At 61.9% G+C, this 55,968-nt stretch carries 56 protein-coding genes and 2 tRNA genes (2 of these 58 only partly in view); 29 read left to right on the top strand and 29 right to left on the bottom strand.

Annotation, left to right across the window (positions count from 1 at the left end):
* From D1223_RS07530 to D1223_RS07540, 3 genes are all read right to left on the bottom strand, one after another.
* Positions 1–1,273, bottom strand: the 5' portion of a protein-coding gene (locus D1223_RS07530; protein WP_119375786.1) for an integrase. Its footprint begins 125 nt before the window's first position; 1,273 of the gene's 1,398 nt are visible here — the first part of the coding sequence; it begins with the start codon at positions 1,271–1,273; its stop codon lies beyond the left edge, outside the window.
* A gap of 125 nt (positions 1,274–1,398) precedes the next feature.
* Positions 1,399–1,473: transfer RNA gene (locus tag D1223_RS07535), tRNA-Gly, on the bottom strand.
* 131 nt (positions 1,474–1,604) lie between these two features.
* The gene (locus D1223_RS07540) at positions 1,605–2,342 is read right to left on the bottom strand and encodes a DUF6065 family protein (RefSeq protein WP_119375787.1); all 738 of its coding nucleotides are present in this window, start codon (positions 2,340–2,342) and stop codon (positions 1,605–1,607) included.
* Between the two features lie 51 nt (positions 2,343–2,393).
* Here D1223_RS07540 and D1223_RS07545 point away from each other — a divergent pair, with 51 nt between their 5' ends.
* Complete coding sequence (locus D1223_RS07545; RefSeq protein WP_119375788.1) at positions 2,394–2,900, top strand: prolyl-tRNA synthetase associated domain-containing protein; 507 nt, start codon at positions 2,394–2,396, stop codon at positions 2,898–2,900.
* On the opposite strand, the gene D1223_RS07550 is transcribed toward D1223_RS07545, so the two are convergent.
* A complete protein-coding gene (locus tag D1223_RS07550) occupies positions 2,901–3,275 on the bottom strand; it encodes a hypothetical protein (RefSeq protein ID WP_147372720.1) in 375 nt (124 codons plus the stop codon). It abuts the gene before it with no gap.
* 115 nt (positions 3,276–3,390) lie between these two features.
* On the opposite strand from D1223_RS07550, the gene trxA (D1223_RS07555) reads away from it, so the two are divergent.
* From trxA (D1223_RS07555) to D1223_RS07575, 5 genes are all read left to right on the top strand, one after another.
* Positions 3,391–4,290, top strand: a complete 900-nt coding sequence (gene trxA / locus D1223_RS07555; protein WP_119375790.1) for a thioredoxin — start codon at positions 3,391–3,393, stop codon at positions 4,288–4,290.
* A gap of 129 nt (positions 4,291–4,419) precedes the next feature.
* A complete protein-coding gene (locus D1223_RS07560; RefSeq protein ID WP_119375791.1) occupies positions 4,420–5,070 on the top strand; it encodes an LON peptidase substrate-binding domain-containing protein in 651 nt (216 codons plus the stop codon).
* Positions 5,067–5,294: a Trm112 family protein gene (locus tag D1223_RS07565; protein WP_119375792.1), complete on the top strand. Its 228-nt coding sequence runs from the start codon at positions 5,067–5,069 to the stop codon at positions 5,292–5,294. The genes D1223_RS07560 and D1223_RS07565 overlap by 4 nt, the downstream gene beginning before the upstream one ends.
* A 5-nt stretch (positions 5,295–5,299) precedes the next feature.
* On the top strand, positions 5,300–5,605 hold the full coding sequence (locus tag D1223_RS07570; RefSeq protein ID WP_119375793.1) for a gamma-butyrobetaine hydroxylase-like domain-containing protein: 306 nt from the start codon (positions 5,300–5,302) through the stop codon (positions 5,603–5,605).
* Between the two features lie 28 nt (positions 5,606–5,633).
* Complete coding sequence (locus D1223_RS07575; RefSeq protein ID WP_119375794.1) at positions 5,634–6,035, top strand: hypothetical protein; 402 nt, start codon at positions 5,634–5,636, stop codon at positions 6,033–6,035.
* Here the strand turns inward: D1223_RS07575 and D1223_RS07580 are convergent, their stop codons facing one another.
* Positions 6,036–7,271 (bottom strand): FAD-dependent oxidoreductase, encoded by a 1,236-nt coding sequence (locus D1223_RS07580; protein WP_119375795.1) that lies wholly within the window; start codon positions 7,269–7,271, stop codon positions 6,036–6,038. It abuts the gene before it with no gap.
* 189 nt (positions 7,272–7,460) lie between these two features.
* Here D1223_RS07580 and amt point away from each other — a divergent pair, with 189 nt between their 5' ends.
* From amt to D1223_RS07600, 4 genes are all read left to right on the top strand, one after another.
* A complete protein-coding gene (amt, locus tag D1223_RS07585) occupies positions 7,461–8,795 on the top strand; it encodes an ammonium transporter (RefSeq protein ID WP_119375796.1) in 1,335 nt (444 codons plus the stop codon).
* 181 nt (positions 8,796–8,976) lie between these two features.
* The gene (locus D1223_RS07590; RefSeq protein ID WP_119375797.1) at positions 8,977–11,373 is read left to right on the top strand and encodes a DNA translocase FtsK; all 2,397 of its coding nucleotides are present in this window, start codon (positions 8,977–8,979) and stop codon (positions 11,371–11,373) included.
* A gap of 140 nt (positions 11,374–11,513) precedes the next feature.
* Positions 11,514–12,368, top strand: a complete 855-nt coding sequence (locus tag D1223_RS07595; RefSeq protein ID WP_233353078.1) for a LolA family protein — start codon at positions 11,514–11,516, stop codon at positions 12,366–12,368.
* A 197-nt stretch (positions 12,369–12,565) separates the two neighbouring features.
* On the top strand, positions 12,566–13,003 hold the full coding sequence (locus tag D1223_RS07600; RefSeq protein ID WP_119375798.1) for an FKBP-type peptidyl-prolyl cis-trans isomerase: 438 nt from the start codon (positions 12,566–12,568) through the stop codon (positions 13,001–13,003).
* A gap of 68 nt (positions 13,004–13,071) precedes the next feature.
* Here D1223_RS07600 and msrA (D1223_RS07605) read toward each other — a convergent pair whose 3' ends face one another.
* Together msrA (D1223_RS07605) and D1223_RS07610 are read right to left on the bottom strand one after the other, a co-directional pair.
* Entirely contained in the window at positions 13,072–13,728 is a 657-nt protein-coding gene (gene msrA, locus D1223_RS07605; RefSeq protein WP_119375799.1) for a peptide-methionine (S)-S-oxide reductase MsrA, read from the bottom strand.
* 95 nt (positions 13,729–13,823) lie between these two features.
* Positions 13,824–14,576, bottom strand: coding sequence for a YebC/PmpR family DNA-binding transcriptional regulator (locus tag D1223_RS07610; RefSeq protein ID WP_119375800.1), 753 nt, complete (start codon positions 14,574–14,576; stop codon positions 13,824–13,826).
* Between the two features lie 157 nt (positions 14,577–14,733).
* Between D1223_RS07610 and D1223_RS07615 the strand changes: the two genes are divergently transcribed.
* A complete protein-coding gene (locus D1223_RS07615; RefSeq protein WP_119375801.1) occupies positions 14,734–15,564 on the top strand; it encodes an EAL domain-containing protein in 831 nt (276 codons plus the stop codon).
* Here the strand turns inward: D1223_RS07615 and D1223_RS07620 are convergent, their stop codons facing one another.
* Both D1223_RS07620 and D1223_RS07625 read right to left on the bottom strand, forming a co-directional pair.
* On the bottom strand, positions 15,565–16,389 hold the full coding sequence (locus D1223_RS07620; protein ID WP_119375802.1) for a TIGR00282 family metallophosphoesterase: 825 nt from the start codon (positions 16,387–16,389) through the stop codon (positions 15,565–15,567). It lies immediately after the preceding gene.
* 86 nt (positions 16,390–16,475) lie between these two features.
* The gene (locus D1223_RS07625) at positions 16,476–18,062 is read right to left on the bottom strand and encodes a hypothetical protein (RefSeq protein ID WP_119375803.1); all 1,587 of its coding nucleotides are present in this window, start codon (positions 18,060–18,062) and stop codon (positions 16,476–16,478) included.
* Between the two features lie 65 nt (positions 18,063–18,127).
* Between D1223_RS07625 and D1223_RS07630 the strand changes: the two genes are divergently transcribed.
* Positions 18,128–18,847: a M48 family metallopeptidase gene (locus D1223_RS07630; RefSeq protein ID WP_119375804.1), complete on the top strand. Its 720-nt coding sequence runs from the start codon at positions 18,128–18,130 to the stop codon at positions 18,845–18,847.
* 10 nt (positions 18,848–18,857) lie between these two features.
* Here the strand turns inward: D1223_RS07630 and D1223_RS07635 are convergent, their stop codons facing one another.
* The 3 genes from D1223_RS07635 to D1223_RS07645 form a co-directional block, all read right to left on the bottom strand.
* Positions 18,858–20,789 (bottom strand): cation:proton antiporter, encoded by a 1,932-nt coding sequence (locus D1223_RS07635; protein WP_119375805.1) that lies wholly within the window; start codon positions 20,787–20,789, stop codon positions 18,858–18,860.
* 24 nt (positions 20,790–20,813) lie between these two features.
* Positions 20,814–21,338, bottom strand: coding sequence for a hypothetical protein (locus D1223_RS07640; RefSeq protein WP_119375806.1), 525 nt, complete (start codon positions 21,336–21,338; stop codon positions 20,814–20,816).
* Between the two features lie 89 nt (positions 21,339–21,427).
* Positions 21,428–22,315, bottom strand: coding sequence for a motility-associated protein (locus D1223_RS07645; protein WP_119376081.1), 888 nt, complete (start codon positions 22,313–22,315; stop codon positions 21,428–21,430).
* A 131-nt stretch (positions 22,316–22,446) separates the two neighbouring features.
* Here D1223_RS07645 and D1223_RS07650 point away from each other — a divergent pair, with 131 nt between their 5' ends.
* Positions 22,447–23,745, top strand: a complete 1,299-nt coding sequence (locus D1223_RS07650) for an MFS transporter (RefSeq protein WP_119375807.1) — start codon at positions 22,447–22,449, stop codon at positions 23,743–23,745.
* Here D1223_RS07650 and D1223_RS07655 read toward each other — a convergent pair.
* A complete protein-coding gene (locus tag D1223_RS07655) occupies positions 23,742–25,127 on the bottom strand; it encodes a lytic murein transglycosylase (RefSeq protein ID WP_119375808.1) in 1,386 nt (461 codons plus the stop codon). The two genes, D1223_RS07650 and D1223_RS07655, sit on opposite strands and share 4 nt — an antisense overlap.
* A 109-nt stretch (positions 25,128–25,236) precedes the next feature.
* On the opposite strand from D1223_RS07655, the gene ykgO reads away from it, so the two are divergent.
* From ykgO to D1223_RS07675, 4 genes are read left to right on the top strand one after another with little or no spacing between them, the layout of a single operon-like run.
* Positions 25,237–25,362 carry a type B 50S ribosomal protein L36 gene (gene ykgO, locus D1223_RS07660; protein WP_084396372.1) on the top strand — a complete coding sequence of 42 codons (126 nt, stop codon included), beginning with the start codon at positions 25,237–25,239 and terminating at the stop codon, positions 25,360–25,362.
* Positions 25,363–25,379: 17 nt separating this feature from the next.
* Positions 25,380–26,009, top strand: coding sequence for an HAD-IA family hydrolase (locus D1223_RS07665; RefSeq protein WP_233353079.1), 630 nt, complete (start codon positions 25,380–25,382; stop codon positions 26,007–26,009).
* Positions 26,010–26,069: 60 nt separating this feature from the next.
* A complete protein-coding gene (locus D1223_RS07670) occupies positions 26,070–26,606 on the top strand; it encodes a tetratricopeptide repeat protein (protein WP_119375810.1) in 537 nt (178 codons plus the stop codon).
* A complete protein-coding gene (locus D1223_RS07675) occupies positions 26,603–27,562 on the top strand; it encodes an alpha/beta fold hydrolase (RefSeq protein ID WP_119375811.1) in 960 nt (319 codons plus the stop codon). The genes D1223_RS07670 and D1223_RS07675 overlap by 4 nt, the downstream gene beginning before the upstream one ends.
* Here the strand turns inward: D1223_RS07675 and D1223_RS07680 are convergent.
* Genes D1223_RS07680 through msrA (D1223_RS07695) form a run of 4 tightly spaced genes read right to left on the bottom strand, consistent with a single transcriptional unit; the run spans position 27,547 to position 31,608 of the window.
* Positions 27,547–29,145, bottom strand: coding sequence for an alkaline phosphatase (locus D1223_RS07680; protein WP_233353080.1), 1,599 nt, complete (start codon positions 29,143–29,145; stop codon positions 27,547–27,549). The genes D1223_RS07675 and D1223_RS07680 overlap by 16 nt on opposite strands.
* Entirely contained in the window at positions 29,142–30,086 is a 945-nt protein-coding gene (locus D1223_RS07685) for a DMT family transporter (RefSeq protein WP_119375813.1), read from the bottom strand. Before D1223_RS07685 ends, D1223_RS07680 begins: the two co-directional genes overlap by 4 nt.
* Positions 30,087–30,932 carry a tRNA glutamyl-Q(34) synthetase GluQRS gene (gene gluQRS / locus D1223_RS07690; RefSeq protein WP_119375814.1) on the bottom strand — a complete coding sequence of 282 codons (846 nt, stop codon included), beginning with the start codon at positions 30,930–30,932 and terminating at the stop codon, positions 30,087–30,089.
* 22 nt (positions 30,933–30,954) lie between these two features.
* The gene (gene msrA, locus D1223_RS07695) at positions 30,955–31,608 is read right to left on the bottom strand and encodes a peptide-methionine (S)-S-oxide reductase MsrA (protein WP_119376082.1); all 654 of its coding nucleotides are present in this window, start codon (positions 31,606–31,608) and stop codon (positions 30,955–30,957) included.
* Between the two features lie 148 nt (positions 31,609–31,756).
* Here msrA (D1223_RS07695) and D1223_RS07700 point away from each other — a divergent pair, with 148 nt between their 5' ends.
* Together D1223_RS07700 and D1223_RS07705 are read left to right on the top strand one after the other, a co-directional pair.
* A complete protein-coding gene (locus tag D1223_RS07700) occupies positions 31,757–32,371 on the top strand; it encodes a DUF6445 family protein (RefSeq protein ID WP_119375815.1) in 615 nt (204 codons plus the stop codon).
* A 102-nt stretch (positions 32,372–32,473) separates the two neighbouring features.
* A tRNA-Ser gene (locus D1223_RS07705) sits at positions 32,474–32,564 on the top strand.
* Between the two features lie 65 nt (positions 32,565–32,629).
* Here the strand turns inward: D1223_RS07705 and D1223_RS07710 are convergent.
* The 3 genes from D1223_RS07710 to D1223_RS07720 are packed head-to-tail and all read right to left on the bottom strand — an operon-like array spanning position 32,630 to position 34,338.
* Positions 32,630–33,262, bottom strand: coding sequence for a pyridoxamine 5'-phosphate oxidase family protein (locus D1223_RS07710; RefSeq protein WP_233353081.1), 633 nt, complete (start codon positions 33,260–33,262; stop codon positions 32,630–32,632).
* A gap of 2 nt (positions 33,263–33,264) precedes the next feature.
* Positions 33,265–33,729: a nuclear transport factor 2 family protein gene (locus tag D1223_RS07715; protein WP_119376084.1), complete on the bottom strand. Its 465-nt coding sequence runs from the start codon at positions 33,727–33,729 to the stop codon at positions 33,265–33,267.
* A gap of 60 nt (positions 33,730–33,789) precedes the next feature.
* Entirely contained in the window at positions 33,790–34,338 is a 549-nt protein-coding gene (locus D1223_RS07720; RefSeq protein ID WP_119375816.1) for a carboxymuconolactone decarboxylase family protein, read from the bottom strand.
* A gap of 103 nt (positions 34,339–34,441) precedes the next feature.
* Here D1223_RS07720 and D1223_RS07725 point away from each other — a divergent pair, with 103 nt between their 5' ends.
* Positions 34,442–35,335 (top strand): LysR family transcriptional regulator, encoded by an 894-nt coding sequence (locus D1223_RS07725; RefSeq protein ID WP_119375817.1) that lies wholly within the window; start codon positions 34,442–34,444, stop codon positions 35,333–35,335.
* A 36-nt stretch (positions 35,336–35,371) separates the two neighbouring features.
* Here D1223_RS07725 and D1223_RS07730 read toward each other — a convergent pair whose 3' ends face one another.
* From D1223_RS07730 to D1223_RS07740, 4 genes are all read right to left on the bottom strand, one after another.
* A complete protein-coding gene (locus tag D1223_RS07730) occupies positions 35,372–36,730 on the bottom strand; it encodes an NAD(P)-binding protein (RefSeq protein ID WP_158588435.1) in 1,359 nt (452 codons plus the stop codon).
* Between the two features lie 171 nt (positions 36,731–36,901).
* Positions 36,902–37,744 (bottom strand): class I SAM-dependent methyltransferase, encoded by an 843-nt coding sequence (locus D1223_RS18920; RefSeq protein WP_199288198.1) that lies wholly within the window; start codon positions 37,742–37,744, stop codon positions 36,902–36,904.
* Complete coding sequence (locus D1223_RS18925; protein WP_199288199.1) at positions 37,734–38,564, bottom strand: glycine/sarcosine N-methyltransferase; 831 nt, start codon at positions 38,562–38,564, stop codon at positions 37,734–37,736. The genes D1223_RS18920 and D1223_RS18925 overlap by 11 nt, the downstream gene beginning before the upstream one ends.
* A 406-nt stretch (positions 38,565–38,970) precedes the next feature.
* Positions 38,971–40,149 (bottom strand): CaiB/BaiF CoA transferase family protein, encoded by a 1,179-nt coding sequence (locus tag D1223_RS07740; RefSeq protein ID WP_119375819.1) that lies wholly within the window; start codon positions 40,147–40,149, stop codon positions 38,971–38,973.
* Positions 40,150–40,328: 179 nt separating this feature from the next.
* On the opposite strand from D1223_RS07740, the gene D1223_RS07745 reads away from it, so the two are divergent.
* The 7 genes from D1223_RS07745 (at position 40,329) to D1223_RS07775 (ending at position 46,191) form a co-directional block, all read left to right on the top strand.
* Positions 40,329–40,991, top strand: a complete 663-nt coding sequence (locus tag D1223_RS07745; protein WP_119375820.1) for a phosphoribosylanthranilate isomerase — start codon at positions 40,329–40,331, stop codon at positions 40,989–40,991.
* Positions 40,992–41,003: 12 nt separating this feature from the next.
* Entirely contained in the window at positions 41,004–42,215 is a 1,212-nt protein-coding gene (gene trpB / locus D1223_RS07750; protein WP_119375821.1) for a tryptophan synthase subunit beta, read from the top strand.
* A 2-nt stretch (positions 42,216–42,217) separates the two neighbouring features.
* Positions 42,218–42,610 carry a VOC family protein gene (locus tag D1223_RS07755; RefSeq protein WP_119375822.1) on the top strand — a complete coding sequence of 131 codons (393 nt, stop codon included), beginning with the start codon at positions 42,218–42,220 and terminating at the stop codon, positions 42,608–42,610.
* Between the two features lie 142 nt (positions 42,611–42,752).
* Positions 42,753–43,082 (top strand): divalent-cation tolerance protein CutA, encoded by a 330-nt coding sequence (gene cutA / locus D1223_RS07760; protein WP_119375823.1) that lies wholly within the window; start codon positions 42,753–42,755, stop codon positions 43,080–43,082.
* Positions 43,082–43,906, top strand: coding sequence for a tryptophan synthase subunit alpha (trpA, locus tag D1223_RS07765; RefSeq protein WP_119375824.1), 825 nt, complete (start codon positions 43,082–43,084; stop codon positions 43,904–43,906). Before cutA ends, trpA begins: the two co-directional genes overlap by 1 nt.
* A gap of 36 nt (positions 43,907–43,942) precedes the next feature.
* Entirely contained in the window at positions 43,943–44,926 is a 984-nt protein-coding gene (locus D1223_RS07770) for an acetyl-CoA carboxylase carboxyltransferase subunit beta (RefSeq protein ID WP_119375825.1), read from the top strand.
* Positions 44,923–46,191, top strand: coding sequence for a bifunctional folylpolyglutamate synthase/dihydrofolate synthase (locus tag D1223_RS07775; RefSeq protein ID WP_119375826.1), 1,269 nt, complete (start codon positions 44,923–44,925; stop codon positions 46,189–46,191). The genes D1223_RS07770 and D1223_RS07775 overlap by 4 nt, the downstream gene beginning before the upstream one ends.
* 107 nt (positions 46,192–46,298) lie before the next feature.
* Here D1223_RS07775 and D1223_RS07780 read toward each other — a convergent pair whose 3' ends face one another.
* A complete protein-coding gene (locus D1223_RS07780) occupies positions 46,299–46,757 on the bottom strand; it encodes a hypothetical protein (RefSeq protein WP_119375827.1) in 459 nt (152 codons plus the stop codon).
* Positions 46,758–46,914: 157 nt separating this feature from the next.
* On the opposite strand from D1223_RS07780, the gene D1223_RS07785 reads away from it, so the two are divergent.
* Together D1223_RS07785 and D1223_RS07790 are read left to right on the top strand one after the other, a co-directional pair.
* Complete coding sequence (locus D1223_RS07785) at positions 46,915–47,676, top strand: SDR family oxidoreductase (protein WP_119375828.1); 762 nt, start codon at positions 46,915–46,917, stop codon at positions 47,674–47,676.
* A 240-nt stretch (positions 47,677–47,916) separates the two neighbouring features.
* Positions 47,917–50,190, top strand: a complete 2,274-nt coding sequence (locus tag D1223_RS07790) for an AAA family ATPase (protein WP_119375829.1) — start codon at positions 47,917–47,919, stop codon at positions 50,188–50,190.
* A gap of 9 nt (positions 50,191–50,199) precedes the next feature.
* Here the strand turns inward: D1223_RS07790 and D1223_RS07795 are convergent, their stop codons facing one another.
* The 4 genes from D1223_RS07795 to addB form a co-directional block, all read right to left on the bottom strand.
* Positions 50,200–50,991 (bottom strand): SDR family NAD(P)-dependent oxidoreductase, encoded by a 792-nt coding sequence (locus D1223_RS07795; RefSeq protein WP_119375830.1) that lies wholly within the window; start codon positions 50,989–50,991, stop codon positions 50,200–50,202.
* Positions 50,992–51,162: 171 nt separating this feature from the next.
* Positions 51,163–51,480 carry a thioredoxin gene (trxA, locus tag D1223_RS07800; protein WP_119375831.1) on the bottom strand — a complete coding sequence of 106 codons (318 nt, stop codon included), beginning with the start codon at positions 51,478–51,480 and terminating at the stop codon, positions 51,163–51,165.
* Positions 51,481–51,536: 56 nt separating this feature from the next.
* Complete coding sequence (gene addA / locus D1223_RS07805; protein WP_158588436.1) at positions 51,537–55,037, bottom strand: double-strand break repair helicase AddA; 3,501 nt, start codon at positions 55,035–55,037, stop codon at positions 51,537–51,539.
* Positions 55,030–55,968: the 3' end of a double-strand break repair protein AddB gene (gene addB, locus D1223_RS07810; protein ID WP_119375833.1), read on the bottom strand. Its footprint extends 2,115 nt past the window's final position; 939 of the gene's 3,054 nt are visible here — the last part of the coding sequence; the start codon falls outside the window, past its right edge; it ends in the stop codon at positions 55,030–55,032. Before addB ends, addA begins: the two co-directional genes overlap by 8 nt.

A 55,968-nucleotide genomic window follows, 5' to 3' on the forward strand; every position in this document is an offset into this window, starting at 1 on the left:
TGATCATGCAGCGGAAACCATAGTCGAGTTCGGCTTCCTGCATGCGTTTTTCGAACGAATGTCGGAACGAATAGACCTTATGATCGGGGGTCGGAAACAAGTTCCGCGACTTCATTGCCGTCATGAGATTCGCCGATAGCAGATCAGGTTTATCGCGATAGTGTGGGAAGCCATTCGGCGCACGCCGCATGGCCTCAAGAGACACGCCGACGAGCGGAATTTCGCGGATGGACGACGCGGTTTTGATCTCCCGGTCCCTCTTAGGGCGTATGGAAATGTACGGCGCATCTCCATCGAGATTGATGTCCTCGGCGAGCAGGTTGGCGATTTCACCAGGCCGACATCCCGTTTCGATCAGGGCGTAAAGGATCAAATCCGCGTCGCCCCGCAGGCCCTTGAGGACGCCGGGAACCAGGATTTTTTCTCGCACCCATTGGTCTTCAAAGGGCGGCACATCTGCGGATTTTTTGTCTTTGAATGAGAGGTTTCGGAACGGATTGGGCCTGTCTTCCTCCCCGATATATTTGAAATATTCGCCGTAGAGTTTACGCATATTGCCAAGATCTCGATTGGCGGTTTTGGTGCTGAGCGCCTTTTTTCCCGGCTTCGGAACGACGCGATCCTTCCACCAATTGTAGTATTGCTGCGCATCCTGCCGCGTGATTTCCCGCATGGATCTGTCATCGACCACGTCGATGAAATACTGGACGCCACGGTTCTTGGTCTTCTTCCACGCCGCCTTCTGAGCCTCGGACTTTCCAATCAATTCGTCAGCGGCGATCTCTTCGCAATAGAGCTCAAACGCGGAGCTGACCGTTACAGGCGGCGATGAAACTGTGCCCAGAAGAGCCTCCGCTTCCACCTCTTCCGACTGGCTTGGCGCACCTTTATCGGCGCTTTTGATGACTTTGATTCTGTCGAGAATATCACCGAGATCAGGCGTCTCGGCGAGTTGATCGATGGGTGTGTAGACGAAGCCGCGCGCCAGCGCCCGGACGGTTGCAGCCTTGTAGCGTCTCTCGGCGACCTGCCGCTTTCTGGCCTGCGCTTCGCCTGTTTCCGTCTCGCCATCCATCCCGGCGAGAGACGCCCAGAACAGGTTGTCGGACTCTTCCATCGCGTCGCGCCGCAACCGTGCGATCTCGATCGATTTCGTGCGAAGCGAACACTCTACGACGCCACGATCATCAATGCTCTCATACCGCTTCGGGACGCGGCGTTGATAGTGCCAGTACGCGCGCTTGCGCTTGAGATGACGGTTATCCGGGTCCACAGCCCAATCGCTTTGTAGGAACAATAGTAGGGAATTTTGTAGGGAGAAATTGAGCAAACGTCAAGCGACGGGCTTACGCCCACGCATTATACTGCTGATTTAATTGATGTTTTTGGAAAAGTGTTTGGAGCGGGCGATGAGATTCGAACTCACGACCCCAACCTTGGCAAGGTTGTGCTCTACCCCTGAGCTACGCCCGCATCCGATGGGGTAGCTGACCAGCACGTGCCGACCAGCGAGACCGCGGCTTTAAGCGCAAAAGCGGAGGGCTTGCAAGGGGGATTCGCACGCAAAGGTGCAATCGGCCGCCGCTCGCCCCTAGCCTGCGGGCCTACACGTCCACGGGCGGCTTGAGGCGGCGCTTGGTCTGGTGGGCGTCAGCCTTGTCGCCGGTGACCTTCTGGCCCTTCATGTAATGGCGCTGCCAGCCGGCCTTCACCGTCTCGGAATCGAGCGCCTTGAGCTTTTCATTGAAGGTGCCGCGGCTGGTCTGCCAAGCGTGATATTCCTTCTCCAGCTCCGGATTGGAATGCAGCATCTTGCGCTCGGGCTGGATCTGCTCGGTCTTGCTATGCTCGAAGGGCATGATGAAGCAGAAAGGTTCGCCCTTCTTGAAGACGACTTCGCCGGGCCGGGTCATCTGCCAGTTCATGGTGAAGGGGAAGGGCAGCCAGTCAGTCTCGACGAGGCCGGTCAGCGGCGCGATGCCATCCTTCGGGAAGTTTGGCGGGCCGGATGCCCAGATGCCCCAGCCGGGCGGGGTGCGGAACAGATGGCCGGTATGCATGGTCACAATGCCGCGCCGGAAGTGACTGTCGGCAAAGGAGGGGAGATAGCGCTGGTCGGCCTTGCGGGTGAACAGGTGGAGGTTGTGTTCCATCGGCCCGCCATCCCAGACGATCTTGAGGTCCATCGGGCAGAGGATTTCCCAGCCGGTGGAGTTTGCCATGGTCAGCGGCAGGCAGCGATACGGGTGACGGTCCGGGAAGGCATCCATCCATTCGCGCTGTGAGCGGCCGGGCACGATTTCCGGCGCGCGGTCATAGATTTTGTAGCAATCCAGGTGCATTTCGGGCGGTCCTCGCTTGACGGCTTGGCCCTGATTGCCTGAAACACCGCCATGCCTGCAAGCCCCGACGATCTGTTTGCCTTTCTCGACGAGCACGGCCTCAGCCACACCACGCGCTGGCATGAGGCGACGTTCACGGTTGAAGAAGGCCGTGACCTCAAGGCCAGCATGCCGGGCGGGCATACCAAGAATTTGTTCATGAAGGACAAGGACGGGACCATCGTCCTCATCTCCGCGCATGCCGACAGCGAGCTGAAGCTCAACCAGTTGCACAAGCTGATCGGTACGCGGAGGCTGTCCTTTGCGAGTGCCGAGCTGATGGTGGAATGCCTTGGCGTGACACCCGGCTCCGTCACCGCCTTCGCCCTGATGAATGACAGGGACGGGCGTGTGCGGTTCATCGTGGACGCCGCGTTGATGCGGTGCGACCCGCTGAATTTCCACCCCCTGGTGAACACGGCAACGACCGCTATCCCGCGTGAGGATTTCCGTACATTTGTCGCCCTGACCGGTCATGAGATGACCGAAGTCGATTTTGCGTCGCTTGTGACCGGCTGATCAGGCCGACGGGTCCTCGCCAGAAAAGACGCTGACCAGGCAGGCAATGGCGAAGATACCGCCGCCGGCGCCCAGCAAGATAAAGAGGCCGCGCTGCCAGGTCGCGAGGTCTTCGCCGGCGGCGCCCGTAAAGATGGCACCGGCCGCAACAAGTCCCGAGACTATGGCGAGGAGCAGGGCCTTGGCGCGCACGAAGAAAAGCGCGGCGAGCATCAGCGCGGCAAAAGCGATGAAGCCCATGCCGAGTTCGCGGTGCCATGGGATCTCTTCTCGCAGCTCCGCTGGTCCGAACATGACGACACCACCGACCGCCGCGCCGCCGAGCGCGACAAGCAGGTACTTGATCCTGTCAAAGCCGGTGATCTTCGGGTCCATGCGGTACTTCATAGCACAGGCGCCGGACGAGGTGCTGCCAGAATGAACCCGCGATGTTGCGTTTTTGCGGGTCTGATCCCAAATTCGCGGCGACAAGTTCGAAAGGCGCTTTGCTATGGAAGACATCTCACTCGGCACACCGGGCGGTAACGTCAAAGACAGCACCGACCAGACCTTCATGACCGACGTCATCGAGGCCTCGAAAGAGGCGCCGGTCCTGGTTGATTTCTGGGCGCCGTGGTGCGGGCCGTGCAAATCGCTCGGCCCGGTGCTTGAAAAGGTGGTGAATGACCAGCAAGGCAAGGTGAAGCTGGTCAAGATCAATATCGACGAGAATCCGCAGATCGCCGGCCAGCTGGGTGTGCGGTCCATTCCGGCTGTCTTCGCCTTCGACAAGGGCCGGCCGGTCGATGCCTTCCAGGGCGCGCTGCCGGAAGGCCAGCTGCGCGACTTCATCTCCAAGCTTCTCGGCGGGACCGATCAGGGCCAGCAATTGCAGGCTGCCATCGAAGAGGCCGACAAGCTGCTGCAGGGCGGCGATGTTGCCCAGGCCGCCCAGTATTACGGCGCTGTCGTCGAAGCCGATCCGAAGAATGTCGCCGCGATCGCCGGCCTGGCGCGCTGCTACCTTGCCAATGGCGACGCCGAACGCGCGTCGCAGATTCTCGACATGGCTGGCCCGGACAAGCAGTCTGACCCCGCCATAAAGGGCGTGCGCACGGCTATTGAGCTGAGCGCTGATGCGCCAAAGGATGACGAACTCGACGCATTGATCGACAAGGTCACCGAAGACCGTTCGAACCATGCGCTGCGCTTCGAGCTCGCTGAAGCGCTGATCGCGCGCGGCAAGCACAAGGAAGCGGCCGACCACCTGCTGAAAATCCTGGCCGACGATCTCGCCTGGGAAGACGGCAAGGCGAAAGCAAAGCTGCTTGAGCTGTTCGAGGCTGCCGGGCCGAAATCGCCTGCAACGATCGAGGGCCGCCGGCGTTTGTCTTCCCTGATGTTTGCCTGACGGCCGAGCGGGGCATTACAATGTCGCCTTCGCTGGGTCCGCGCAGCGAATTAGCGGCGCAGCCCTCGACTTTCAGGCATTTCGCGCCACCATGGGGGGAAGGGGCTGTTGTCAGGAGGACCCGTTCCAATGACCAGACACGGCTACAGAAAGGCAGCAGACCTTCCGGACACGCTGCCTGTATTCCCTCTGGGCGGTGCACTGGTCTTCCCGCGCTGGTCCCTGCCGCTGAATATTTTCGAGCCGCGCTATCTGAACATGGTTGATGATGCGATGGCTGGACACCGGCTGATCGGCATGATCCAGCCGGCGGGCGGCAACAAGCAGGCGCCGCACCTTGCCCGGGTGGGCTGTGCGGGCCGCATCACGTCCTATTCCGAAACCGAGGACGGGCGTTACCTGATCAACCTGTCTGGCATTTGCCGGTTCAGCGTGGTCGAGGAGCTTGATGTCACCACGCCCTATCGGCAGGTCCGCGCGGACTGGAGCCGGTTTGCCGCCGATCTGAGCGAACCGGAGCCGACCTGCCTGCCGGACCGGGCACACCTGGCTGAAGCGCTCAAGAAATATGTTGCCGTCAATGAGATGGAAGTGGACTGGGACGCAGTCGAGACCGCGCCGCTGGAGACCCTGGTCAACGCGCTTGCGGCGGGCTGCCCGTTCTCGCCCATGGAGAAGCAGGCCCTGCTTGAGGCGCCTGACCTTTGCGGGCGGTGCGATGCGCTCATCGCCTTGCTTGACATGGACACTTCCGGCGACGATTCATCGACCCTGCAATGACCGAGACAAATTCACCCGGCCCTGAGGCGCCCACAGAGGAGGCTGGCGCGAAGACAGATCCGCGTCTGCTGGAAATGCTTGTCTGCCCGGTGACCCGCGCGCCTCTGACTTATGACCGGGCAAAACAGGAGCTGGTCTCGCCGAAAGCCAAGCTTGCCTTTCCGATCCGCGATGGTCTGCCGATCATGCTCGAAAGCGAAGCGCGCGCCTTGGACGAGGACTGAACGCGATGACCGTCATGCCATGGCCGACAGAGCTGAAGTTCCGCCGCGGGGCCGGTGTCCTGTCAGTGACGTTCGAGGACGACGCGACGTTCGACATCCCTTTCAAGAAACTGCGTGAGCAGAGCCCGTCAGCCGAAGTGCGCGGGCATGGCGCCGGGCCGCGTCCGCCGCAGCCGCCGGTGGCCGATGATGTCAGCGTGACGAAAGCCGATCCGGTCGGACGCTATGCCGTGCGGATCCATTTCTCCGATGGGCATTCGAGCGGGCTGTATACCTGGAAATACCTGCGCGAGCTGGGCGAGGCCGCCTGACCGGCAAGACCGCAAGAGGGGATGCGACATGGCCGAAGATGAAAAGAGCGTCGACTTCGGCAAACTGCGATCCCTGATGCTGCTGGCCGTGGCCGTCGGCGCCGCAGTCCTCATCGTATCGCTCTGGCAGCTTGGACAGTTCCAGACATTCGAGATCGGCTGGACGGTCATGGCCGTTGCTTTCGGTGCGATCGCATGGGCCGCTGTCTTCTATTTCGGGTGCCTGATCGCGGAAGGATCGCTGACCAGCTACATCGTCAGCGACGACACAGAGATCAAAGGTCAGAATGTCGAGATGGTCACGAAGACCCGGTCCAGTGGTGATCCGCGCCTCGACGCCTGGATCGAAAAATTCGTCTTTGCGCGTAACACGTTCGGCCTGGCGGTCATTCCGCTGCTGATCCTTGGCGGACTTTTCCTCTGGGGTTGATCAGGCCGCATCCAGCGGCTGCATCAGGCTGGGCAGCCCTTCAGATGAGGCGCTTGCGATGCCGGCCAGCCGTTTGCGGACAGGCGCGATCCGCTCAGCCGCCAGCATGCCGAGACTCCTGACCGGCTTGGTCAGCATCGAGTCGTTGGAGAACAGCCGGTCGATGACATCCATGCCGAGTGCGGCGGTGTTTGCGCCAAAGCGCCGTGATGCCTGGTAGGCCGACAGCGTCTGCTCCGAGCCGATATCCAGCCCGGCCCGGTCTGCGTCCATGATGGCATCATAGAGCGCGGCGATATCGCGAAAGCCCTGGTTCAGCCCCTGCCCGGCCAGCGGGTTGATCCGGCGCACGGCATCGCCCACCAGGGCTACGCGCGTGTCCACCATATGCTCGGCGATCTTCAGGATCAGGGGATAGGAGCCCATCGGCCCGTCTATCTTCATCTCGCCCGCAAAGTCGGCAAAGCGATGATTGAGCTCGGCCTCTACGGCCTCCGGCGTCATTTTTGCCAGCGCCTCTGCGGCGCCGCGCTTCATGTACCAGGCGAGATTGGCGCGATCGCCCCGCAAGGGCAGCGTCGCAAACGGACCCTCCGGTGTGAAAAGCTGTCGTGCGATCCCGTCATGCGGGCGCGACAGGGTAACGTTCGCCGCAAAGACCGACTTCTGGTAGTCGCGCCCTTCGGTCTGAATTCCAGCCGCCTCGCGGACGGGTGAGTTAACTCCGTCGGCGCCGATGAGAAGCCGAGCATGGATCGTCTCGTCGGACTCCAGCGTGACAGTGACACCGCGCGGACCGGCCTCGTAGCTGGAGAAACGGGCGGGCGCGAGCAGGGTAAGGCCTTCCTGTTCGGCCATGGCGGCATCAAGGGCTGCCTGAAGGACGGGCGCTTCCACCATGTGTCCCAGCGTTTCGCCGTCTTCGCGGTCTGGCAGGTCCTCGTCATCGAAAAGGACATGTGGCTGGCCGAACCAGTGGGTCCCACCATCGGTGGCTTCCAGGCCATGCAGCGGCTGGGTCTGTCCTTCAAGCGCAGGGGCAATGCCGATCCGCTCCAGCAGGCGCCAACTCCCTGTCACCACGGCATAATTACGGGTGTCCTGCGGACGTGTGCCTTTCGGGTCGCGGGCATCGACAACCAGGGTTTCAATCCCTGCCTTTGCAAGGGCAAGCGCGAGCGATGCCCCGGCGGGGCCAGCACCGATTACAAGGACTTCTGTCTCTTTCGCGCTCATGGCTCCGGTTCTTAGCAGACCCCGTAAACGGGTCCAGAGTTGACGCCGAAACGGGCGTTTGGGTCGCAGGGTGCCCGAATTTTAGTCACTCGAACGACCGCCTTATGACGCCAGCTTAATGTCACTGGTCGTTGCCGGGGCAGGTCCGTTTAGTTGGCCCACGTCATACCAACCAATTGGGAGAAGGGCATGAGTAGTTTGGTTAAGGGCATAAGGCGGGGCATGGCGTTGGTGCCGCTCGCTGCCTTCGGGGCGCTTGGCGCGTCCGCGCAGGAAGCGTCCGAAGTAAGCGCATATGTAGACAGCAGTTATCTGTTCCTGATCGGCGGTCTCATCGTCATGTTCATGGCAGCGGGTTTCTGTATGCTCGAGGCAGGCCTCGTGCGAAAGAAGAACGCGGCCATGCAGTCCATGAAGAACGTGGCCCTGTTTTCGGTCGCGGGTATCATGTTCTGGCTTGTCGGCTACAACATGGCCTATCCGGGCGCCACGATTGCGGGCGGCTGGTTCGGTATTCCGAACTTTATCTGGACGCCTGCTGACGACCTTGGAACGGGCTATGCGTCCGCTTCGGACTGGTTCTTCCAGATGGTGTTCGTCGCAACCGCAGCCTCCATCGTTTCCGGCACGGTCGCAGAGCGCGTAAAGCTTTGGCCGTTCCTGATCTTCACGGCATTCCTGACCGCATTCATCTATCCGATTGTGGCTTCGTGGGAGTGGGGCGGCGGTGCGCTCGATTCACAGTTCGCTTTCTCTGACTTCGCCGGTTCGACCCTCGTGCATTCCACGGGCGGCTGGGCAGCTCTCGTCGGTGCGATCATCATCGGCCCGCGTGTCGGCAAGTTCGTCAATGGTGAAGTCCACCCGATGCCGGGTTCGAACATCCCGCTGGCCGCACTGGGTACGTTTATCCTGTGGTTCGGCTGGTTCGGCTTCAACGGCGCCTCGCAGCTCGCTGCCGGCACGTTTGATGACATCAACGCTGTTGCCATGATCTTCGCCAACACGAACATGGCCGCCTGTGGCGGTGTGCTCGCTGCGATGATCCTGACGGCGATCCTGTACAAAGGCAAAGTCGACGCGACGATGGCCTTCAACGGTGCCATCGGTGGCCTGGTGTCCATCACGGCCGAGCCGCTGATGCCGTCCATGGGTCTGTCCATCCTGATCGGTGCGATCGGTGGTGTGCTCGTGGTCCTCACGGTTCCGCTGCTCGACAAGCTGAAAATCGACGACGTCGTCGGCGCCATCCCGGCTCACCTTGTGTGCGGCATCTGGGGCACGATGATCGTTCCGCTGTCGCACGGCGGTGGCTTCGGCATCGACACCACCGATGCAGCAACGCCGAGCTATCTCGGCCAGTTCATCGGCGTCCTGGCTTGCGGCATCTTCGTGTCGATTGCCTCGGCGATCGTGTGGATGGCTCTGAAAGTCACCCTCGGCGTCCGCCCGAGCGAGGAAGAAGAACTCGCCGGCATGGACAAGTCCGAAGTTGGTCTCGAGGCCTATCCGGAATTCGGATAACGCCTCCACGGGTTCGCTTCTTCTCGGGAAGCGTTTCCTCCCAGACTTCCCCGGCCAGGCAACTGGCCGGGGATTTTTTTTGAGTCTTTTTGCGGCCTCAAGCCTGCCGCGTTTGCGCGGTGTTAAGAGCATCCGGGCAATTTGTCCGAAAATCTCATCTATGAGGATGGTGGACAGCGACATGGCTAATTCGATTGCAGAACGCGAGCGCGTACGCGAAGCGACTGACCCCGTCTGGCGGATTCTCACGGGAACGGCGGCCTTTGGCATTGGCGTTTTCCTGTGCGGCAGCGTCGGCACATATGAATCTACGGACCCCAGCTGGAATGCGGCGACCGGCATGGAGGTGCAGAACCTCTTCGGCGGGACAGGGGCGATCCTTGCCGACCTCGCCCTGCAGGTGCTCGGCTTCGCGGCCTGGATGGCGGGCCTTGCCCTGATGGTCGGCGGCGCGATGCGTGCGGTCCTGATCGGTGCGCCACGCATCCGGCGCTGGGCCTATGGCGTCCTGTTCATCCCGGTTCTCGCCGGTGCGCTGGCCTCTTTCCCCGTTCCCGCCTCGTGGCCGCTCTGGTCCGGGCTTGGCGGTGTCGTTGGCGACTGGATCTATGACGTGGCCGTTGTGCCCTTCAAGGCCCTGCTCCTGCCCTTCCCGTCTGTCCTGGCCGGCTTCTTCCTTGGCGTCTTCGCAGCTTTCCTCGCCTTTAGTGCCCTTGGTTTCCGGCGCGGCGATGCCCGCCTGCTGCAAAGCGCGGCGACCAGTTCCGGCGGACGGATGCTGCGCCGCTTCGGCGGTCTTGGCCGGTCGCTGTTTGGCGGTCTCGCCCAGCGCGGCAAGCAAGGCGAGGACGATTATGCCCCGAGTATCCAGGGCAAGGCGGAGACATCCTCGAAGCGCAAGGTCATCGAGCCTGAGCTGGATGACGATTATGCGGATGAGGATCTGCTGGAGGACGATGAGGATGCGTTGCCAAGTGCGGTCACCCGTCCGAAACTGACACCGGCGAAGAGCCCGGCGCCCGAGCCGGAGCGCCCGTCCATCCGCAAGAAATCACGCCGCGGCCCGAAAATCCTGCCTTCGATCGACCTTTTGCAGCTGCCGGCCGAGCGCCGCGCGGCGGTTGATGAGGACGGCCTGCTCGCCCAGGCCAACCGCCTGTCGGAAGTGCTGCGCGAGTTTGGCGTGCGCGGGCGGATCAAGGAAGTCCGCCCCGGCCCGGTCGTTACCCTGTTCGAGCTGGAGCCGGCGGCAGGCGTGAAATCGGCCCGCGTGATCTCTCTCGCAGACGACATTGCCCGTTCAATGAGTGCTGTGTCGGCGCGCGTGGCTGTCATTCCGGGCAAGAACGCCATCGGTATCGAACTGCCGAATGAGGAACGCGAAACGGTCTACTTCCGCTCGCTGCTGTCGGCTGGCGCCTATACGAATTCGAAAGCCTCTCTGCCGATGGCGCTTGGCGAGGATATTGGCGGCACGCCCACTGTGGTCGATCTGGCAAAGATGCCTCACCTCCTGATCGCGGGCACGACCGGTTCGGGTAAATCGGTCGGCGTGAATGCGATGATCCTGTCGCTGATCTACCGCCTGACGCCCGAGCAGTGCCGCTTCATCATGATCGACCCGAAGATGCTGGAACTCTCCATCTATGAGGGCATTCCGCACCTTTTGGCGCCGGTTGTGACCGACCCGAAGAAGGCTGTCTGCGCCCTGCAATGGGCGGTGCGCGAGATGGAAAGCCGCTATGAGCTCATGTCGAAGGCCGGTGTGCGGAACCTGGCCGGCTTCAACGAGAAAGCGGCGAAATACCGTGAACGCGGTGAGCATATGACCCGCAAGGTCCAGACGGGCTACGATGAACGCGGCAAGCCGATCCACGAGACGGAGATGCTGCCGCTCGATCATATCCCGAACATTGTCGTCGTGATCGACGAGATGGCCGACCTGATGATGGTTGCAGGCAAGGAGATCGAAGGCTGCATCCAGCGCCTGGCGCAGATGGCGCGGGCCGCCGGCATTCACCTCATCACCGCCACGCAGCGCCCGTCAGTCGATGTTATCACCGGTACGATCAAGGCGAACTTCCCGACCCGTATTTCCTATATGGTTACGACCAAGATCGACTCGCGGACCATCCTTGGCGAGCAGGGCGCTGAACAGCTGCTTGGCATGGGCGACCTGCTCTACCAGGCGGCCGGCGTGAAGACCAAGCGCCTGCACGGCCCGTTTGTCTCCGATGAGGAAGTCGAGACCGTCGTGAACTGGCTGAAGGAGCAGGGCGAGCCGGACTACAACACCGATATCCTCGAAGAGCCCGAGGAAGGCGGCACCGGCAGTGCGATCATGGATGCGATGCTCGGCGTGTCGACGGGTGATGGAGACGATGACCTTTACGCGCAGGCAATGGCGATTGTCATCCGGGACAAACGTGCTTCGACCTCCTACCTGCAGCGGCGCCTCAAGGTCGGCTACAACAAGGCAGCCACGCTGATCGAGCGGCTGGAGGAAGAAGGCGTGATTTCAGCGCCCAACCATGCCGGCAAGCGCGAGATCCTGGCGCGGGACAATCCGTCCGACTGACCGGAATGGCCAGGATCGGGCGCAAGCGGTCAGCCAGAATCTGAATGCGGCACAACGAATCGCGGCGGAAATACCTTTTTTCGGCCCTGTTTTCTGTGGGGTGCGTTGATTATCTCAGCGTGCCAATACAGGAGGACGATATGACGTCTTTGCTGACACCTTTTGCCGCCGTCATCATGATGAGTGGCGTACCCCTCGCCTTCGAGGTGGACCCGGCTTTTCTCATGCCGGTCGCCTCGCCTGTCGTGATTCACAGCGCGCAGGCCGCGCCGGTTCAGCCCGTGCAGCCGTCGGGCAATGATGCCGAGGCCGACGAAGCTGAAGCCGAAACACCGGCGCCGATCACCTTCGAGAACGATCAGCCGGAACCCGAAGAATCCTCACAACCGAACGAGACCATGGAAAAGGTCATTCCGCCTGCGCCTGCCAGCAATGGCAGTCTCACCGGCTCGGAACGCCAGGCCATTCTCGACAAGGCCGCCAGTGCGCTCGCCGCAGCGAAGACTGCGAAGGGGCGGTTCGTCCAGGTCTCACCCGATGGCAGCGTGACGCGCGGTGACTTCGCCCTACGTCGCCCCGGCCGGATGCGGTTTGACTATGACGATCCGACACCGATCCTGATCGTTGCTGACGGCACGACGGTCGCCATGGAAGACAGCGAGCTCGAGACAGTTGACCGGGTTCCGTTGGCCTCGACCCCGCTCGGCCTGATCCTCGATGACGAGCTTGATTTCCAGACCGACGCACGGGTCATCGATGTGAAAAGCCGCAACAACCAGGTGGCAATCACCCTGGAAAGCCGGTCAGATGAGGCCGAAGGTCAGCTGACGCTCTATTTCGACAGTGAGACCTATGCGCTTCTGAGCTGGAATGCGCTGGATGCGAACCGCCAGACGACGCTTGTCCGTCTTGATGACGTGAAGACCAATGTGCGCCTCGATCCGCGGCTCTTCATTCTTGAAGACCCGGCGGATGAAGAGGAAGACGAGCGGTAGTTCGTACGTCCGACGAGCTTGCGCTGGCGCCGCCTTGCTGTCGGGGGTGCCGGCCTGGCCCGGCGCTCCGGGTGGGGTGTGAATTTGACAGTCAGGGCCTGGGTTGCGACCAATACTGATCGCAGGCGCCCGCATTCGCGCCGGTGCGTCGTCCCTGGCGCGCCTGACTTTGTCACTCCAGATAGGAAATCATCACCATGCAAGCCGCAAAAACGGGCGATACCGTCCTTATCGATTACACCGTTAAAACCTCCGATGGACGGGTCGTCGGGCAGACCGAAGAAAACGCGCCTGTCGCCGTTACCATTGGCAGCGCCGAGATATTCCCGGAAGTCGAAACCACCCTGGACGGAATGGAAGTCGGTGGTGAGCGTTCGGTCACCATAAGTGCTGACAACGCCTTCGGCCAACGCCGCGAAGAAATGGTCATCGACATCCCACGTGCGCAGCTGCCGGCGGACAATACGCCCGAACCCGGCATGACGCTGGCCGCCCAACAACAGGATGGCTCCACGATAAACCTGACGATCATCGCGGTGAATGATGAGACCGTCACGGCCGACGGCAACCATCCCCTCGCCGGTGAAGACCTGCATTTCGGGCTGAAGCTGGTCGAAATCAAACCAGCCGCCTGAAACAGGATAAAGCAAACCCCGCGCATCAGGCTTGCGCGGGGTTCTTTTGTTGGTGGCGTCGAAAGTACCTAGTTGATCGCGGCGTCTTCGCCCCAGAGCTTTTTCAGGCGTTCGTCACGCCCGCAGCCCTCGCGGTAGAATTTGTAGCGGATCGGATTGGTCCGGTAGTAATTCTGGTGAAAGCTTTCGGCCGGCCAGAATTCACTCGCATCGAGCACCTTGGTGACGACGGGGCCCGGAAGCTGCCCCGATTGGGTGATCATCTCGATCTCGGTCTCGGCAATGGTGCGCTCGCGCTCGCCGCTGACGAAGACCGCCGTGCGGTAGCTTGAGCCCTTGTCGCAGAACTGGCCGCGCGGATCGGTCGGGTCGATGGTCCGGAAATAGTACTCGACCAGCTCTTCATAGCTGACCTGCTGCGGGTTGTAGCTGATCTTCACCGCCTCATAGTGTCCGGTGTCGCCGCGCGTGACCTGCTTGTAGGTGGGCTCTTCCACCGTGCCGCCTGTGTAGCCGGAAATGGTCGAAATCACGCCATCGACCTTGTCGAAGTCGGCCTCGGTACACCAGAAACAGCCGCCAGCGAAGATCGCGGTTTCAAGACGCGTTTCCTCGCTGGGCAAATCGGTTGCGGACTGATCGGCGACGGCGCTCCAGACGAACCCCGTAGTGGCCGCTGCGACACCTGCGACAATGGCGATGTAGAAGGATTGCGATCGGGTCATCGGATCCAGCGCCCCTGTTTACTAAACTCCCGCTCTATATGGCACAAATTGTACCAATTTGGAGGGCAGAGGTGCGCTGGCTCACGTAAAGGTGTTCAGCTCGAGAGCCTTTCAACTTCGGCTTCAGAAAGCTCTGAATTGTCGTAAACATTCTGCACGTCATCGAGCTCGTCGAGCACATCCAGCAGCTTCATAAGCGTATCGGCCTGGTCGCCCTCGACCGGAACCATGTTCTGCGGCTTCCAGATAAGCTTGGTCGATTTGGCTTCAACTTCGCCAAATTTGCCTTCCAGCGTCGAGGCGACGTCCATCAGGTCCTCGCGTTCGGTATAGATCCAATGGCCGCTTTCGTCGCTTTCGACATCGGTCGCGCCAGCCTCGATAGCCGCTTCCATGACTTCCATTTCGTCCCCGGCTTCCGGGGGATACTCGATTTCACCGACCTGCTCGAAGCCGAAGGAGACAGAGCCCGTCTCGCCGAGATTGCCGCCATTCTTGGAGAAGGCGGCTCGGATCTCGCTCGCGGCCCGGTTCTTGTTGTCGGTCGAAGCCTCGACAATGATGCCGACGCCGCCCGGTCCAAAGCCTTCATAACGAATGTCGAAATACTCTTCGCCGGCGCCGCCCTGCCCCTTGTCGACGGCGCGCTTGATATTGTCCTTCGGCATGGATTGGCCGCGCGCATTGTTAATGGCGAGCCGAAGACGTGGATTGGCGTCCGGGTCAGGACCGCCAAGCTTGGAGGCAATCGTGATTTCCTTCGACAGGCGCGCGAAGAGCGCCGCGCGCTTCTTGTCCTGGGCACCTTTGCGGTGCTGGATGTTGGCCCACTTTGAATGTCCAGCCATGTGAAGTTCTTCTCCTGGAGGGCTTGGTTCAGAGGTGCCGCCGATCTAACCGAGGCAGCGTTATAATAAAAGATATCGATGCAGACTGACAGTTTCTGCAAGGAAGATGTTAATTCGAGCCTGCGAAAAATGCCCTGTGACGCATTAGGGAAATCTTATGAACCTTGCCCGGCTGACCCAGCGCATTTTTGAACTCGATGGCGGACACCGGGCCTTCGATTTCGGCTTGTTCGAGATACGCTCCGCGTTCCAGCCGATCTACGCGATCAATAACAATGCCGGCATGCTTTATGGCGTCGAGGCGCTGGCCAGGCCAATCTTCAAGGGCAAGCCGATCGAGCCGATGGACTTCTTCTCGCGCCTGTCCTCGCGCGACCGGTTCGTGGCTGACTGGGCCTGCCTTTGCCTGCATATCGCCAATACGGCAGCCTGGCAGCTCGGCAACACCAGCCTGTTCGTGAATCTTAATCCCGGCTCTTGCGACTATCTCGATCAGATGCTGACCGGGCTGGATCAATATGCCGACCTTGTGCGCGAGCAAGGCGTCCAGCCTTCAAAAGTGGTTTTCGAAATCACCGAGGAAGAAGGCGGCGACAAGGATGCGCTGATCCGGATCACCGAGAAGCTGCGAGATCTCGGCTTCCAGATCGCCATCGATGATTTTGGGGTCGGTAGTTCCGACCTGCTGCGCGTCGTCGACATCAAGCCGGACATTGTAAAAATCGATGCCGGCTGGTTCCGGCACATGATGGAAGGCGATGACACGCGTCGCTTTGCCCATCAGATCATCCTGAAGCTTCATGAAATCCGCGCCCACCTTCTGTTTGAAGGTGTTGAGACCCCGCGCGAGCTTCACTGGGCGCGCGAATGCGCCGGGTCGCTGATCCAGGGCTGGCTGTTCGGCAAGGCGACGCATATGGGAGAAGCCACACGCGCTTCAAAAGTGGCCGTTCCGGATACGCGCCAACCTGAAAAGCAGAGTGCCTGATTAGACCTGCGGTACTGAGGCAGCAAGCCGTCCGCCCATGCGAAGAGGTTCGATCCGCCGGGCGAGGCCGGTGCGATCATCGGTTTCCACGAATACGCCGCAAAGGGTGCCCTCGCCGAGTGCGGGCGCATAGCGATCGCCGGGCAGCTGGGTGGCAAAGCGGCTGATGGAATTGTCCTTTTTCATGCCGATCACGCTGTCATAATCCCCGCACATGCCGGCATCGGTCTGGTAGGCCGTGCCATTCTCGAGGATCATGAGGTCCGCCGTCGGCACATGCGTATGGCTGCCGACAACGAGGCTGGCGCGTCCATCGCAATAGTGACCCATGGCCATTTTTTCGCTGGTGGCTTCGCAGTGCATGTCGACGATCAATGCATCGACGGCCACGCCGAGCGGCATGGAATCGAGGGCGCGATCGGCGTGGTGGAAGGCATTCTCCAGCTGCTGGCGCATGAAAACGTTGCCCTGAAGCTGCACCACGCCAACGCGCCGGCCGTCATCAAGAACGAAAACATGAGCACCCTTGCCCGGCGCCTCGGCCGCATCGGGATAATTGATCGGGCGCAGCAGGCGCGGCTCGCGCTGGATGTAGGTCATCGCCTCGCGCTGGTCCCAGGCATGATCGCCGAGTGTCAGGCAATCGGCTCCGGCCTGAAAAAAGTCCATGGCGATGGTTTCCGTCAGACCGAAGCCGCCGGCGGCGTTCTCGGCGTTCACCACGACGAAATCGAGCGATAGATCCCGCCGCAGGCCCGGCAGGTAGTCAAGGACGGCAGCGCGGCCGGGCTTGCCGACCACATCTCCAAAAAAAGCGAGTCTCATGCGGCTGATATGCGCCGCATCCGCACAAATGAAAAGGCGCGCCGGTGTGTTTGCCGGCGCGCCTTCAATCAGGGTCTGGGATCGGCTTACTTCTTGTGTGTCGCCGAGAAGCCCAGATAGTCCTTGGTCAGCATGCTGGGATCTTCCATCGCCGCCAGGGTTTCAGCCGACAGCGGCTCTTCCGGGTTAAGCTTGATGGTCAGCGTGCCCGGGTCGCTGATGAAGGCCGACACAGCCTGCGACAACTCGCTAACCATGGCCATGTCCACGCCGGAGCCTTGGGCCATCATCGGCGCCATCTGGGCCATCTGGGCAACCTGCTGACGCATCTGCTCGGGATCCTGGCCGGACTGGGCCGCCGTCGCATTGAAGATGCGGTTCAACAGGCTGTTGTCCTTGATGGACAGTTCGAAGTCGTAGAAGTCGAGTTCGCTGACTGCGTTCTGGAAGGCCATCGGATCGGGCTCTGCGCCTTCAGCCAGCGCGTCGAAGTCCAGCGAACTTGCGGCGGCCTTGCTGTAAGCGGCGTAGCCACCAAGCTTGGCGCCGAAGGAGAATTTCGCGCCGTCGACCAGCTCGAAATAGTTGTCCTTCGCGTCCATCTCGACGATGTCGTTCTCGGGATCGTAATCGGCGACGCTTGCGCCTTTGATCTCGACGCTCTCATAACCGACCATGCTGAGGCCCTGGGCCAGGCCCGCACCGGCTTCGCCGCCATCGGGGTCTGCGTCCAGCGTCATCGAGAACGGCTTGGTCACGAACTTGACCGGCTTGCCATCGCTGTTGCGCTCAACCGACGCATCGATCGACGGCACCTTGAAGGTGGCGCCGGCGGCTTCCAGCGAGAAGTTGTTCATCGAGACCTTGTCGTAACCCGGCTCCATCGGGTTTTCGTACATCTTGCCCATGACGGCAGAGGCCAGTTCGTCCTCATTGCCCATGTTCTGCTGGACGACTTCGAGGATGCCGAGGTCAAGATTCGACAGGGACACGCTGTCGAGGCTCATCTTGACCGGGACTTCTTCGCCGCCTTCATCGGCCATGAAGTCGAAGGAAAGGCCTGACAGGACGGCCTTCTTGGCCTTCTGGTCAACCAGGTCGCGAACCTCGAAGTTCGCGATCGAGAAGGTGCCTTCGCCATCTTCATCGGAGAAGGCGGCCGAAACATCGCTGATCGACCATGACGCAAAGCCGAGCATGTCGGCTGATGGGAAAGGCGCAGGTTCGCCAGCCCCGAAGCTCGAGGACAGCCATGCGGCCAGTTCCGGTGTCGGGTTCAGCACTTCGACCTTGGCGACCTTGACGCTGCCGGTGTCGTCTTCCGGATCAACGATGCTGATGCCGTTCAGGGTCATCCGCGAGAAGGAGGCCTTGTCGTCGACCATGTCGAGGCCTTCAAATTCAAGCGAGCTGGCGGTCACGGCAGCGTCTTCATCGCCGGTAATCGTGACGTCTGAGAAGGTTGCTTTCGCGCCATCGACAGACTTGCTGCCATACTGGACGATACCGTCGCCGGAGTTTGACAGAGACATTGCCGTAATGACGGCATCCGCCTCAGCCGGGTCACCGGCACGTAGCGAAATCTCGCCAAGCGGTTCCTCGCCCGGTTCTGTCGTCTTGTTGCAGCCGGTCAGCACCGCGACTGCGGCGACACCGCAAAGAAGATATTTCATGAGTTGGGTTCCCCTAGAGTGTATCCATTGGCTAGAATCTATAGCGCCGTGAGTCGAGGATTAGCATGATTGGCGCCGATGACCAGACCGTGATCCTTACCTCGTCCTGCGGATTTGAGGTTCCAGTTCGTATTGAGATCAATCCGCGGGCACGCCGCCTGATTCTCAGGCTGGATGAAAAGCGCCGGGAAGCGGTGGCGGTTGCGCCATCGAAGCGCCTCGCGAAAGATGCCGCGCGATTTGCCCGGGACCGGATCGACTGGGCCGCGAGCCGGCTTCGCGCCCTGCCGCCGCAGGTGCGGCTGGCAGACGGACAGACCTTCCGCCTGCGCGGGATGGACTGCCGGATCAGCCTAGACGGACCCGGTCGGCGGGCCCGCCTTCTGGATGGCGACCCGATGACGCTTTCATTGCCGGGCGATGCCGGGACGATCGGCCGGCGCGCCGAACGCTTCCTCAAGGCGGCAGCCCGAGAGGACCTGACGCGGGCGGTCGAAACCTATTGCGGTGTCCTGGGTGTGGACGTGCGCCGTGTCAGCATCAAAGATACGCGTTCGCGCTGGGGGTCGTGTACCTCGGATGGCCGGATTGCCTTTTCCTGGCGTTTGATCATGGCGCCACCGGACGTGCTCGACTATGTCGCTGCGCATGAGTGCGCCCACTTGCTGGAAATGAATCACAGTCCGCGCTTCTGGGCGCATGTGGCGCGCTGCCGGCCGCACTGGAAGCGCGAGCGCGCCTGGCTGCGCAAACATGGCAGCGACCTGCACGCGGTCGCTGCCTAGGCGGCCTCGCTCAGGCCTTGTCGCCTTCGGCTTTCAGCTTTTGTTCGCCATTGGTCTCGACCTGCTTGGCAGGCTGGGTCGTAGGCTGCTGATCGGGGGCGAAACTTATGATCGTTGCGCCTTCGCCACCGCGCGCCTCACGGCTCGGGCCGAGAAGCACAAGCGTGCCGTCCGGGCGGATTTCCGCGACAAGGTCGCCCTTGGGCCGCTCGGCCAGGAATTGTTCCAGCGTATACTTGTCTGTCAGGCGCGTGCGCGAGAAGTTCCAGCCGCGATACTGGTCGCGGATCAGGCCGTCATAGGTCCGACCCCGGCGGATGAGCGTGCGGCCGCGTGCGGCCGAGCCAACGGACTTCTCGTCCACTTCATCGCCTTCAGACAGTGAAAGCTGGTAGACGCGGTGGCGGCCGACTTCCGGGGCGAACTGGTTGCAGACCAGCGCATTGTGGGAGTCGTTGGTCGACAGGGCGACGACTGTTGCAAAGCGCGCATGGTCAAGCTTGATCTCGGCGTCCTCTGACAGGACTTCGCCGAGGAAGGTATCGAGCCCGGCCTCACGCGCTGGCCTGAGGCGGCGGTAATTGCTGTCGGCCACGATGACATCGATCTTGCTGGCTTTCAGGGCCTTGGCGAATTCGATGCTCCAGGAGTTTGCGCCTACGAGTAGCACGCCCGGTTTTTCGGCCCGCGCCAGGCCCAGGCGGCGGGCCAGCGGGCCAATGGTAAACCCATGCAGGACAACGGTCGTGAATACCATGGCGAAGGCGAGCGGTACGATCTGGTCGGCACCCGAGAAGAAAAACCGGCCTTCGCGCGACAGGTCGACCAGCAGTGAGCCAAACAGGCCGGAGACAGCAACGGCCACGATCCCGCGCGGGGCGATCCAGCCAAGCAGCAGGGCTTCATTGCGGCTGAGTGTTCCAGCCGTCGCGATCCAGACGGAAAGCGGGCGGACCAGGAACAGCATGCAGACGAGGTAGAGCAGCGTATTCATGTTCAGCGCAGATGCGATGATCTGCGGTGTGAGGTCCGCCGTCAGGATGACGAACACGCCGGAGACGAGCAATACGGCGATATCTTCCTTGAACTTCCTGAGTTCCGAAAGGTCCGCGAGACGTGAATTGGCGAGCGTCATGCCGTAGGCGGTGACGGCCACGAGGCCGGTCTCATGCTCGACTTCCTCGGCGATGGCATAGCAGAGGATAATGGAGGCAAAAATCAGCGGAGCCTTGAGGTATTCCGGTGTCCAGCCGGCCCGGAAGGCGCGCGACATACCAAGCCCGAAGGCAACGCCGAGCAGGGTGCCTATCCCGGCCGCCATGAGGATCCACATACCCGCCCAGAGCGTGGAATCGCCCTGCGAGGCAACGCGCACGATTTCGTAGGCGGCAACCGCGAAGAGGGCGCCAATCGGATCGTTGACGATGCCTTCCCATTTCAGGAACTGGGCTGGACGGCCCGACAGCTTGGACTGGCGCATCAGTGGCATGATGACGGTCGGCCCTGTCACCACCATGACGCCGGCAATGACGATCGCGCTTGCCCAGTCGAGGCCTGCGGCATAGCGCGCCGCGAATGAGCCCAGCACCCAGGCCAGCGGGCCGCCGAAGAACACCATCCGCCGCACCGATGCGCCGGCATCGCGAAGGTTCTCGAATTTCAGGATGAGGCCACCCTCGAACAGGATCACGGCAACCGAGAGCGACACGATTGGCCGCAGCAGGTCACCAAAGGTTTCCGACGGGTCGAGCAAAGGGGTGCCGAAAAGCACTTGGAAGAGCGGGCCGGCAGCGAGGCCGGCAAGCGCCATGAGAACGATGGCCGGGGCCTGCAGGCGCCAGGCGAGCCATTGGGCGCCGAGGCCCAGCGCGCCAATAAGGGCGCAGGCGAAGATCAGGCTGTCGGAGCCTGCGGCAGCGAGGTGGAGGTTGAGATCTGGCATTTTTGTGATTGCGGAGCGGCCAGGTCAGGCCTTCGCGCTTTCAGGCTCGCGCGAGAAATCAAAACCTATCTCGCGGGTGCCGTATTCCCCTTGCTGATATTGATCCATCTTCGACTGGAACCAGTTCAGTACGTGCTGATATACATATTCGAACAGCGTCGCGGAGTCATCCTTCGTTAGCGGAAGGGTCAATTTGAAGGATTCCCCGCCCTGGATGTCCAGGATGAAGAAGTCTCCGATTTTCTGGCATTGGGTCGTGACCCGAATCCAGTCGGTTCCGTGGCTGACGCGCACAGCCAGCCCGAATGCGATCGGCCCAAGCGGGCGAAAGCCGCGCGGCGGCATCGAAAAGGCGTGATCACCATAGTCCTTGGGCTGGAATTCACCGGCAGGAGGAACAAGCCGGACGCAGATGCCGTCGGCGGCATCGAGATAGTCGCAAAGCCCGGCGCGAATTTCTTCGGCCATCTGACGCACACGAGCATAATTCTCGGCAGCGAGCGCCTGATAGGCTTCGACCGTGGTAATCAGCTCGTCAAAACGCGACATCCCAAGCTCCTCTGCCCTCAGTCACCGGCTAACACCTAGGGCGTCGCCACGTCAAAAACCAGCCACAAGCATCATTCTTTTCAAGGCGTTCAGGCGGTGCGCCCGCGCATGCGCGGCGGGAGGCTCTCTATGGTCGAAAGCGAGGCGTCCATTTCCTCCACTGAGGGCCGTACATGGACGGGCAGGCGCGCTCGCGCCAGTTCGACTGCGGTCATCGGCGCATTGCCTTCATCATAGGCAAGAATAAGCGTCCGGATGGTCTCGAGATACTGCATGTCCTCATCCACGATCTGGCCGAACCGCGCAGCGATCGGGCCGACGACCCCATAAGCCAGGAAGACGCCGAGAAAGGTGCCGAGCAGGGCGGCCGCGATCATGGGGCCAATGACGTCGGGTGACTGATCGATGGCGCTCATCGTCTTGATGATGCCAAGCACCGCAGCAACAATACCCAGCGCGGGTAGTGTGTCGGCCAGCGTGTTCAGCGCGGAGACGGCCCGGTGACGCTCGCTTGCGGCAGTGGTCAGGCTTTCTTGCAGGTGCGGTGCTACGGGCGACCGGCCGCCCGGATTGAGCGACATCAGGCGGAAACTGGTCACGATCATCGATAGCGCCGTCTCGTCGGCCAGAAGTTTCGTCCGGTTGGTGAAGACGGGCGAGGAGGCTGGCGACTCGATATCGGCCTCGATGGCGACGATCCCGCCCCTTCGGGCGCGCCGCATCAGATCATGCATGCCGGTCAGCAGGTTGCCATAGTCGCTGCGGCGCCATTTGGGACCCTTCATCGCTGTGACGAACCCGCCTGCTGCGGCTTTTGCGACTTGTGGCGAGTTGCCGATCAGCAGCGTGCCCGCCGCTGCACCGCCAATCAGGGCGAGCTCGAAGGGAAGCGCGTCGACGATCGCCGGGCTGCCGCTGAACGCGAGCGCGCCAATGATGATCAGGAAGACGGTGATGAGGCCGAGAATCTGCGTCATGAAGGGTCCGGTCACATTGGAATTCACCAACACTCGCAGCCGAGGCTTTATATTGCGTTTCCATGGGATTGGCCGCTGCGTGCCGCAAGGTCGCTGCTTGATCTTTCCGGAGCGGCAGCCGATGAGGAAGCATGTCGACTGAGACCATCCCAGACCCTGGACAGGACCGGCCCGACCGGCGCGGCGCGTTCCGGCTATTGTTCTTTGCCCTGCTCGCCGTCGGGGCTGGCAACACCATGCTGGTCAGCGCGATCCTGCCGCCATTGTCGCGCGAGATTGGGCTGCCCGACTGGATGGCAGGGGCGATCTTCTCGCTGTCGGCCACCATGTGGGCGATCACGTCTTCCTTCTGGGGACGAAAGAGCAATGACTGGGGCCGCCGCCCGGTCGCGGCTCTTGGCATGCTGGGCTTCTCAGTGTCGATGCTGCTTTTCGGCACGTTCGCCGCGCTCGCCATGGCCGGTCATATCAAGGGCGCCATTGCGATTTTCCTTTGCCTTCTGTTTTCGCGCACGCTGTTCGGCCTGTTTGGCTCGGGCACGAACCCGGCTGCCCAGGCTTATGTCGCAGACCGCACGCGGCGCGATCAGCGAACCGAGGAAATTGCCTCACTGACGTCAGGCTTCAGCTTCGGCGCCGTCGCCGGCCCGGCCTTCGCCGCGGCGGCGGGCGCTGTCTTCGGGCTGCTGACGCCGGTCTTCATGATCAGCGCGATCGCGGCCGTCATGTCATTCCTGATCTTCACCCGGCTGCCCGAACACAATCCGCCGCGGCGCGAGGCAGGCCTGCGCAAGGGCGGCAAGCGCGAAGGCGACGGGCTCTGGCGCGACCCGCGGGTCCTGCCCTTCCTGCTTTTCGCAATCAGTCTGTCGATCGTGACGGGCGTGCTGACCCAGACCTTCGCCTTCGCCATCATGGACAAGATCGATGTCGACGGGGCCGAGGCGATGCAGTTCACCGGGCCGGCCTATACAGTTGGGGCGGCAGGCACCCTGATCGCGCAGCTGGTGATCATTCCGCGCCTGAAGATGACCAATCGCGAACTGATGGTGTCCGGCGCGCTGATCCTGTCGCTCGGTGCTTTCCTGATCGTGCCGACGCGTGAGTTCGCCGTGCTCGTGCTCGCGCAGTTCTTTGTCGGCATTGGCCAGGGCCTGGCCCGGCCGGGGTTTTCGAGCGGGGCATCGCTGGCAGTCGGGTCGAGCTTGCAGGGTAATGTCGCTGGTCTTGTGATTTCAGCCAATGGAATGGGCTTCATCGTGAGCCCGTTCTTCGGGCCCTGGATGTATGAAAACGTCCATACCGCCGCGCCGTTTATTGGCGCGGGCGTGATGCTGCTGATGATGGCGGCTGCCGCACGCAAGGTGTTCCCGGCCAATCAGGTGCTCGAGGACGACCCCGATGATGAGGGGCCGGGACTTTTCGACTAGCTGGCCGCCGCCAGCACTGCATCAAGGGCCGGTTTGGACGCATAGCCATCGGCGACCATGCCGCGGTCCTTCTGGAAGTTCTGCAGAGCCTTTCGCGTGCCGCTGCCAGCAATCCCGTCAACCGGTCCGGCACTGTAACCAAGTTCGTTCAGCGTCTGCTGCAGCGTCATGACTTCTTGCGTGCTGAGGCGTGGAATGTCGGTGGGCCAGACGGCGACGGGGCCTCTCTGGCCGCGTATTCCGTCCGCCAGCAAACCAACCGCAAGGGCGTAGGAATTGGCATTGTTGTAGGTCTTGAAGACGTCGAAGTTCCGGAACAAAAGGTATTTCGGGCCGGTTGCGCCAGCCGGCAGCCATAGCTCCGCATATTCGCCATCATCCACGCCGAAGGCGCCACCGCGGATCGGTGACAGGCCCAGAGAGCGCCAGGTCGACATGCGCCGGTCGTTGCCGTCTGCGTAAGCCCAATCGAAGCCGGACGGCGCCAGTACCTCAATCCCCCAAGGCTCGCCGAGCTGGTAACCGGAGGCTGCCAGATAGTGCGCGGCCGAGGCGAGTGCGTCCGGGGCGTAGCTCCAGACATCGGCGATCCCATCGCCGTCATAATCCTGCGCGTGGCTGAGATAGGTCGACGGCATGAACTGGGTCTGTCCCATTGCACCGGCCCAACCCGAGCCGAGCTGCTCACGCCTGGCGAAACCGTTTTCGACAATCTTCATCAGGGCAATCAGCTGACCTTCGGCGAAACTGCGGCGCCTGCCCTCGACGGCCATGTTGGACAGCGTGTTGGCTGCGTCGTAATTGCCGATATAGGAGCCGAAATTCGTTTCCATGGCCCAGATCGCGCTGATGGCGGCCCGGTCGACGCCATAGGTCTCCTCGAGGACATCGAATACCTCATCATACTCAGCGAGTTTCTGAGCGCCCGTCTGAAGCCGGGATTCGGTGACAGCGGTGCGCAGGTAGTCCCAGATGGCCTTGGCGAACTCGGCCTGGTCGGCAATGCCGGTGCTGGCGACGCTCACATCTTCGCTGAGATAAAGCTCCAGCGGGCTGATGCCCTCCAGAATGGCGTAGACAACTGCCGGATTGCGGCCTTGCGCCTTGGCTCGGTCAGCAAAGTCTTCACGCCAGGCATCCATGTCGCGATTCCCGGACGGGGTGAACGGGCCGGTCGGGCCGCTGAAGGCGACGTCCGGCGTGCCGACTGGGTCTCCCGGCGTCGGGCCAGACGCTGGCGGGGTGGAGGGGCCGCTGCCCCCTGATGCGCCGTTGCCAGGTGTTCCGGGCGTTGTCTGCGGGGTCGCCGCGCAGGCGCCGATCAGCGCGATCAAGGCCGCGGCATAGACCCAGCGCTGCGGTTTTGAGGGAAGTCGCGTCATCTAGGGTACGTCCTTATACCGTTCTGGTGTGGTTGTGGCGTTGACTCTGCGGGGGCGTTTGATTATTCGAGCGCCTTTCGAGTTTCCACGATATCGCAGGGCCAGCCCCATGAAAGTCAAATCATCACTCAAAGCCCTGAAGACGCGCCACCGCGATTGTAAGGTCGTGCGCCGTCGGGGCCGTGTGTACGTCATCAACAAGACCGATCCTCGCTTTAAAGCAAAACAGGGTTAAGCAGAAGATGAACGTTCGTGGCCCAGGGATCATTCCCTGTGCCTGAGCGCATCGTCCTGTTCGATCTTGGCAATGTTGTGGTGGATTGGCAGCCAATCCGCCTGTACCGCAAAATCTTCCCGACTGAAGAAGAGGCGCGCCGCTTCTGCGATGAGGTCTGCACGCTTGCCTGGCATGTCGAGCATGATCTCGGCGTGCCCATGGACGAGAACGCCGCTCGCCTGAAGGCCGACTATCCGCATCATGCCGACGCGATCGATGCCTGGCGGCTTCGCTGGTTCGACATGTTCGACGGCTATGTCGACGGGACCGAAGACCTCGTCGAGCGCTTGCATGCCGCTGGCCAGCCGCTTTACGGCCTGTCCAATATGCCAGCAGAAGTCTGGCCCGACATGCTTGAGGCCTTCCCTGTCATGAGGCGGCTTCGCGATGTCGTCGTGTCGGGCGAAGAAGGCGTGGTGAAGCCGGACAGGCGCATCTATGAGATCGCGCTCGAACGGATGGGGCATCCGGCGCCAGACAATGTGTTTTTCATCGATGACAGCCTGAGAAATGTCGAGGCCGCGGCGGCGCTCGGCTTCGACGCGCATCACTTCAAGGACGCGGCCAATCTGGAAGCGGCGCTAAAGGATCGCGGCTTCCTGTAGCCGGCTGCCCCCGCATCGCCGCAATCGGGCCTTGCCCGAGCCCTCTATAGGCTCATACTTATGCCCATGTTTCAGGCCCTCGCCCTTGCCAGCATCATCTTTGTCAGCGGACCAAGTTTCGGCCCGTCTGACGAGATGTTTGAAGAGCTGAAGAATGCCCCCACCGAGGAAGAGGCGACGAGTGTCGCGCTCGATATCTGGGCGGCCTGGATGGAGAGTGGGTCTGCGGCTGCCGATCTTGTCATGGAGCGGGCCGTCACGGCGCAGTCGCTCGGTGACCTGGACCTCGCCCGTGAGCTGTACGACCGCGTCATCGCGATCCAGCCCGGCTATGCCGAAGCCTATAATCGCCGCGCCTCGGTCTTCCTGCAGCAGGAGAAAATGGGCGAGGCCCTGCGCGACGTGAACGAGGCGCTGCGCCTTGAGCCACGCCACTTCGGCGCCTGGACGGGGCTCGGCCGCGTCCTCGAGGAGCTGGGTGCCAGAGAAGAGGCGCTTGAGGCCTACAAGGAAGCCTTGAACGTACATCCGACGCTCGGCCCGGCGAAATCTGCGGTGGCAAGACTTGAAAAAGAGCAGACCGGTCAGGGGCTTTGAAGCTGTTCGGCGCGCTCGTCTTCGTGCTGCTGGCGAGCAGCGTAACCGCCGCGTGCGTGCATAGCGCGATCTATACAAGCAGGGCCGAGAACCGATGGCCGGCTGTGGGCCAGCATGTCGACCTGGACGACGGCGCTGTCCACGTGATCCGTGCGGGCGAAGACGGTCCTGTCGTCCTGATGATCCATGGCGCCTCAGCGAACGCCCGTGAGTTCACCTTTACACTGGCGCCGCGCCTTGATGAGGGCCATCGCGTCCTGATGGCGGATCGTCCGGGTCATGGCTATTCAGCGCGCCCCGACGACAGCAATGAGCTCGGTGTACAGGCCGCGCAGATGGCGGGCGTGCTTGAGGCGCTGGCGCCCGGCGAAAAGGCCGTCATCGTCGGGCACTCTTTCGGCGGGGCTGTCGCGCTTCGCCTCGCGCTCGATTATCCGGGCCTTGTCGACGGGCTCGTCCTGCTGGCGCCGGTCACTCACGACTGGGGGAGCGGCGGTGTTGCCTGGTACAATCAGTATGCCGGTCCACCCCTTGTTGGGCCTGCCTTCGCGCAGCTCGCCCCGATTGCCGGACCGGCGCAGGTGAAAAACGGGATTGACGATGTGTTCGACCCAGGCGACGCGCCTGATGGATACTATGAGGATGCAGGCCTCGGCCTGCTTTTCCGGCCCTCGGAGTTTCGCGCCAATGCCCGCGACGTGAATGCCCTCAAGGGGGAACTCGCCGCCCAGCAGGACCGTTATGGCGAGATCAGTGTCCCGGTCGTCCTGTTTTCAGGGGCGAAGGATACGGTGATCAATCCGACACTCCACGCGGGCAAGATCAAGCACCAGATCGCGGATTTCACACTCGTCCCGCTGGCTGATGGCGGGCACATGCCCCATCACTCGCATGGCGAAGCGGTCGCCGAAGCGATCCGCTCCCTCACACGAGCCGGCGATCAGTCCTCGTCATAGGCCACGAGGCCGCTGGCCCGGCCCATGATGTGGAAAATTTCATTCTGTTCGATCGTTCCGCGCACCAGTTCGGCGCCCGGGCCGCGCGCATAGACCGGGACATCCTCACCCGCATGGGTTTCCGACCCCTGGAAGACCAGTGCCTGCTGGTGAAAATCCTTGTCGGTCGTGTCGACACTGGTGAGGTCTTCGCGGGCGCAATCTTCCTCGCCCGGCTTGCAGCCTGTGCTGCCATTGGCATAGCCGAGCGTGGTGTACGGCTTGCCGTCATCGGCCCGCGCCATGCCGCCGGGGCCGTAGGCGACCTTGCCGAGGATATCGTTGCCGCGGACCGGATAGCCCGCAATCGTCAGCGTGTGAGAGTGGTCTGCCGTGACGATGACCAGCGTGTCGTCCTCGCTCGTCATTTCCAGGGCAGCGGCGACGGCCTCGTCAAGCGCGGCAGTATCGCCGAGCGCGCGGGCAGCGTTGGTCGCGTGGTGGCCATGATCAATCCGGCCACCCTCGACGAGCAGGACATAGCCTTGCTCGCTGCGTGACAGGCGGGTGATCGCCGCGCGCGTCAGCTCCGCCAGCGAGGGCTCGCCAGCCTTGTCCCCGGCGCGGTCGAGCTCATAGTTCATGTGCGACGGCTGGAACAGGCCCAGCACCTTTGCCTCGCTGTTGAAATCGGTCGCGTCAAAGCCGGCCTGGTCGACGATAAAAGCCCGCTCGCCGGGTTTGGCGAGCCAGACGTTCGTCAGGTTTTTGCCATCGACGCGGCGTCCGGCGGGTTCGCCGGTTTCGGGGTCAGTCACACTAGCGGGCATGAAAGCACCACGGCCACCACCAAGAATGACTTCAAATCCGTCACCGGCCGGCCAGTCGATGAGCTGACTGGCGATGTCCTTGCAGCCGCTGTCGCCGACTTCGGCATCATCTTCCCAGTCGCGATTGGCTGCTTCGGAGTAAGTGGCTGCCGGCGTGGCATGCGTAATACGCGCGGTCGATACGATGCCGGTAGCAAGGCCGGCGGCTTCGGCAATTTCGAACAGGCTGTCTGTGCCCTGTCCGTCCTGCGAGGCGCAATTGCCGTATGAGACGCCCGACCGAAGGCCGAGCGTGCGCGAACGCGTCTTCACGCCGCTCAGCATGGCCGTGGCCGTCGAGGCGCTGTCAGCGACCTGCGAGTCGTGGCTGTAGGTCTTGGAGAAGGCCGACCAAGGCAGGCTCTCCATGGCCAGCCTGTAGCTTTCGCCATCAAGACCTTTTTGCTGGCCAGCATAGATCCGGCCCGCCGTGACGGTCGAAACGCCCATGCCGTCGCCAATGAAGAGAATGATATTCTTTGCCTTCGGGGCGAAATCGTCACCGGCGCGCTGGGCAACGCTAGCCGCAGCGGATGTATAATAGCCGTCGCTGGACTGCTGCGGCGTTGTGCTGGCCCGCTCCAGTCCGGCCGATGCCTCTGGCGCTGCTGTCACCGCCCGGTCTTCAGTTGCGCCGACGGAGGTCGCGCAGGCGGCAAGGGTCAGCGCCCCGGCAAGGGTGAAGAAGAGAATGCGCATGCGGGTCTCCCGGTGAAGTGCGGACGGTCGTTTCATTGAGCGTTCCTAACGGCGTCTTGTAACGGTTTTGATTCAGGTGTGGTTGGGCGCCGGCGCGGGCGGCGTTGCGACATCCATATACCGAACAGGATGAGCGCGGCGCCACCGCCTTGTATTGCGGTCAGTGACTCATCGAACAGCTGCCACGATATCGCGGCCGCGACGACAGGCTGGATAAGGACAATGATCCCGGCGATTGCCGCTGGCGTGCGGCCGAGCCCGGCGATGATGAGGCCCTGTCCGCCGATCTGTGCGGCTAGGGCAAGGAAGGCTGGGGCCGCAAAGCCTGCCAGTGTGGGCGGCATGAAGGATTCACCCGAGATGATGACCATGAATCCGGCGACGACGGCCTCGACAACTGTCAGCCAGAAGATCACGTCCATGGCACCAAGCCGATTTCGCGCCAGCTTTGAGCAGAGCATGTAGCCCGACACCATGATGGCAGCGCCAATGGCGAGAACGTCGCCGCGGATATCGCTCTTGCCGCCCGGTTCTCCGCCGAGCGACAGGGCCGCTGCGCCGATCACGGCGACGAGGACCGCCGCGAACCAGATCGGCTTCGGTTTTTCCTTCAGGAACAGCCAGGCGATGAAGCCGACACAGACGTTGCCGAGGTTGACGATGAAGGTGGCGTTGGCAACCGTCGTCAGCGTCAGGCCCCAGTGCCAGAGGGCAATGTCGAGCGCGAAGAATGTCCCAGCCAGGACGACATAGCCATTGATCCGGGCCGGCATGCGGCGCTCGATCGCCACCAGCAGGATGAAGAGAAGCGGAATTGCGAAGACGTAGCGCCAGAAGGCAATCGCCTGTGGCCCCAGGTGATCCAGGCCAAGGCGCAGGCCGATTGGCGCGAGGCCTATGAATACGCCGCCTGCCAGCAGAAGCAGCGGGCCAACCCAGGCGCGCGGCGGGGGAAGATGCAGCTCGGTTTCGGTCATTCAAACTCCCGCCAGTCGGCGCACATCGTCGGGCGATAGACCGTCTGCACGCAGACTCGCAAGGCTTTGAGATGCAAAACGTTTGGCGAGCCGTTTGCCATCCGGCCCCATGACGAGCGGGTGGTGCGTGTAGACTGGCTGAGGCCAGTCCATCAGCGCCTGCAACAGAACGTGGATATGAGCTGCGTCCTTCAGGTCTTCGCCGCGGATTACATGGGTGATGCCCTGAAGCGCATCGTCATGCGTGGATGCGACATGATAGGCGGTCGGCGAATCCTTTCGCGTAAGATTGATATCGCCGTGGATGTCAGGCCTTGCCTTTATGGTCTGGTGTTCCCCCGGTGACGTGCTGAGCTCGAAGGATAGCTGGTCATAGGCTGAGCCGAGATAATCCCGGCACTTCTCCAGAGACAGGCGCCAGGCAAAGGCATCGCCGCGATCCAGCCTTTCCGCTTCGGCATCGGCCGGCAGCGCTGAGCCGGTGAATGGTGTGCCGGGCGGCGCGCCGGCAGCGGCCTGCTCCTCAGCTATGTCGCTGCGGGACCGGAAACAGCGATAGGTCAAGCCGAGGGCGGTCAGGTGGTCCACGACGCGCTCATAGTCCTGGAAATGTTCGGACTGGATACGAACAGGGCCATCCCACTCGAAGCCGAGCCAGGCAAGGTCCTCGAAGATGGCTTCGGTATATTCGGGCTTGCAGCGGCCAAGATCGATATCCTCGATCCTCAGCAGCACCCGCCCGCCGGCGCGCCGGGCAGCATCCCAGACATGGAAAGCCGAGGCCGCATGGCCAAGATGCAGATAGCCCGTGGGCGAGGGGGCAAAGCGGGTTACGAAACCTGTCACACGCCCCGCCTAGCAGAATGCGTCAGGCGCTGACACCTGTCGGCATCGGACAGGACACACCAGTGCCACCGATACCGCAATAGCCGCCGGGATTCTTGGCCAGGTACTGCTGGTGATAGTCTTCAGCGTGGTAGAATGTATCGAGCATGCCGATCTCGGTTGTGATACCGCCGCGTCCAGCCGCCTTGAGGGCCTGCTCATAAGTCTGCTTCGATGCCTTCGCCGCGGCCAGCTGCTCCTCGGTCGTCGCGAAGATGGCGGAGCGGTATTGCGTGCCGACGTCATTGCCCTGACGCATGCCCTGGGTCGGGTCATGGCCTTCCCAGAAAGCTTTCAGAATAGCGGCGGTCGAGACCTTGGCGGGATCGTAGATCACCCGGACGACTTCCGTGTGCCCGGTCAGGCCGGTGCATGTTTCTTCATAGGTCGGGTTTAGCGTTTCGCCGCCAGCATAGCCAACCTGGGTGAGCCAGACGCCATCCATTTGCCAGAAGATGCGCTCCACACCCCAGAAGCATCCCATGCCAAGGACAATTTCCTCGAAGCCTTCGGGCTTTTTCGCATCAAGCGGACGTCCATTGACGAAATGGATATCGGCGGTTGGGATCGGCTTGTCCCGGCCGGGCAGGGCCTCTCCCTTTTTCGGCATGTCTGCGGGCTTGCGGGAAAAGAACATGATCAGGCGTCCTTGGTATCGTGCGAATGCCTTCAATATGGGTTTGTCTGGCATGAGGACAATATGGGCAACGCCTTGGTAGATGCAGGTCTCCAGATTGCCAAATACCCGGGACAGGCCGTAGAAAACCGGCAGGAGGACCAAGCGATTGCATCTCACCCATCTGATAATCGATGACTTCTTCAACGACCCGATCGCGATCCGCAATCAGGCGCTTTCGATGAAGTACCCGCCCCGGCCGGAGCGCGCCATTTATCCAGGCCGAAACGCCGAGGGCAGTTTGCCCCTGCCCGGTGTCGAGCGGCTGATCAGTCAGATAGTGCAGGAGCCGCTGCAGCCGAAAACCAACCTTTCCCACTGCGTGCCGCGCATAGCGATGTCGGATGACCTCGCAAAAACAAGCGTTCACATCGATATCTGCCACTGGTCCGCGATTGTCTATCTCAGCCTTGATGAGCATTGTCAGGGCGGAACGCATTTCTTTCGGCACAAGAAAACGGGATGGGACATGGCGCCGGCCTTTCCGGGCGTTGCGGAGGCTGCCGGCTACGAGAATGCCGGCGAAGCTTTGGATTCGATCCTCGCGGAGGATGAGTCAGATTTGTCCAAGTGGGAGAAAACCATGACGATCCCGATGAAGTTCAATCGTCTTGTCCTGTTCCGGGGTTACATGTGGCACGATGCAGGCAAGGCATTCGGAACCACGCCGGAAACCGGCCGCCTCATTCTGCCGATGTTCTTTGGCAACACGCAAACCGGATAGATTTTCCAGCGCGTGTGTCCGCATGCCGCGATCAATATGCAGCGCAAAGCTCATCGCGGGCTTGCAGGAACAGGCAACCTTCCGATATAGACGCGCCCTTATGGTGAGGTGGCCGAGTGGTTGAAGGCGCACGCCTGGAACGCGTGTATACGGTAACCCCGTATCCAGGGTTCGAATCCCTGTCTCACCGCCAGTATTCCTTAGAAAGACAGACCTCTTCGGCATCCCGCAGCGCGCGCCCGCCGGGGCTTGGGCCTGTCAGAGGCGGTCATTGCCCTGCCGCGAGCGGTATTCGTCCAGTTCGGACTCCAGCCGGGCAATCTGCGCGTCGCGATCGGACAGGACTGCCGCCACGCGCGCCACATCAATCCGCCGCGGAATGTGCTGGGGGCAATTCACGTCCCAGGCCCTGATGTTAAACAGGATAGCGCGTTCAGGCCGACCCTTGCCGCCCTCAACTCGCAAGCGCGCCATCAGGTCCTGCTGGTCATCGACCACTTGCGCCGTGCCCCAGAGTTTCACGCGCCGCGCCTGCTCATAATCGATGAGGAAAATGAACGCTTGAGCGTTCTCAGAAAGGTTTCCGAGCGTGATGTATTGCCTGTTCCCGGCAAGGTCGGCAAAGCCGAGTTGCTGGTCCCCAAGCACTTTGAGGAAGCCTGCCGGTCCGCCGCGATGCTGGATGTATGGTTGGCCTGCAGCGCTCGCGGTTCCAAGGAAAAAGCTGTTCTGTTCGCTGATGAACTGGGCGAGATCCGGCGTAACCGTGGTCTGCCAAGGGTGGCTCGCTTCCATGCGGGCATAGGCTTCGCGTGAGCCCTTGGCGTCCTGCACCGCCTTCACGGCGGGTGAGAAGGCTATGTCGCTGGGGGTTCTCGGATGCTGCGCCACGATCAGAGCCCCAGCGCGCTCAACGAGGGATGGTCGTCAGGACGCCGGCCTTGCGGCCAGAAGAATAGCCGTTCCTCCGGTTTGATCTGAACGTCGTTGATGCTGGCGTAACGCTTGGCCATCAGGCCGCTTTCATCGAACGACCAGTTCTCGTTCCCATAGGCACGGAACCACTGGCCGGTCCCGTCATGCCATTCATAGGCGAACCGCACGGCAATCCGGTTTTCCTCGAAGGCCCACAGCTCCTTGATCAGACGGTACTCATGCTCATTCCGCCATTTCTCGGCAAGGAAGGCGACAATCTCCGTGCGGCCGTTCAGGAAGGTGTCGCGATTGCGCCAGCGGCTCGTCGGCGTGTAGGCAAGCGAGACGGCTTCGGGATCACGACTGTTCCAGGCGTCCTCGGCCAGCCGCACTTTTTGTGCTGCGGTCTCGGCTGTGAATGGGGGAAGCGGCGGGCGGCTCATATCGGCCTCCATGATGTTGAATTGGCGGCGGGCACGAGGCCCGCCGCCCTCTTGCGAGGCTCAGGCGGCAACGCCCTCAGCAACGGGGAAGTCGATGTCAGTCCGGGCAACCTCGTTGAGGTAATTGGTCCAGATGTTCAGGGCGACGTGCTGCACGATCTCAATGATTTGTGCGTCGTCATATCCGGCCGTCCGGACGGCGCTGAGATCGGCATCGGATACATGCCCACGCGCTTCTGCTACCTTGAGCGCGAAGACTACAGCGGCATTGGCCTTGGGATCGCTCGACCGGCCTTTACGATTGGCCGCGATTTCTTCCGCCGACAGCTTGGCGAGGTTTGTGCCGAGATAGGTGTGGGCCGAAAGGCAATAGCCGCAGCCATTGTACTCTGCGATAGCCAGGGCGATCCGCTCGCGTGTGGCAGCCGGTAGACGGCCTTTGCCGAGTGCGCCAGAAAGGCCGAGATAGCCTTCCAGTGCCGCAGGACTCTGGGCGACAAGCCGGAACAGGTTTGGCGTGCTGCCGAGTTGCTTGTTGACCTGCTCCAGCAGGGGCCTCGATGCTTCGGGCGCGGCGTCGATCGTGGCGGGAACTTGAATACGGGACATAGGGGGTCTCCTTGGGTTTGTCTTCGGGACCTCCAAGATATGGCTTCCATTAAATGGGTGTAGGCTCTATAATTGAAATCTATCCTCTCGAAAAACGGTAGAAATGGTCGACCGCCTCGACTCCATGTTCATCCTTGTCACGGCCGTCGACGCCGGCAGTTTCACGGCTGGAGCGCGTGAACTGGGAATGCCGCTGGCGACGGTCAGCCGCAGGGTTGCGGAACTGGAGGAGAGGCTGGGCGCACAGCTTGTAACGCGCTCTACGCGCGGCCTGGCCTTGACCGAAGCGGGCGCGACCTATGTCGCCGCTTGCCGACGCATTCTGGAGCAGGTGGCGGAAGCCGAACGCGCCGCGGCCGGGGAGTTCAGCATGCCGAGGGGCCTCCTGACCGTGACCGCGCCGATCGTCTTCGGCAGAATTCATATGGTGCCTCTGATCACAGCGTTCCTGAAGGCTTACCCCGATGTGGATGTCCGCCTGCACCAGGGCGACCGGATGGTCAGCTTCCAGGAAGAGCATGTCGACCTCGCCGTCCGGATCGGTCATCTGCCAGACAGCAGTCTCAGGGCGCGCCGGGTCGGTGCGGTAAGGGAGGTGGTCTGTGCCAGCCCGGCTTACCTCGCCGCGCGGGGGGAGCCAGAGCGAGCCGAGGATCTGGCGCATCACGATTGCATCACCTTCGAAAACCTGATGGTCGCTGATCGATGGCGATTTGGTGAGCGGCAGGTCCGGATCGGGTCGCGGCTGATTGTGAATACAGCAGATGCTGCGATAGGCGCAGCCGAGGCCGGTCTGGGGTTAACGCGCGTTCTTTCATACCAGGTCGCCGAAGCGGTGGCTGATGGGCGCCTGAAAATCGTGCTGACCGGGGATGAACCCGAAGCCTGGCCGGTTCATTTGCTCTATGGGGGCGGAATCCTGCCCCAGAAGCTGCGTGCATTCATAGATTTCGCCGCGCCTCGCCTGAGCGCTGCACTACCGGGCCATACAGGCTGAGGCGGAGCTGTTCCTCGTCGCCGCCGGACGTCCTGCTTACGCTTGAGGCAACACGCTTATGTCGCCGCGGACCGATTTGATGGCCTCGGCGGAGGTCGGCAGGTACTGGAATCGGCCTTGCCGGCCGGCCGTTTCAATTCCCGCTTTCGCCAGCGCGTCGATCATCGTGTCACGCCGGACCGCTGTTCCATGACTGTAGACAGGGTAGGCGAAGGCCGTGTGCCGGTGTCCCATGAGTTCCAGCTCGCCATCGAACAGACCGAAGGCGCGGGCGGTGCTTCGGAAGTCTGCGAAAAGCGCCTCGGGCGTCTCCTCCGCCGAATCGGCGGTGATCTCGATGGACATGTACTCCCAGCCATCGGCCTTGCCATAATAGTCCGAATGCATGGTGAGCCGCTTCCAGCGACCGGCCTTGTGGAAATTGTAGAGGATCAGCGAGTCGAAGCCGCGCTGGCCGCGAAACTGGCAGAACAGGGTGTGCAGGCCTTTCGAGCGCGGGGCGTCATCGGCCTCAACGCCGGCAAGCTCGGCGGTCCTGCCAAGCGGCATCGTGCTGACGATGCGATGGGCGCTCACCGGTTTGCCATCGATGCGAAGGGCGTGCCCGGCTTGCGCTGAGGCAGACCAGCCGATCTGCGCACCAAGCCGTGTCTCCACTCCCATGCCGTGCAGCTGCCCGATCGCCGCGTCGTAATAGGCCGGAAAGCCCGACTTGGGGCGCGCAACGCATTGCTCGCTGGCCAGATGCTGGCGCTTGCCGAACATCTTCCGGAAAGATTGCGAGGCAAGGCCGGAGAAGCTTGCGGCCCGCTCAACCGGGCGCATGCGGCTGCGGGCGAAGTCATAGTTGATCTCGTCGGCCGGCACGCCATAGAAGCGCTCGACATAGTTGAGGATGCCGCTGTCCTCCATCAGTGTCTGACCGAGATAATACTCGAGGAACGTCAGGGCGCTGTGGCGGGACTGGCCGCGCAGGCGCATGCGAAGGAGGTCGCGGGCCATCCTTGCTTTATGCTTGAGCGGGCGCGCCAAAAGGTCGCCGCGGAGGTCGATCGGATAGCGGGCGATGCGCATGTCGGGCGTCACCCGCTGCAGGGACCAGTTCACCGGGACAACGAGCTCCGACAGGCCGGGGAACATCTCGAACTGCGGATAGCCGGTCCAGAAGAAGATGGCACCAATATCAAAGGAGCGCCCATCCAGATTGACAGAGATGTGATTGCCGCCTGGCGTTTCATACTCATCGACAAGCAGGACGGACCGGCCGGACCGCACGAAGTCGTAGGCCAGCGTAATGCCGGAAATGCCCGCCCCGAGAACAACCACGTCATAGTCAGCCTGCTCCGGCAGGGCGGACACGTGGTTGCCGCGCGCGCTCGCGTTTAAGTCCTTCACCCCAAGGTCCCCGGAATGTGCCAGAAGATTTCTCTTCTATTGCATTTGCAGGGTTTGTCGCGCGCAAACTCCGGAGAGGGGAATTCCAACCCAGCGTTTCACGTCAAGCGATCCTCTGGAGCGGCGCGGGCAGGTGCGCGAATGGTGCGGCCTGCCGCACGCCCGAAAGGGTCAGGGCTTGTCGTAGGTCAGGATGCCCCAGGTAAGCCAGCCCGACTTGCCGCCGTCGACCCAGGCGCCTAGCCCTTCGATCATCCGGTCGGCATAGTCGTCCGAAACGAGGCCCTTAAGCTCTTCGCGGCGCGAGATCAGCTCTTCACGGACACGGCCATAATGGGCGGGCAGCATTTCGGCGAGCTCCTTGCGCGGGCCTGGTACAAGCCCGGCGCCGGCTGCGGCCTGATCGTAGAAATCGATCGAGCCGAGGCTGGACAGATGAATGCGGTCGAAGACCGGCTGCAACTTGTCCGCCGGGGCATTGGCCGTCTGCAGGATATCGGTGAAGATCAGCCGGCCGCCGGGTTTCAGGATACGCTCGCATTCCACGATGATACGCTTGCGGTCCGCCCCATGCAGGAAGCTGTCCTGGCTCCAGACGATGTCGAAGGCCTCATCGCGGGCCGGTACGTCATCAAAGGAGCCGTGCAGCACATCGATCCGGTCGCTGAGGCCGGCCGCTTCATTCTTCTCCCGGTTGATCCGGTTCTGCGTCTCGGAAATGTTGACGCAAACGACCTCCCGCGCGCCTGCTTCGCGAACGAGATAGCGGGCCGAGCCGCCATAGCCTGCGCCGAGATCGGCGATGCGGGCGGCCTTGCCTGCCGGACCCATCATCTTCGTCATGGTCTCGACCGTCCGCCGGCTTGCTGTCGCGATCGCCTCGTCCGACGATTCATAGAGACCGATGTGGATGTCTTCGCCGCCCCAGATATTGAAATAGAAGCGGTCGGCGTCGTCGCTGTCATAATAGTCTTCAGCGACGGCGACGTCTTCAGCACGCGTGTCAGTCTTCATCGCGTTTCTCCGCTATGTGAATGAAGAAGTCCGGCTCGCTCTCCTCGAAGTCCGACTGGAAGTCGCCATAGGTGTGAATCTTCTCGAACCCCGCTTCCTTGAGCAGCTTCATCACGTAGCGCCGGCGCAGCGGGAACATGTTCAGATTGTACTGTGACCCGTCCGGGAAGCTGTAGCGGAAGCGGGCAAGGCCCTCATCGACATATTCCGGCTCGGCGACGACGTCCTTGCCGCAATAATAGTATTTGTGCTTCGGCTTGTTCGCAGCCTCATTGTCGAGCAGCAGGTCATAATTGCGCTGGTCGAGGATCAGGATGCCGTCATGTTTCAGTGCGGCGTAGAACTCTGCCAGAGCCTTCCGGCGGTCGAGTTCGTCGTGGATATGGGTAAAGGAATTGCCCAGGCAGATGATCGCATCGAACTTGCCCTTGATATCCTTGTTGAGCCAACGCCAGTCTGCCTGGCAGGTCTTGAGGACCTGGCCGCGCTTTCCGGCATTCTCGAACGCCTTCATCAGCATTTCGGCGCTGCCGTCGACGCTGGTGACATCGAAGCCTTCCTCCATCAGCCGGCAGGAGTGAAAGCCTGTTCCGGTCGCGACATCCAGCACAGTGTGCTTGTCGCGTGCGCGCAGGATGTCGACGAAGAACTGGCCCTCGCCTTCCGCGCGGGAATCCCAGTCGATCAGGGAGTCCCACTTGTCGACAAAACCTTCAATGTATTCTTCCTGATAGTGATCTGTCTCGCGGACAGCCAGCGGGTCGTCACCGTATTTCTGTTCGGTGTTCACCGCCGTTTCGGTGCTGGACGCAGATGCCATGATCGCTCCTTCTCGCAGTTCAGGTTTTCGCAGTGAGGTGGGCGACCCGAATGGGCGCGCCGGCCAAGGACCTCACAATCAAATCCAGTGTGGCGGCTCTCGCGGCGTGTAGCCGCTGGCCACACGTTTCACGTCTCAGAAATAGGCCGAAAGGTCAAAATAGTTTTGACCGCCAAGGCTTCGGGAAACGCATCGCTTTTCACGCTTAACGCGTGCCTCGAACCCCCCAAGTTTCTGGCGAGAAAATAAAGTATTGTGAAAACAGCGCATAAAAAGAGATCGCGCTTTTCGCGACAAGTTGCGGATATAAATTGTGAAACAACCAAGAATTTTTTGCGTCAAAGTATTTTGCGCGGTTTTTGGGCAGGACTGGGCGCAAAACGGTATGAAATGGCGGGGCTGATAACTACTCTTCGAGCGACGCCCGCGCGAGTCCCAATTCGGCGAGAACGTCTTCCGTGTGTTGTCCGAGGCGCGGCGCTGGGGGGATTTCGCGCTTTGGCAGCCCCGAGAATTTGAGCGGCGGCTGCACTTCCCAATAGCCGCCCTCGCTCGGATGCTCCCGGCGCTGGAAGAAATCGATGGCCTTCAGGTGAGGGTCGTCCTGAACTTTGGAGATATCGGTCGCATTCGCAGCGGGGATGTCCGCATCGGCCAGTTTGCGCAGGATCTCTTCCGACGTGTAGTTCACGAAATGGGCCTGCACGCGCGACATCATGTAGGCCTGGTTGTAGTAGCGGCCCTTATAGTCGGAGATCCGCTCATCCTCGAGTTCTTCTGGAGCCTCGATGACATCGAACAGTTTCACCCATCGGCTATCGATGTATGGCGCGATGGCGACCCAGCCATCCTTGGTCCGGACCGGCTGGCGGGCCGGGTCGATCTGGCGCTGGTAGCAATGCGGCCCGACGGGCGGATCGAAGGTCGCCTCGTAGAAGTGTTCCTCGAACAGGAAGCTCGTCACGCATTCCAGCATTGGAACCTCGACATGAACCGCCTCTCCGGCCCGGTCGCGATGACGAAGGGCCGCCAGCGTTCCGTGGACGGCGTGCAGACCGGAAACCTTGTCGGCAAAGGCAGTTGGCAGGAAACGCGGCGCCTCATTGCCGTCGACACGCGGCAGCAGGCTGGTCGCGCCCGATAGTGCCTGGATCAGGTCGTCATAGGCTGGGCGGCCCGCATAGGGCCCGTCCGTGCCAAAGCCAAGACAGTGGACGTAGACGATGTCGGGCTTGATTGCCTTGACCTCCTCGAAGGTCAGGCCGAGCCGGGCCACGGCATCGGGCCGGATATTGTGGATGAAGACGTCGCTGGTCTCGAGCAGCTTGCGCACAGCGTGCATGCCGGCCTTCGACTTCATGTCCCAGACAACAGAACGCTTGCCGCGATTCACCGTCAGGTGGCAGGGGCCCATGTCCCGATTGTGGGCCGGTTTTCCAACCTGGCGGAAGGCGTCCCCCGTTTCCGGCTCAAGCTTGATCACGTCGGCCCCAAGGTCGGCGAGTGTCTGCGTCGTGTAGGGGCCAAACAGCACGGTTGTCATGTCGGCTACACGAATTCCGGACAGGGGGCTAACGGCAGGCATGGGAAACTCCGTTGTCTGTACCCGGCCATTCTGCCAGCGCGGCGCGGTTCGTAAATGCCTTGCGTTTCAGTGACGTGGCGTCAACACGCCTGTTCCTCCTGCGCCTAATACTTTGCCCGCAAGCGCTTTACGGCCCCATTTGCTTGACTCTCTAGTGTGCCCACGCCAACCAGCGCGCCATGGCAAAGGTGAAGATTTGTGGCGTACGGGATGAAGCGCTGGTCCACGTAGCGGCTGAGGCTGGCGCGGATTGGATTGGCTTTAACCTTGTGCCGAAAAGCCCACGCTTCATTGCCCCGCATGGCGAGTCCGTACCTGAGCGCCTGAATGACCTCCTTAAGGTGTCTGCAGAGGCGCAGCTGCGATCGGTCGTACTCGTCGTCGATCCCGACATCGCCGTCCTGAAGTCGCTGACTGATACGGTGCTGCCAGACGCTATTCAGCTGCACGGGCAGGAAACGCCGGAATTCGTCGCAAAGCTCAGGGCCGCCATGACGAAAGACACTGAAGTCTGGAAAGCCGTTGGCGTTGAGAACCGGGCCGATCTCGAAGCTGTCGCACGCTTTGTATCAGCCGATAGGCTTCTTATCGATGCGAAGCCCCCGGAAGGTGCCGATCGGACCGGCGGGCATGGCCAGGCTTTCGACTGGTCTATCCTGCGGGGCTGGGCCGCGCCGAAGCCTTGGATGCTGGCTGGCGGGCTAACGCCCGAGAACGTCGCGACCGCTATAGCTGCGACAGGTGCAGATGCGGTCGATGTGTCCTCTGGTGTCGAAAGCGAGAGGGGCGTAAAGGACGAGGTCTTGATCCGCAGCTTCATCGCTGCTGCGAAGGCCGCCTGACGGGAGCGTCAAATGAACAAGCTGAATACATGGGCACAGTGGCCTGACGAGAAAGGCCGCTTCGGCGAGTTTGGCGGACGCTATGTCGCCGAAACGCTGATGCCGCTCATTCTCGAACTGGAAGAAGAATATCGCGCCGCCAAGAAGGATCCGGCTTTCGCCGCCCAGATGGACGATTTCTGGGAGCACTATGTCGGCCGGCCTTCGCCGCTCTATCATGCCGAGCGGATGAGCGAGCATTTCGGTGGGCCGAAGATCTACTTCAAGCGCGATGAGCTCAACCATACCGGCTCGCACAAGATCAATAACTGTCTCGGCCAGGTGCTGCTGGCCCTGCGCATGGGCAAGACGCGCATCATCGCAGAGACCGGCGCCGGCCAGCACGGCGTCGCAACGGCGACGGCGTGCGCCCGCTTTGGCCTGCCCTGTACCGTTTTCATGGGCGCGACCGATGTCGTGCGCCAGAAGCCGAACGTCTTCCGGATGAAGTTGCTCGGTGCCGAGATCGTTCCGGTCTCTTCCGGTACCGGCACGCTGAAGGATGCGATGAACGAGGCGCTGCGCGACTGGGTCACCAACGTCCACGACACCTTCTACGTCATCGGCACCGCCGCTGGCCCGCACCCCTATCCGGAGATGGTGCGCGACTTCCAGTCCGTGATCGGCAAGGAGGCGCGCCGCCAGATCCTCGAACGCGAAGGCCGCCTGCCGGATGCCGTCATGGCCTGTATCGGCGGCGGGTCCAATGCGATCGGCCTGTTTCATCCCTTCATCGAGGATGAGGGCGTGCGGCTGATCGGCGTCGAGGCTGCCGGCCATGGCATCGAGACCGGCGAACATGCCGCCGCCCTGAATGGTGGTCAGCCCGGCATTCTCCACGGCAACAAGACCTACCTCTTGCAGACCGATGACGGCCAGATCATCGATGCGCACTCGATTTCCGCCGGGCTCGACTATCCCGGCATCGGCCCCGAACACGCCTTCCTGCGCGACACCGGCCGGGCGGAATACCTGACCTGCACTGACAAGGAAGCGCTCGACGCCTTCCAGCTTTGCACGCGTCTTGAGGGTATCATTCCGGCGCTTGAGCCCGCCCACGCCATCGCCCGCCTGGGCGATGTCTGCGAGACGATGGACAAGGACCAGATCCTGATCATGAATCTCTGCGGCCGGGGCGACAAGGACATCTTCTCGGTGGCCGAGCATCTGGGCATGGATATCTGAGCTTGATCTCGCACGTCACGCTGGGGACGAAGAACAAGGCAGGAGCGCGAGCGTTTTACACGCCTGTGATGGCTGCGCTCGGCTATCCGCCGCGCGACCCGGCGAAGTCAAAGCAATTCGTGATGTGGACCGCGCGCGATGGCGGGCGGCCCTTTTTTGTGCTGGCGGAACCGTTCGACGGACAAGAAGCATCCTCTGGTAACGGACAGATGATCGCGCTGCTGGCACCGAGCCGGGCTGCTGTCGATGCTGCACATGCTGCGGCGCTGGCAGGCGGGGCAGGGAATGAGGGCAATCCTGGTCTTCGCCCCCAGTATCATGAGAACTACTATGGCGCTTATTTCCGGGACCCCGACGGCAACAAGGTGTGCGTGGTCTGCCACGATCCGGCATGAATGAGCAGCTTAAGGGCGTGAAGGTGATGGAATAGCAGATGTTCGCCTCTGATTGCGTCTAAACCGGGTTTCTGCATGCCCGGCGGTGTGCAATATCGGTGACCAGATTAGGATAACCGCCAGAAAACCGGCTGATTTCAACATGACCGAAGCTCTCCTCATCCGTATTACCTGCCCGTCAAAGGACGTCGCCCAGAAGATTGCCGATGCCTCCGTTGAGCAACGCCTCGCCGCCTGCGCCAATATCGAAGGCCCGGTGACGTCGACCTATCTATGGAAAGGCGTGGTCGAACAGGCCTTCGAGCATGTTCTCTGGCTGAAATCCGTTGCGCCGTGCTGGAACGCGCTGGAAACCCTCGTCAATAAAATCCACCCCTATGATGTCCCGGCTATGGTCGCGATGCCGGTCAGCCACATGCCGGCACCCTTCGCCACCTGGCTGGACGAGAATACGAAGGCGCCCGCACAGTAATGCCCACACAGAGAATTACCGACCGGTTCGACCGCGTGCGCGCCGAGAAGCGGGCCGCACTCGTCACCTATGTCATGGCGGGCGATCCGGATCTCGAAACGAGCTATCAGACGCTGTGCGCCCTGCGCGATAATGGCGCCGACATCATAGAGCTGGGCGCGCCCTTCACCGATCCGATGGCCGATGGCCCGGCGATCCAGCTGGCCGGCCAGCGCAGCCTGAAGGCCGGGACGAAGCTGGCCGATGTCCTCGCCCTCGCAAAGCGGTTTCGCGCTGAGGACAAGGAGACGCCGCTCATCCTGATGGGCTATGCCAATCCGGTCTTTCATATGGGCTATGCCGCGTTTGCCGAATCAGCCGCCGACGCCGGGATTGACGGGACGATCCTTGTCGATCTGCCGCCCGAGGAAGATCATGAGCTGCGCGAAGCCTATGAAAAATATGGTATTTCTGTCATTCGTCTGGCCACGCCGACCACGACGGAAAAGCGCATCGCCAAGGTTGCCGAAGGCGCGTCCGGCTTTCTCTATTATGTCGCTGTTGCTGGCGTAACTGGTGCAGGTTCAGCCGATCCGGAAGATATCCGAGAGGGCGTCGAGCGGGCCCAGAAAGTCTCCGGTTTGCCGGTTTGCGTCGGGTTTGGCGTGCGCACAGGTGAACAGGCGGCCGCCATGGCCGGTATCGCTGATGGGGTTGTGGTGGGCACCGCTTTCGTGGATCATGTGCGCTTGGCTCTTGAGTCAGGAGACACTGGCAGTATAGCCGGGCGGATTGGGGGGCTGGCCAAAGAGTTGTCGACCGCGCTCAAAGGCGTATCGTCGTAACTGTAACGTATTGGACCATTCAGGGAGTCCAGCGAAATGAATTGGCTTACGAATTTCCGCACGCCGGGATTGAAGACCTTCTTGTCCTCGAAGAAGGACACGCCGGACAATCTCTGGGTGAAGTGCCCGAAAAGCGGGGAACTCGTCTATCGCTCCGACCTCGAGGAGAGCTGGTATGTGACGCCAGCCGGCGCGCATCTGCGGATTTCGCCGCGCCGCCGCTTCCGCCTCCTGTTCGATCAGGAGCGCTGGGAGCCATTGCAACTTCCGCCTGTTGCGCAGGACCCGCTGAAGTTCAAGGACGACAAGCCTTATCCTTCCCGCCTGAAAGCCGCCAAGGCGAAGATTGCCGGGCGCGAAAAGGAAGAAAGCCCGGAAGGCAGCCCGCCGGTTGCGCAGGATGACTGCATGGCCGCCGCCTTCGGCCGGGTAAATGGCAAGCCAACGGTGATCCTGGTGCAGGACTTTGCCTTCATGGGCGGTTCGCTCGGTATGGCGGCCGGTGAGGCATTCATTGCAGCCGCCCAGCTGGCCGTCGCCCGCAAGGCGGCGTTTGTTGTCTGCACAGCCTCCGGCGGGGCTCGGATGCAGGAGGGCACGCTTTCCCTGATGCAGATGCCGCGGACCACGCTCGCCATTTCCGAGGTCCGCGATGCCGGCCTTCCCTATATCGTTATTCTCACCGATCCGACTTCCGGCGGCGTTTCGGCCTCCTATGCGATGCTCGGTGATGTTCACATCGCTGAACCGGACGCAATGATCGCCTTTTCCGGCCCCCGCGTGATTGAGCAGACGATCCGCGAGAAGCTGCCGGAAGGCTTCCAGCGCTCGGAATTCCTCCGCGAAAAAGGCCAGGTCGACATTGTCTGCGACCGGCGCGAGATGAAGGATGTTCTGGGCCGTATCCTCCGGCATTTGTTGCCCAAGCGCGCTTCCGAAAGCACGGCCATCGGACCGGTGAACGCACCCTCCGCGGACGTGCCGGCGCCGCAGAAAGACAAGAAGGCCGGCAAGGGTTGATTGACGCGCAGCTGGGCGTCGAAGCGGCGCTGAAACGGTTCGAGCGATATAATCCGTCCGACCGGATCCTGGCGCTTGACCGGCTGCTCGTCGTGCTCGAGACGCTGGGCAATCCGCATCTCGACCTTCCCCCGATAATCCACGTCGCCGGGACAAATGGAAAAGGCTCCACCGTCGCCTTTATCCGCGCCATGGCCGAGGCAGCCGGGCTCACCGTCCACACGGCGACATCGCCCCACCTCGTCCGCTTCAATGAGCGCATCCGGCTTGCCGGCACGCTGATTTCAAACGATTATCTCGTCGACTGCCTCGAACGCGTCGAGGCTGCCCTGCTCGGCTACCGGCCGATCACGCATTTCGAGGCGGCGCAGGCGGCGAGTTTCCTCGCCTTTTCCGAGACGCCAGCCGACCTGCTGGTCCTCGAAGTTGGCCTGGGCGGGCGCTTCGATGCCTCGAATGTCATTACACAGGCGGCCTGTTCGGTCTTCTGCCCGATCGACCTCGACCACCAGCAATTCCTCGGCAATACGATCACCAAGATCGCGACCGACAAGGCCGGTATCCTGAAGCCCGGCTGCCCCGCCGTGTCCGCAATCCAGGGCAGCGAGGCGGAGGCCGCGCTGAAGGCCGAGGCGGCGAAGCTCGGCACGGTGATCGACTTTGTCACCGCCGCCGAAATCGCCGCCATAGAGCCGCCGCTGGGCCTTGCCGGAGAGCACCAGTTCGCCAATGCCGCGCTGGCGGCGAAAGCACTGAAAACCGCTGGACTTCAAGGTATTACAGATGACGCGATCCAGGCCGGCGCCGCCTCCGCCCACTGGCCCGCCCGGATGCAGCGCCTCTCGCCCGGCCCGGTCACGGCACTTGCCAATGACATGCCGGTCTGGCTCGACGGGGGGCACAACCCCCATGCCGGTCGCGCCCTGGCCGGGGTGCTCGACACGCTCGACCGGGAGGAGCCAGCCAAGCGGACAATGCTGGTCTCGGCCATGCTCGCCAACAAGGATGCAGCGGGCTTCTTCGCGGCGCTGAAGCGTCCCGGCCTGCGCGTCTTCACCTGCCCGATCGCCAATAATGACAACAGCTTCAGCCCCGAGGCGCTGGCCGTCGCGGCGCGGGATGCGGGGGCTGAGGCCGAAGCCCATCAGGGCTTTGAAGCCGCGATGAAAGCGGCGGTCCGGGCCGGGGCGGAGCGTATCCTGATCTGCGGCTCGCTCTATCTGGCGGGAAAAGTCCTCGCCCTGAATGAAGAGCTCCCCGCTTAAGCGTCCTGGAAATGTCCTCCGGGCGACACGGTATTAAAACAGTCTGATTCCAGTATGATTCCGGTACATTTTCAGTCTGATTCCGGTCTGGCCCCAAGAAAGGAGCCTCACTCCGCCGGCGCGTACAGCCAGACAGCCGCTTCTGCCGCCCATTCCTGGCACAGTCTCGGGGCGTCCTTGAAATATTGCTGGCGGGAGACCTGGTACTCCATGCTCTGTCTCATCTGTTGCATGCGCGCCTCAGAGAGCGGCAGGTCCTTGGCTTTCATGAAGTCGCCAAGTGCGCATTGTGGATAGGCTTCGGGCCAGTCGCGCACATAGATGCCGCGCATTGTGCCACGGCCATAATAGACTTCGCCGCGCTGGGCGGGTGTCAGGTCTTCGCGCTCGAGCATCGCCGTGAACGCCGTTTCGGCGCCGGATTCAGGCTTCGAATTGTAGGCCGCATTCCAGAGCGTCTTGAATTCGGCATCTGACAATGTGGCCGGCTCCGGCGCAGGCGCGACAGTTTCGGTGGCGCAAGCGGCCAGGCCCAGCAGGGCCAGCGGAACGACAAGCGATTTCATTTTCCCCTCCCGGTCGTGATTCACCAAGATTGCCAGGTTTCGCCCGGTGAGCAAGCCGTGAAAGCGAATAAGGGATTCCCCGAAGCGCGCCGCGCGCTCGCCGGTGCTAGGCTTCGCCCGATAAACGAGCCGAATGGCCCATGCGGAGGAGAGGAAAATGACCGTCAACACAATCGCCCCTGATGCGCTCAAGGTCCTGATCACGGGGGGCGCGCGCGGCATTGGCGGGGCAACCGCCCGCCTGCTTGCCGAGGCCGGGGCGCATGTGATGATCGCCGACGTGCTCGACAAGGAGGGCAAGGCGCTCGCTGCCGCGCTGGGGGACAAGGCCGTCTACCATCACCTCGATGTCACGCGTGAGGCGGACTGGCGCGCCGCCGTGAAGGCCGCGACCAAGGCGTTTGGCGGGCTCAACGCCCTGTTCAACAATGCCGGGATCGCCGATTTCGCGAGCGTCGAGGCCTGCTCGCCGGACGCGTTCCGGAAACTGATCGACATCAACCTGACCGGCGTCTTCCTTGGCTTGCATGTCTGCGCACCGGCGCTGCGCGAGGCGGGCGGCGGGGTCATCGTCAACACCTCCTCGACGGCGGGCCTTCAGGGCTATGGCGGGCTCGCCGCCTATGTCGCCAGCAAGTGGGGCGTGCGCGGGCTGACCAAGGCGGCGGCGCTCGACCTGGCCGATGGCGGCATCCGGGTGGTCTCGGTCCATCCCGGCCCGATCACGACCCCGATGACCGAAGGCATGGGTAATGAGGTGGTCGCCACCCAGCCCCTGCCGCGCTTTGGCGAAGCCAAGGAGGTCGCCCGCATGGTGCGCTTCCTGATGACCGAGGCGACCTTTTCCACCGGCAGCGAATTCGTCATCGACGGCGGCGCGGTAACCGGCCAGGTCCTGCCGCTGCATGAGGAAGGGTAGGGGGCGCCGCTCAAGCGTTCTTGATGATTCGGGCCGCAGGTACAGGTTGTCTAGCGCAACAGCCTCATTGAGGGTTTCCCGCACCGCCACCAACAACCCTACCCGCATGAACTCGCTGAGCTGTTTTATGGGTCGGAAGAGTGGGTGGGAATGCGTCCAGTTGGATCGTGCTAGCTGACATCCCGTTTTGCAATCTCTAGTATATGGCAATGAGAGCGTCGTTTCTGGGTGGAGAAGTTTATGGCAGTCGTCAACAGAATAAACTTGTTGAGAAACATTGGTCAGTTTGACTCGGTTTCGCCGCCTCCAGCCGCTGCATTGGCGCCATTAACACTCATCTATGCGGAGAATGGGCGTGGAAAAACTACCGTTTCCAACATTTTCCGGTCGCTCGCTACTAACAACCCACAGCTGATTTTAGATCGGCACAGACTGGGTGCAGAAAATACTCCGCACGTCGTTCTCGTGGTGGATGGACAAAATATTGTATTTGAGAATGGAGTTTGGACTCGGGACGTGCCCGCAGTCTCGGTTTTCGATGACGACTTTGTGTCAAAAAACGTTTGTTCCGGCGTCGAAATACATCCTTCTCATCGACAAAACTTGCATGAGTTGATCTTAGGGGCGCAAGGGGTGCAGCTAAACGATGCTCTTCAAGAAAAAGTTGCGCAGATTGAGCGACATAACGTCGAGCTAAGGGGGCGGGCAAACGCTATTCCAGAGCACCTGAGAAACGGACTGAGCGTTGAGGAATTCTGTGGTCTGAATCCCGATCCAGATATCGAAAACAAGATCGATCTTGCCGGCAAAAGAATCTCGGCCGCGAAATCCGCCACGAAGATTAGAGATCAAGAGCAGTTTGACCAATTTACACCTCCGAAGTTCGACTTGGCATGGCTGGAATCGTCGCTAAGCAAGTCTTTGGCAAACGTTGAAGCTGCCGCTACAGAGCGAGTCCAACAGCACTTTCAGGCGCTTGGTGAGGGTGCGGAGCGATGGGTTGGCGAAGGCATCGCTTTCTTGGGCGAAAGCTGCCCGTTTTGCGGCTTGAGTTCGTGGGATTCACGGCTGATCTCTGAGTACAAAGTGTATTTTTCAGAAGAATACGACCGGCTGACGACGACTTTGCTTGAAGCAATCGACAGAGTTGAACATGAGCATGGTGAGCCTGTTGTCGCAGCCTTTGAGCGCGACGCACGAAAATTCTATCAGAACAGAGACTTCTGGGCTGGTTTTTTCAGCGTTCCAGACTTCGACATTGATACTGCTGAAATGCATAGGGCCTGGATTGATGCGAGGAATGCGGTTCTAAATCAGTTGAAGTTGAAATCTTTAGCTCCCTTGGAACCGCGCACGTTAAGTCCAGAGACACTGCACCTTGTGCAGCGGTTTCACGATCTTGCCGACGCAATGTCGGCGAAGATGGCCGCATTTGAAAATGCGAACGAAGAAATCGCACTTATCAAAGAACGTATAGAGGCTGACGATTTGTCGGCCCTCCAGCGAGACTTTGATAGCTTACAGGCAACGAAATCACGATTTGAAGATGGCGTTAGGGAGCTTTGCCAATCATATTTGGATGAAAAGGCAGCGAAGCAAAATACAGAACGCCAACGAGATGAAACACGTCAGCAGCTAGACGTATATCGAAATCAAATATTTCCACAGTATGAGGATAGGATAAACGATTATCTGGCGAGACTGAACGCCTCATTCCGACTGTCTCGGATACACTCGGTGAATAGAAGGTCTGGGTCTTCTACATCATACGCTGTAGTTATAAACAATCACACTGTAGATATTGCGGCGACTGAAGGTCCAAGCTTCAAGAATACCCTTAGTGCAGGCGATCGAAGTACGTTGGCCTTGGCGTTTTTCTTTTCCTCTTTGGATATGGAAGACGACTTGGGTCAACGCATTGTTGTAATCGATGATCCTATGACAAGCTTGGATGAGCACCGAACCCTGAGAACTGTACGAGAAATCCTGTTACTTTCAGCGAGAGTACAGCAGGTACTAGTCCTGTCGCACTCGAAATCATTCCTGTGTCGAGTTTGGGAGAGCGCGCCGATGAATAGTCGGGTAGCGCTCCGCATTTTCCGAGAGCAGCAGGGTTCAAATGTGGCTGTGTGGAACGTCCACGATGACTGCGTTACGGCTCACGATAAGAGATATGAATTGGTATGCAGCTATCTTGCTGCCGCTAACGCCGATAATGAAAGGTTGGTAGCTCAAGCGCTAAGACCGATGCTGGAGGCCTTCATAAGGGTCGCGTTTCCATCTGACTTTCCGCCAGGATCCCTTCTGGGTCAGTTCGCAGGACGATGCGAGCAGCGGCATGGCCAAGCCGGCGAGCTTCTTTCGCCTGAAGACACCGCTGAGCTTCGGGAGCTGACGGCATATGCGAACCGTTTTCATCATGACTCAAACCCGGCGTGGGAAACTGAGCATATCAATGATGCAGAACTCGCCGATATGGCGAGCCGCATAATTGTCTTTCTCTCTCGGCGCTGATCAAAACCCTCAAGCATTCTTGATCGTCATGCCGCCATCGACCGGGATGTGCACGCCGTTCAGGAAGCTCGCCGCCGGCAGGACGACAGACAGCGTCATGTTGGCGACTTCTTCCGGGATGCCATAGCGGCGCAGCGGCACGCGGCGTTTGGCGTAGATGGTCTTGTGCTCTTCCGGGATGCCGGCGGTGATGCCGGTGCGGATCGGGCCGGGGCAGATGCAGTTGACGGTAATGTCGGTGTCCTCGTCGCGGCCAAGGTCGCAGGCGAGCCCGCGGGTAAGGCCGATCACGCCATGCTTGGCGGCGACATAAGGCGAATTGCCGGGCGTCGCGCCGAGGCCCTCGGTCGAGGCGACATTCACGATGCGCCCGAACTTCGCCTTGCGCATATAGGGCAGGGCGGCGCGGATGGCGCGCTGGTGGCTGGTCAGCATGACATTGATGCTCGGCCCCCAGGCGTCTTCATAGGACTCCTCGGCGACATCGGCGGGAATCGCGAAACCGGCATTGTTGACGAGGATTTCCAGCCCGCCGAAATGCGCCGCCGCCTCGTCGATCACGCGCTTGATCGCGTCCTTGTCGCCGACATCCATGGCCCAGCCCTTCACATGGTCGATGCCGGCGGCCTTGATCTCGTCGACCACCTTGTCGACGGCCTCCTGCTTGAGGTCGGTGACGGCGACATTCGCGCCCTCATGCGCGAAGAGGTGGGCGGTGGCCCGGCCCATGCCGGAGGCCGCGCCGGTGATGAGGGCGGTCTTTCCTTTGATCGAGCGCGATAGCGGCTGATAGGGCTCCATGGGACGGTCTCCTCCAATTTTTTCTTCACCCGTGAAGTAAATGGGCAGACGCGCGGCGTCCATGGGGAATTTGTGGGGATGACGGGTCGCGGGCCTTGCGGGGCGCACGAAAAAGCCCGCCGCGGCGGACCGGGCGGGCTTTCGGATTTCGTTGTCTGGTCAGGACGCGGCTTAAGCGCTTTCCTTGATCCATTCGGCGATGCGTTGCTTCGACATCGCGCCGAGATGCGTGGCGGCGACCTTGCCGTCCTTGAACATCATCAGCGTCGGCAGGCCGCGCACGCCAAACTTGGACGCGGCGACAGGATTCTCGTCGACATTGATCTTGGCGACTTTCACCTTGCCGGCCAGTTCCTCGGCGACGGCTTCCAGGTGCGGCGACATCTGCTTACAGGGTCCGCACCATTCGGCCCAGAAGTCCACCACGACGGGCAGGTCGCCCTCGATGGCGGTGTCGAAATTGTCATCTGTAATGTGTTCGGCGGCCATTCATGCCTCCTTTGGCTCGAAACTTACTGTCTATAGATAGTGACTGCCAAGATTCTTCAAATGCCACCAGCTAAACGGTTGCGTGAGTTCTGCAAAAGGCTGGGCGGCAGCTCGAACAGTTTTGGCCCGTCGGTATAGAGCAGGGCGGGGCGGATTGTGCGGCCCGGGAAAGCCTTTTCAAGCACCATCTGATAGGCTGCCATCTGTAGCAGGTATGACGGTTCCACCGCTTCGGCGCTGGCTGGCGCGGGCCGGTCTGTCTTGTAGTCGACGAGCAGGATATCGGTGCCGGTAATGACCAGCCGGTCGACGCGGCCATTGATGATGAGTTTTTCGCCGCCGCTTGTCAGTTCCCCCACGACAGAGGCCTCGGCCCGCCCGCCCGGCGCGAAAACCGCGGCGAAACCCGGCTCGTTCAGCGTCGCCATGGTGACGGTGAGGATTTCGGCGCGGGTATCGGGGGCAAGATCGGTGTGGCGGTCCAGCCAGGCGCGGGCCTCGGCCTCGCGCCCGGCTTCGGGGCGTTCGGGCAGGTATTGCAGCAGGGCGTGGATCAGCTGGCCGCGCTTCAGGGCCGCCGCGCGCGCCTTGCCGAAGGGCTGGGTGACGGGTGCCGTGTCTGTCAGCAGGCGCGACGGGGCGGTGACGCGCGGCGCGGTGTCGATGCGGGTGACGACCTGCCTCGTCCAGGCCGGTGCGCCCGGCGGTCCGCTGCCAGCACCCCTGCCCTTGCCGAGCGGCGCGGCGACCTCGCCATAGGTCAGCCCCTCGCCGACATCCTCGGCGCCGGTCAGCGACAGCATCGCCGTCCGGCAGAGATCGTACCAGCTGTCTTTGGCGTATCCGGATGCCTTGCGGTTGCCGGCAAATGCCCCGCCAATGATCAGCCGGTCCTCGGCGCGGGTCAGGGCGACATAGAGCAGCCGCCGGCTCTCGCGCGCCTGCGCAGCGGTGCGGGCTTCGCGCGCGCGGGCAATGACGGGCGGATCGTCGGCCTTGCGCGGGCTGTAGACGGGGACATTGTCATCGACGAGGAAGAGGCTCGCCGTGTCGGCTTTCTCCCCGGATGTGGTGTCCGGCAGGATGACGATCGGCGCCTGCAGCCCCTTGGCGCCGTGGACGGTCATCACGCGGATCTGGCCGTGGGCTTCGGCGAGGTCGCGCTTCAGCTCGCTGGCATCGCCTTCGATCTCGGCAAGGAAGGTCTGCAGGCTCGCCGCCTCGCCCATCGCATGGCCGAGGGCGCGGTCGAGCAGGGCATTGACCGGGTCGCGCGCCGGCTCGCCAAGGCGCTGGATCAGCCGGTCCCAGCCCGACAGGCCGTCATCATGCCGGGTGACGAGGGCCCGGGTGATAAGGTCGAAGGCCGGCAGGTGGCGACCCGCGAGCAGGTCCTCGCAAAAGGCTTTCGCATCGGCAAAGCGCGGTTCCGGGCTGGCGCGCAACCGGTCCCAGAGGCGCTCTTCCTTGCCCCGGCCATGTGCGAGGACAAAGAGCTCATGATCGTCATCGACCAGCCCGCAGAACGGCCCGCGCAGGATTTCGGCCAGCGTCAGGTCATCGCCCGGCATCAGCGCGAAACGGATGAGGTTCAGGCAGTCCTGAACGCCAATATGATCCAGCAGGACCAGCCGGTCCGCCCCGGCCACGGGCAGGCGTTCGGCTTTCAGCGCCTTGATCAGCGCCTCAAAGAGAGCGCCGCGCTTGCGCACGAGGATGAGCATGTCGCCGGGCTCGGCGGGCTGGCGTTTTCCGCCGCGCCAGACCGGCTCGCCTGTATCGATCATGCGGCGGATTTCGCGCGCCACTCTCGTGGCGAGCTTGTTCTTCGGCGAGCTTTCAGACAGGTGATCGATGGGTGCGTCCCAGGGGTCGCTGTCATCATCCTCCGCATGCGGCTCGATCGGCCAGAGGTCGACACGCCCCGCCTGATTGGCGCGATGGGCGACATGGGTGAGGTCGTCGGCCTCTTCCGGCGGATGCTCCGAGAACGGATCACCTGCAAAACGGGCGCTGTTGAAGACCGTATCGACAAAGGAGAGCACTTCCGGGGTCGAGCGGAACGACATGGTCATGTCCGGCAGGTTTGCCTGGCCGTGCAGGGTTTCCTCAGCCTCGGCAAAGCGTCGTTTCTCGTCGAGAAAGCGATCCGGATCGGCACCCTGGAAGGAGTAGATGGACTGCTTCTTGTCGCCCACCGTGAATTGCGTGCGCGGATCGACGGCGCGCTCGACCCCGGCCCCAGCGCGGAATTCGGCGACCAGTGCATTGATGATTTCCCACTGGGCGGGGCTGGTATCCTGCGCCTCGTCGAGCAGGATATGGGTCAGCCCGCCATCGAGCTTGTAAAGTACCCATTCGGCCAGCCCGCCTGAGGTCAGCAGGGCGCGGGTCTGCTGGATGAGGTCGTCGAAATCGAGGGCGGCGCGCTGCGCCTTGCCGGACCGGAAGGCCGAGAGCACCGGCAGGCCAACATCGACGAGCGCGGCTGTGCGTTCATAGGCCTGGCGCGCGATCATGTCCCTCAGCAGGCCGCGGAAGCGGGTGACCTCGTGGCCATCGCCATCCTTCATCTGGAAAGCGTCGGCGAGGCCCGGTACTTCCTTTGCGGCGCCTGCCGTATACGGATTACTGGCGCGCATGGCACCGGTGCTGGTCAGGAAGACGGACTGGTAGGCCGCCCAGCGCTCCGCCAGAGGCGTGTCCGACAGGATTACGATCAGCGCTTCAAGCAGGCGGGTGTCGCTTGCGCCCGGCTTGGACAGTCTGCCGAGGCCCTGGGCGATCCCCGCCAGCGTTTCGCGCGGCAAGCCGCTTCCCACTGCCCGCTCCATGATCTCATCGACCGTCTCATCAGGCGCTTCGACTGTGTCGCTTATCGCGGCCTTCAGTGCGTCCGGATTGCTGCCGGTCAGCACGCCGCGCGCGCCGCGAAGGCTGGAGAGCGGGGCGGCTGCACCAAACCCGCCGCCGGCCTCGGACAGCGCTGCCAGCGTGTCGAGCTGATCTTCGGCGGCGCTGAGAATCTCGCCGGCGAGGCTTTCATCCCACAGATGGTCGGCGTCGCGGTCTTCCATCTCCGCAAAGCCCGGTGAGACATCGGCTTCCAGCGGGAAGCGGCGCAGGATGCGTGAGCAGAAGGCGTGGATCGTCTCGATGCGCAGCCCGCCCGGCGTTTCCAGGGCGCGGGCGAAGAGGGCGCGTGCGGCCTGCAAATCTTCCGCCGAATAACTCTCCTCTGCGCGCTGTTCGAGCCGGGCCAGTTCCCCGGCGAGGCGCGCATCCTCCATGACCGACCAACTGCCGAGCCGGTCGAACAGGCGGCTCAGCATCTCATTGGCCGCCGCCTTGGTGTAGGTGATGCAGAGAATGGTGTCGGGGTCTGCGCCCCTGCGGCCATCTTCGCGGCGCAGCAGCAGGCGGGCGACCCGGTCGATCAGCACCTTGGTCTTGCCGGAGCCGGCATGCGCCTCGACCCAGGCCGACCGGTCTGGCCGGGCCGCGAGCGCCTGCGCACGGATCGCGCTTGCGAAGGCTGTCTCGGCCTGGTCAGTCATCGCCATCCTCCGCCGCCCATTCGTCGCGCCGGGCGAGCCGGGCATAGTCGGAGCCATACTTCGCCCATTTCGGGCGCGGCATGCTGACATAGGGATGGTCTGGATTCGCGAACCGGCCGATCAGCTTGAGGAAGCCTTCGCGGGTTTCCTCAATAATCTCTTCCAGCGGCTTCTCTGGGTGCGCGCTACCGGCCTTGTCGCCGATATGGCGGACATCGAATTTCGTCCCGAACCGGACATAAGTCAGTTCACGGACAGGGGCTGCGGCGATGCCCTTATCCGCGAATCCGCCTTCCATGGCGATGATGGCCTGTAGGGGCATTTGCGGGTTGAGTCCGGTGCGCACTTCGCCTTCACCGGGCGGGGCGCCGGACTTGAAATCGAGGATGGCGATCGCGCCATCCTGATGCTTCTCGATTCTGTCCGCCGTGGCCGAAAGCTTGAAACGCGCGGCGCCGAGCGGGACGTCGAGGGTGCCCTTGACCTCCGTATACGGAATACCGGCAATAAGGGGCAGCCGCGCCTTGCGCCAGGCGAGATAGTCCTCGGCCGTCCTCCGCCGGGAAGCAACCGCACCGAGAATGACCTCCTCGGCTTCGCCGGCGGCCCGCAGCTCGGCCTCCAGCATGGCGATGAGATTGTCGGCTGATTTCTCGATTCCCTCTTCCTCGAACTTCTCCAGCGCGGCGTGGATGGCGGTGCCGCGAGGGCGCGCATCGACCGGCATGTCGAGGGCGTCGAGTTTTGTCAGTCCAAGGACGTACTGGCAGTAGATGGCGTAGGGGTCGCGCTGCAAGGTCTCGATCCGCGTGACGGACAGGCCGGACGGGCGCGCCTCAAGCGATGGTTTCGGGCGCGGCTCGGCGCTGAAGCCTTCAAGCGCCGGCGGATGACGCAGCCCTTCGAGCCAGAGGCGAGGGTCGCGGCCGTC

Origin of the sequence: Henriciella mobilis (genome assembly GCF_003576285.1) — a bacterium.
GTDB classification, from domain to species: Bacteria; Pseudomonadota; Alphaproteobacteria; order Caulobacterales; family Hyphomonadaceae; genus Henriciella; species Henriciella mobilis.

Bases quoted from the DNA above. Each gene is read 5' to 3' on its own strand.
- D1223_RS07570 (WP_119375793.1), top strand. From the start codon at position 5,300: ATGACCGTCATGCCATGGCCGACAGAGCTGAAGTTCCGCCGCGGGGCC.
- D1223_RS07550 (WP_147372720.1), bottom strand. From the start codon at position 3,275: ATGGACCCGAAGATCACCGGCTTTGACAGGATCAAGTACCTGCTTGTC.
- D1223_RS07680 (WP_233353080.1), bottom strand. From the start codon at position 29,145: ATGAAACGACCGTCCGCACTTCACCGGGAGACCCGCATGCGCATTCTC.
- D1223_RS07745 (WP_119375820.1), top strand. From the start codon at position 40,329: ATGGCAAAGGTGAAGATTTGTGGCGTACGGGATGAAGCGCTGGTCCAC.
- D1223_RS07575 (WP_119375794.1), top strand. From the start codon at position 5,634: ATGGCCGAAGATGAAAAGAGCGTCGACTTCGGCAAACTGCGATCCCTG.
- D1223_RS07545 (WP_119375788.1), top strand. From the start codon at position 2,394: ATGCCTGCAAGCCCCGACGATCTGTTTGCCTTTCTCGACGAGCACGGC.
- D1223_RS07595 (WP_233353078.1), top strand. From the start codon at position 11,514: ATGACGTCTTTGCTGACACCTTTTGCCGCCGTCATCATGATGAGTGGC.
- D1223_RS18920 (WP_199288198.1), bottom strand. From the start codon at position 37,744: ATGAAGACTGACACGCGTGCTGAAGACGTCGCCGTCGCTGAAGACTAT.
- msrA (WP_119376082.1), bottom strand. From the start codon at position 31,608: ATGTTCTTTTCCCGCAAGCCCGCAGACATGCCGAAAAAGGGAGAGGCC.
- D1223_RS07610 (WP_119375800.1), bottom strand. From the start codon at position 14,576: ATGGCTGGACATTCAAAGTGGGCCAACATCCAGCACCGCAAAGGTGCC.
- D1223_RS07615 (WP_119375801.1), top strand. From the start codon at position 14,734: ATGAACCTTGCCCGGCTGACCCAGCGCATTTTTGAACTCGATGGCGGA.
- D1223_RS07650 (WP_119375807.1), top strand. From the start codon at position 22,447: ATGTCGACTGAGACCATCCCAGACCCTGGACAGGACCGGCCCGACCGG.
- D1223_RS07795 (WP_119375830.1), bottom strand. From the start codon at position 50,991: ATGGAGCCCTATCAGCCGCTATCGCGCTCGATCAAAGGAAAGACCGCC.
- D1223_RS07560 (WP_119375791.1), top strand. From the start codon at position 4,420: ATGACCAGACACGGCTACAGAAAGGCAGCAGACCTTCCGGACACGCTG.
- D1223_RS18925 (WP_199288199.1), bottom strand. From the start codon at position 38,564: ATGGCATCTGCGTCCAGCACCGAAACGGCGGTGAACACCGAACAGAAA.
- D1223_RS07625 (WP_119375803.1), bottom strand. From the start codon at position 18,062: ATGAAATATCTTCTTTGCGGTGTCGCCGCAGTCGCGGTGCTGACCGGC.
- D1223_RS07540 (WP_119375787.1), bottom strand. From the start codon at position 2,342: ATGCACCTGGATTGCTACAAAATCTATGACCGCGCGCCGGAAATCGTG.
- D1223_RS07770 (WP_119375825.1), top strand. From the start codon at position 43,943: ATGAATTGGCTTACGAATTTCCGCACGCCGGGATTGAAGACCTTCTTG.
- D1223_RS07620 (WP_119375802.1), bottom strand. From the start codon at position 16,389: ATGAGACTCGCTTTTTTTGGAGATGTGGTCGGCAAGCCCGGCCGCGCT.
- ykgO (WP_084396372.1), top strand. From the start codon at position 25,237: ATGAAAGTCAAATCATCACTCAAAGCCCTGAAGACGCGCCACCGCGAT.
- D1223_RS07780 (WP_119375827.1), bottom strand. From the start codon at position 46,757: ATGAAATCGCTTGTCGTTCCGCTGGCCCTGCTGGGCCTGGCCGCTTGC.
- D1223_RS07670 (WP_119375810.1), top strand. From the start codon at position 26,070: ATGCCCATGTTTCAGGCCCTCGCCCTTGCCAGCATCATCTTTGTCAGC.
- D1223_RS07645 (WP_119376081.1), bottom strand. From the start codon at position 22,315: ATGACGCAGATTCTCGGCCTCATCACCGTCTTCCTGATCATCATTGGC.
- D1223_RS07630 (WP_119375804.1), top strand. From the start codon at position 18,128: ATGATTGGCGCCGATGACCAGACCGTGATCCTTACCTCGTCCTGCGGA.
- D1223_RS07725 (WP_119375817.1), top strand. From the start codon at position 34,442: ATGGTCGACCGCCTCGACTCCATGTTCATCCTTGTCACGGCCGTCGAC.
- D1223_RS07580 (WP_119375795.1), bottom strand. From the start codon at position 7,271: ATGAGCGCGAAAGAGACAGAAGTCCTTGTAATCGGTGCTGGCCCCGCC.
- trxA (WP_119375831.1), bottom strand. From the start codon at position 51,480: ATGGCCGCCGAACACATTACAGATGACAATTTCGACACCGCCATCGAG.
- D1223_RS07640 (WP_119375806.1), bottom strand. From the start codon at position 21,338: ATGTCGCGTTTTGACGAGCTGATTACCACGGTCGAAGCCTATCAGGCG.
- cutA (WP_119375823.1), top strand. From the start codon at position 42,753: ATGACCGAAGCTCTCCTCATCCGTATTACCTGCCCGTCAAAGGACGTC.
- D1223_RS07655 (WP_119375808.1), bottom strand. From the start codon at position 25,127: ATGACGCGACTTCCCTCAAAACCGCAGCGCTGGGTCTATGCCGCGGCC.
- D1223_RS07720 (WP_119375816.1), bottom strand. From the start codon at position 34,338: ATGTCCCGTATTCAAGTTCCCGCCACGATCGACGCCGCGCCCGAAGCA.
- D1223_RS07740 (WP_119375819.1), bottom strand. From the start codon at position 40,149: ATGCCTGCCGTTAGCCCCCTGTCCGGAATTCGTGTAGCCGACATGACA.
- msrA (WP_119375799.1), bottom strand. From the start codon at position 13,728: ATGACCCGATCGCAATCCTTCTACATCGCCATTGTCGCAGGTGTCGCA.
- trxA (WP_119375790.1), top strand. From the start codon at position 3,391: ATGGAAGACATCTCACTCGGCACACCGGGCGGTAACGTCAAAGACAGC.
- D1223_RS07635 (WP_119375805.1), bottom strand. From the start codon at position 20,789: ATGCCAGATCTCAACCTCCACCTCGCTGCCGCAGGCTCCGACAGCCTG.
- D1223_RS07600 (WP_119375798.1), top strand. From the start codon at position 12,566: ATGCAAGCCGCAAAAACGGGCGATACCGTCCTTATCGATTACACCGTT.
- trpA (WP_119375824.1), top strand. From the start codon at position 43,082: ATGCCCACACAGAGAATTACCGACCGGTTCGACCGCGTGCGCGCCGAG.
- D1223_RS07715 (WP_119376084.1), bottom strand. From the start codon at position 33,729: ATGAGCCGCCCGCCGCTTCCCCCATTCACAGCCGAGACCGCAGCACAA.
- D1223_RS07565 (WP_119375792.1), top strand. From the start codon at position 5,067: ATGACCGAGACAAATTCACCCGGCCCTGAGGCGCCCACAGAGGAGGCT.
- D1223_RS07785 (WP_119375828.1), top strand. From the start codon at position 46,915: ATGACCGTCAACACAATCGCCCCTGATGCGCTCAAGGTCCTGATCACG.
- trpB (WP_119375821.1), top strand. From the start codon at position 41,004: ATGAACAAGCTGAATACATGGGCACAGTGGCCTGACGAGAAAGGCCGC.
- D1223_RS07790 (WP_119375829.1), top strand. From the start codon at position 47,917: ATGGCAGTCGTCAACAGAATAAACTTGTTGAGAAACATTGGTCAGTTT.
- addA (WP_158588436.1), bottom strand. From the start codon at position 55,037: ATGACTGACCAGGCCGAGACAGCCTTCGCAAGCGCGATCCGTGCGCAG.
- D1223_RS07590 (WP_119375797.1), top strand. From the start codon at position 8,977: ATGGCTAATTCGATTGCAGAACGCGAGCGCGTACGCGAAGCGACTGAC.
- amt (WP_119375796.1), top strand. From the start codon at position 7,461: ATGAGTAGTTTGGTTAAGGGCATAAGGCGGGGCATGGCGTTGGTGCCG.
- D1223_RS07685 (WP_119375813.1), bottom strand. From the start codon at position 30,086: ATGACCGAAACCGAGCTGCATCTTCCCCCGCCGCGCGCCTGGGTTGGC.